This window comes from Streptosporangium sp. NPDC001681 (assembly GCF_040298085.1).
Lineage (GTDB): Bacteria > Actinomycetota > Actinomycetes > Streptosporangiales > Streptosporangiaceae > Streptosporangium.
The window spans coordinates 1-56081 of sequence record NZ_JBEOZN010000055.1; the positions used below are offsets into that span (position 1 = coordinate 1).

53 protein-coding genes, 1 tRNA gene and 3 pseudogenes are annotated in these 56081 nt (G+C 67.5%); 27 read left to right on the plus strand and 30 right to left on the minus strand.

Features of this window, described 5'->3' with window-relative positions; all coding sequences use genetic code 11:
• The first annotated feature begins 226 nt into the window (after positions 1–226).
• The 3 genes from ABT130_RS24185 (at position 227) to ABT130_RS24195 (ending at position 4399) form a co-directional block, all read left to right on the plus strand.
• Positions 227–1435, plus strand: a complete 1209-nt coding sequence (locus ABT130_RS24185) for an ROK family transcriptional regulator (RefSeq protein ID WP_350958788.1) — start codon at positions 227–229, stop codon at positions 1433–1435.
• Between the two features lie 510 nt (positions 1436–1945).
• On the plus strand, positions 1946–3349 hold the full coding sequence (locus ABT130_RS24190; RefSeq protein ID WP_350958791.1) for a M14 family zinc carboxypeptidase: 1404 nt from the start codon (positions 1946–1948) through the stop codon (positions 3347–3349).
• Positions 3350–3508: 159 nt separating this feature from the next.
• Positions 3509–4399 (plus strand): MurR/RpiR family transcriptional regulator, encoded by an 891-nt coding sequence (locus tag ABT130_RS24195; RefSeq protein WP_350958793.1) that lies wholly within the window; start codon positions 3509–3511, stop codon positions 4397–4399.
• Between the two features lie 29 nt (positions 4400–4428).
• Here ABT130_RS24195 and ABT130_RS24200 read toward each other — a convergent pair whose 3' ends face one another.
• Both ABT130_RS24200 and ABT130_RS24205 read right to left on the minus strand, forming a co-directional pair.
• Entirely contained in the window at positions 4429–5076 is a 648-nt protein-coding gene (locus tag ABT130_RS24200) for a response regulator (RefSeq protein ID WP_350958796.1), read from the minus strand.
• A 4-nt stretch (positions 5077–5080) separates the two neighbouring features.
• Entirely contained in the window at positions 5081–6214 is a 1134-nt protein-coding gene (locus tag ABT130_RS24205) for a sensor histidine kinase (RefSeq protein WP_350958798.1), read from the minus strand.
• A 160-nt stretch (positions 6215–6374) separates the two neighbouring features.
• Between ABT130_RS24205 and ABT130_RS24210 the strand changes: the two genes are divergently transcribed.
• Positions 6375–7088, plus strand: a complete 714-nt coding sequence (locus tag ABT130_RS24210) for an ABC transporter ATP-binding protein (RefSeq protein WP_350958801.1) — start codon at positions 6375–6377, stop codon at positions 7086–7088.
• Positions 7085–7906, plus strand: a complete 822-nt coding sequence (locus ABT130_RS24215) for a hypothetical protein (protein ID WP_350958803.1) — start codon at positions 7085–7087, stop codon at positions 7904–7906. Before ABT130_RS24210 ends, ABT130_RS24215 begins: the two co-directional genes overlap by 4 nt.
• Before the next feature lie 130 nt (positions 7907–8036).
• Here the strand turns inward: ABT130_RS24215 and ABT130_RS24220 are convergent, their stop codons facing one another.
• From ABT130_RS24220 to ABT130_RS24230, 3 genes are read right to left on the minus strand one after another with little or no spacing between them, the layout of a single operon-like run.
• The gene (locus ABT130_RS24220) at positions 8037–8669 is read right to left on the minus strand and encodes a maleylpyruvate isomerase family mycothiol-dependent enzyme (RefSeq protein WP_350927787.1); all 633 of its coding nucleotides are present in this window, start codon (positions 8667–8669) and stop codon (positions 8037–8039) included.
• Between the two features lie 26 nt (positions 8670–8695).
• Positions 8696–9967 (minus strand): RNA polymerase sigma factor, encoded by a 1272-nt coding sequence (locus ABT130_RS24225; RefSeq protein ID WP_350958806.1) that lies wholly within the window; start codon positions 9965–9967, stop codon positions 8696–8698.
• 5 nt (positions 9968–9972) lie between these two features.
• Positions 9973–10311: a YciI family protein gene (locus ABT130_RS24230; protein ID WP_350958808.1), complete on the minus strand. Its 339-nt coding sequence runs from the start codon at positions 10309–10311 to the stop codon at positions 9973–9975.
• Between the two features lie 500 nt (positions 10312–10811).
• Between ABT130_RS24230 and ABT130_RS24235 the strand changes: the two genes are divergently transcribed.
• The 5 genes from ABT130_RS24235 to ABT130_RS24255 all read left to right on the plus strand — a co-directional run bounded on the left by ABT130_RS24235 (position 10812) and on the right by ABT130_RS24255 (position 14547).
• A complete protein-coding gene (locus ABT130_RS24235) occupies positions 10812–11006 on the plus strand; it encodes a DUF5999 family protein (RefSeq protein ID WP_350927781.1) in 195 nt (64 codons plus the stop codon).
• A gap of 121 nt (positions 11007–11127) precedes the next feature.
• Positions 11128–11553 (plus strand): ATP-binding protein, encoded by a 426-nt coding sequence (locus tag ABT130_RS24240; RefSeq protein WP_350958809.1) that lies wholly within the window; start codon positions 11128–11130, stop codon positions 11551–11553.
• Between the two features lie 127 nt (positions 11554–11680).
• Positions 11681–12691 carry a hypothetical protein gene (locus ABT130_RS24245; RefSeq protein ID WP_350958812.1) on the plus strand — a complete coding sequence of 337 codons (1011 nt, stop codon included), beginning with the start codon at positions 11681–11683 and terminating at the stop codon, positions 12689–12691.
• On the plus strand, positions 12691–13056 hold the full coding sequence (locus ABT130_RS24250) for a GntR family transcriptional regulator (RefSeq protein WP_350927775.1): 366 nt from the start codon (positions 12691–12693) through the stop codon (positions 13054–13056). Before ABT130_RS24245 ends, ABT130_RS24250 begins: the two co-directional genes overlap by 1 nt.
• A 141-nt stretch (positions 13057–13197) precedes the next feature.
• Positions 13198–14547: a phytase gene (locus ABT130_RS24255; protein WP_350958815.1), complete on the plus strand. Its 1350-nt coding sequence runs from the start codon at positions 13198–13200 to the stop codon at positions 14545–14547.
• 185 nt (positions 14548–14732) lie between these two features.
• Here ABT130_RS24255 and ABT130_RS24260 read toward each other — a convergent pair whose 3' ends face one another.
• On the minus strand, positions 14733–15203 hold the full coding sequence (locus ABT130_RS24260) for a MarR family winged helix-turn-helix transcriptional regulator (protein ID WP_350927771.1): 471 nt from the start codon (positions 15201–15203) through the stop codon (positions 14733–14735).
• Between the two features lie 75 nt (positions 15204–15278).
• On the opposite strand from ABT130_RS24260, the gene ABT130_RS24265 reads away from it, so the two are divergent.
• Positions 15279–17372, plus strand: coding sequence for an MMPL family transporter (locus ABT130_RS24265; protein WP_350958818.1), 2094 nt, complete (start codon positions 15279–15281; stop codon positions 17370–17372).
• 129 nt (positions 17373–17501) lie between these two features.
• On the opposite strand, the gene ABT130_RS24270 is transcribed toward ABT130_RS24265, so the two are convergent.
• Both ABT130_RS24270 and ABT130_RS24275 read right to left on the minus strand, forming a co-directional pair.
• Positions 17502–17999, minus strand: a complete 498-nt coding sequence (locus ABT130_RS24270; protein WP_350958821.1) for a hypothetical protein — start codon at positions 17997–17999, stop codon at positions 17502–17504.
• Positions 18000–18083: 84 nt separating this feature from the next.
• Complete coding sequence (locus ABT130_RS24275) at positions 18084–19214, minus strand: NucA/NucB deoxyribonuclease domain-containing protein (RefSeq protein WP_350958824.1); 1131 nt, start codon at positions 19212–19214, stop codon at positions 18084–18086.
• Positions 19215–19902: 688 nt separating this feature from the next.
• Here ABT130_RS24275 and ABT130_RS24280 point away from each other — a divergent pair.
• The gene (locus ABT130_RS24280; RefSeq protein WP_350958826.1) at positions 19903–22209 is read left to right on the plus strand and encodes an ATP-binding protein; all 2307 of its coding nucleotides are present in this window, start codon (positions 19903–19905) and stop codon (positions 22207–22209) included.
• Here ABT130_RS24280 and ABT130_RS24285 read toward each other — a convergent pair.
• The 4 genes from ABT130_RS24285 to ABT130_RS24300 form a co-directional block, all read right to left on the minus strand.
• Positions 22146–22352, minus strand: a complete 207-nt coding sequence (locus ABT130_RS24285; RefSeq protein WP_350958828.1) for a PIN domain-containing protein — start codon at positions 22350–22352, stop codon at positions 22146–22148. The two genes, ABT130_RS24280 and ABT130_RS24285, sit on opposite strands and share 64 nt — an antisense overlap.
• 253 nt (positions 22353–22605) lie before the next feature.
• Entirely contained in the window at positions 22606–23205 is a 600-nt protein-coding gene (locus tag ABT130_RS24290; protein ID WP_350958831.1) for a methyltransferase family protein, read from the minus strand.
• A gap of 150 nt (positions 23206–23355) precedes the next feature.
• A complete protein-coding gene (locus ABT130_RS24295; RefSeq protein ID WP_350958834.1) occupies positions 23356–23817 on the minus strand; it encodes a hypothetical protein in 462 nt (153 codons plus the stop codon).
• A gap of 722 nt (positions 23818–24539) precedes the next feature.
• Positions 24540–25064 carry a hypothetical protein gene (locus tag ABT130_RS24300; protein WP_350958836.1) on the minus strand — a complete coding sequence of 175 codons (525 nt, stop codon included), beginning with the start codon at positions 25062–25064 and terminating at the stop codon, positions 24540–24542.
• A 71-nt stretch (positions 25065–25135) separates the two neighbouring features.
• Between ABT130_RS24300 and ABT130_RS24305 the strand changes: the two are divergent.
• Positions 25136–25327: pseudogene (locus ABT130_RS24305) on the plus strand (bifunctional DNA-formamidopyrimidine glycosylase/DNA-(apurinic or apyrimidinic site) lyase); the annotation flags it as partial.
• Here the strand turns inward: ABT130_RS24305 and ABT130_RS24310 are convergent.
• Entirely contained in the window at positions 25275–26477 is a 1203-nt protein-coding gene (locus ABT130_RS24310) for an MFS transporter (protein ID WP_350958838.1), read from the minus strand. The pseudogene ABT130_RS24305 and the gene ABT130_RS24310 overlap by 53 nt on opposite strands.
• 91 nt (positions 26478–26568) lie before the next feature.
• On the opposite strand from ABT130_RS24310, the gene ABT130_RS24315 reads away from it, so the two are divergent.
• The 4 genes from ABT130_RS24315 to ABT130_RS24330 all read left to right on the plus strand — a co-directional run bounded on the left by ABT130_RS24315 (position 26569) and on the right by ABT130_RS24330 (position 29772).
• Complete coding sequence (locus ABT130_RS24315; protein WP_350958841.1) at positions 26569–27471, plus strand: LysR family transcriptional regulator; 903 nt, start codon at positions 26569–26571, stop codon at positions 27469–27471.
• A gap of 108 nt (positions 27472–27579) precedes the next feature.
• The gene (locus ABT130_RS24320) at positions 27580–28059 is read left to right on the plus strand and encodes a hypothetical protein (RefSeq protein WP_350958844.1); all 480 of its coding nucleotides are present in this window, start codon (positions 27580–27582) and stop codon (positions 28057–28059) included.
• Positions 28060–28217: 158 nt separating this feature from the next.
• Positions 28218–28835 carry a signal protein gene (locus ABT130_RS24325; protein ID WP_350958846.1) on the plus strand — a complete coding sequence of 206 codons (618 nt, stop codon included), beginning with the start codon at positions 28218–28220 and terminating at the stop codon, positions 28833–28835.
• A 397-nt stretch (positions 28836–29232) separates the two neighbouring features.
• Positions 29233–29772, plus strand: a complete 540-nt coding sequence (locus tag ABT130_RS24330; RefSeq protein ID WP_350958849.1) for a hypothetical protein — start codon at positions 29233–29235, stop codon at positions 29770–29772.
• Between the two features lie 232 nt (positions 29773–30004).
• Here the strand turns inward: ABT130_RS24330 and ABT130_RS24335 are convergent, their stop codons facing one another.
• Entirely contained in the window at positions 30005–30616 is a 612-nt protein-coding gene (locus ABT130_RS24335; RefSeq protein WP_350958852.1) for a hypothetical protein, read from the minus strand.
• Positions 30617–31032: 416 nt separating this feature from the next.
• On the opposite strand from ABT130_RS24335, the gene ABT130_RS24340 reads away from it, so the two are divergent.
• Positions 31033–31584: a hypothetical protein gene (locus ABT130_RS24340; RefSeq protein WP_350958854.1), complete on the plus strand. Its 552-nt coding sequence runs from the start codon at positions 31033–31035 to the stop codon at positions 31582–31584.
• Between the two features lie 164 nt (positions 31585–31748).
• On the opposite strand, the gene ABT130_RS24345 is transcribed toward ABT130_RS24340, so the two are convergent.
• The 3 genes from ABT130_RS24345 to ABT130_RS24355 all read right to left on the minus strand — a co-directional run bounded on the left by ABT130_RS24345 (position 31749) and on the right by ABT130_RS24355 (position 33316).
• The gene (locus tag ABT130_RS24345; protein ID WP_350958856.1) at positions 31749–31925 is read right to left on the minus strand and encodes a hypothetical protein; all 177 of its coding nucleotides are present in this window, start codon (positions 31923–31925) and stop codon (positions 31749–31751) included.
• Between the two features lie 160 nt (positions 31926–32085).
• Positions 32086–32502 (minus strand): PNPOx family protein, encoded by a 417-nt coding sequence (locus ABT130_RS24350; protein ID WP_350958858.1) that lies wholly within the window; start codon positions 32500–32502, stop codon positions 32086–32088.
• Between the two features lie 58 nt (positions 32503–32560).
• Positions 32561–33316 (minus strand): SDR family NAD(P)-dependent oxidoreductase, encoded by a 756-nt coding sequence (locus ABT130_RS24355; RefSeq protein ID WP_350958860.1) that lies wholly within the window; start codon positions 33314–33316, stop codon positions 32561–32563.
• A gap of 70 nt (positions 33317–33386) precedes the next feature.
• On the opposite strand from ABT130_RS24355, the gene ABT130_RS24360 reads away from it, so the two are divergent.
• Positions 33387–34289 carry a LysR family transcriptional regulator gene (locus tag ABT130_RS24360; protein ID WP_350958863.1) on the plus strand — a complete coding sequence of 301 codons (903 nt, stop codon included), beginning with the start codon at positions 33387–33389 and terminating at the stop codon, positions 34287–34289.
• 213 nt (positions 34290–34502) lie between these two features.
• On the opposite strand, the gene ABT130_RS24365 is transcribed toward ABT130_RS24360, so the two are convergent.
• The 4 genes from ABT130_RS24365 to ABT130_RS24380 form a co-directional block, all read right to left on the minus strand.
• Positions 34503–34568: transfer RNA gene (locus ABT130_RS24365), tRNA-Leu, on the minus strand.
• Between the two features lie 138 nt (positions 34569–34706).
• Entirely contained in the window at positions 34707–35171 is a 465-nt protein-coding gene (locus ABT130_RS24370) for a hypothetical protein (protein WP_350958865.1), read from the minus strand.
• A gap of 47 nt (positions 35172–35218) precedes the next feature.
• Positions 35219–35806 (minus strand): hypothetical protein, encoded by a 588-nt coding sequence (locus ABT130_RS24375; protein ID WP_350958866.1) that lies wholly within the window; start codon positions 35804–35806, stop codon positions 35219–35221.
• 254 nt (positions 35807–36060) lie between these two features.
• The gene (locus ABT130_RS24380) at positions 36061–36264 is read right to left on the minus strand and encodes a hypothetical protein (protein WP_350958869.1); all 204 of its coding nucleotides are present in this window, start codon (positions 36262–36264) and stop codon (positions 36061–36063) included.
• A gap of 348 nt (positions 36265–36612) precedes the next feature.
• On the opposite strand from ABT130_RS24380, the gene ABT130_RS24385 reads away from it, so the two are divergent.
• The gene (locus ABT130_RS24385) at positions 36613–36753 is read left to right on the plus strand and encodes a tyrosine-type recombinase/integrase (RefSeq protein ID WP_350958911.1); all 141 of its coding nucleotides are present in this window, start codon (positions 36613–36615) and stop codon (positions 36751–36753) included.
• A 299-nt stretch (positions 36754–37052) separates the two neighbouring features.
• On the opposite strand, the gene ABT130_RS24390 is transcribed toward ABT130_RS24385, so the two are convergent.
• From ABT130_RS24390 to ABT130_RS24405, 4 genes are all read right to left on the minus strand, one after another.
• Complete coding sequence (locus ABT130_RS24390; protein ID WP_350958871.1) at positions 37053–38096, minus strand: RDD family protein; 1044 nt, start codon at positions 38094–38096, stop codon at positions 37053–37055.
• 140 nt (positions 38097–38236) lie between these two features.
• Complete coding sequence (locus ABT130_RS24395) at positions 38237–38887, minus strand: HAD family hydrolase (protein WP_350958874.1); 651 nt, start codon at positions 38885–38887, stop codon at positions 38237–38239.
• 170 nt (positions 38888–39057) lie between these two features.
• Complete coding sequence (locus ABT130_RS24400; RefSeq protein ID WP_350958876.1) at positions 39058–39363, minus strand: hypothetical protein; 306 nt, start codon at positions 39361–39363, stop codon at positions 39058–39060.
• A 33-nt stretch (positions 39364–39396) separates the two neighbouring features.
• The gene (locus ABT130_RS24405) at positions 39397–39921 is read right to left on the minus strand and encodes a hypothetical protein (RefSeq protein WP_350958879.1); all 525 of its coding nucleotides are present in this window, start codon (positions 39919–39921) and stop codon (positions 39397–39399) included.
• 1097 nt (positions 39922–41018) lie between these two features.
• On the opposite strand from ABT130_RS24405, the gene fmdA reads away from it, so the two are divergent.
• A complete protein-coding gene (fmdA, locus tag ABT130_RS24410) occupies positions 41019–42275 on the plus strand; it encodes a formamidase (protein WP_344747056.1) in 1257 nt (418 codons plus the stop codon).
• A gap of 168 nt (positions 42276–42443) precedes the next feature.
• Here fmdA and ABT130_RS24415 read toward each other — a convergent pair whose 3' ends face one another.
• On the minus strand, positions 42444–43730 hold the full coding sequence (locus ABT130_RS24415) for a hypothetical protein (RefSeq protein WP_350958882.1): 1287 nt from the start codon (positions 43728–43730) through the stop codon (positions 42444–42446).
• Between the two features lie 450 nt (positions 43731–44180).
• Positions 44181–45269 (minus strand): barstar family protein, encoded by a 1089-nt coding sequence (locus ABT130_RS24420; protein WP_350958884.1) that lies wholly within the window; start codon positions 45267–45269, stop codon positions 44181–44183.
• Between the two features lie 87 nt (positions 45270–45356).
• On the opposite strand from ABT130_RS24420, the gene ABT130_RS24425 reads away from it, so the two are divergent.
• Entirely contained in the window at positions 45357–46625 is a 1269-nt protein-coding gene (locus tag ABT130_RS24425; RefSeq protein WP_350958887.1) for an IS110 family RNA-guided transposase, read from the plus strand.
• Between the two features lie 243 nt (positions 46626–46868).
• On the opposite strand, the gene ABT130_RS24430 is transcribed toward ABT130_RS24425, so the two are convergent.
• The 3 genes from ABT130_RS24430 to ABT130_RS24440 form a co-directional block, all read right to left on the minus strand.
• Positions 46869–47246, minus strand: a complete 378-nt coding sequence (locus ABT130_RS24430; protein WP_350958890.1) for a RusA family crossover junction endodeoxyribonuclease — start codon at positions 47244–47246, stop codon at positions 46869–46871.
• Between the two features lie 215 nt (positions 47247–47461).
• Positions 47462–48112 carry an HAD family hydrolase gene (locus ABT130_RS24435; RefSeq protein WP_350958892.1) on the minus strand — a complete coding sequence of 217 codons (651 nt, stop codon included), beginning with the start codon at positions 48110–48112 and terminating at the stop codon, positions 47462–47464.
• A gap of 245 nt (positions 48113–48357) precedes the next feature.
• Positions 48358–49227, minus strand: a complete 870-nt coding sequence (locus ABT130_RS24440) for a GNAT family N-acetyltransferase (protein WP_350958895.1) — start codon at positions 49225–49227, stop codon at positions 48358–48360.
• 304 nt (positions 49228–49531) lie between these two features.
• On the opposite strand from ABT130_RS24440, the pseudogene ABT130_RS24445 reads away from it, so the two are divergent.
• The 5 genes and pseudogenes from ABT130_RS24445 to ABT130_RS24465 form a co-directional block, all read left to right on the plus strand.
• Positions 49532–50314: pseudogene (locus tag ABT130_RS24445) on the plus strand (IS481 family transposase); the annotation flags it as partial.
• Between the two features lie 490 nt (positions 50315–50804).
• Positions 50805–52604, plus strand: coding sequence for a reverse transcriptase/maturase family protein (locus tag ABT130_RS24450; RefSeq protein ID WP_350958898.1), 1800 nt, complete (start codon positions 50805–50807; stop codon positions 52602–52604).
• A gap of 116 nt (positions 52605–52720) precedes the next feature.
• Positions 52721–52837 (plus strand): annotated as a pseudogene (locus ABT130_RS24455) (integrase core domain-containing protein); the annotation flags it as partial.
• 715 nt (positions 52838–53552) lie between these two features.
• Positions 53553–53759, plus strand: a complete 207-nt coding sequence (locus ABT130_RS24460) for a hypothetical protein (RefSeq protein WP_350958916.1) — start codon at positions 53553–53555, stop codon at positions 53757–53759.
• A gap of 299 nt (positions 53760–54058) precedes the next feature.
• Entirely contained in the window at positions 54059–56041 is a 1983-nt protein-coding gene (locus ABT130_RS24465) for a hypothetical protein (RefSeq protein ID WP_350958901.1), read from the plus strand.
• Positions 56042–56081: the final 40 nt, after the last annotated feature.

Here is a 56081-nt window from a genome sequence, read left to right on the forward strand (position 1 = left end):
GGAGCGCGCCCCCTCAGCTGCCCGCGCTCATCGGGTGTTTATACGCGGGGGAGCTCCTGTGGGGGGCGCGCGGGCGCCCGACGCCCTGTCGACCGCATCCGGGGCCGGATGTTCCTCCACCGCGCCCACGAACGACCTGACGATTCCGCGGAGTGCGCTAAGAACCTAGAATCACCATTGTCGTCAGGCACAACGGCGACAGCCCCGAGTCGTCAGGATCCCCACGATGCTGAAAGCCGGTCCGTCCCAGGAGGAGATCCGCCAGCACAATCTGGGCACTCTGCTCCGGCATGTTCACCTCGGCGGCCCGGTCTCCCGCACGGTGCTGGCCGATCGGATGGGGCTGAACCGCAGCACGATCATGGCGTTGACCTCGGAGCTCACCTCGGCGGGCCTGGTCCGCGAGGAACTTCCCAAGGAGACCGGCAGGGCGGGCCGGCCGTCGCTGGTGGTCCGGCCGGAGTCCGACCGGGTGTACGTACTGGCGTTTGACGTCGCCGTGGACCGGCTGGTCGCCGCCAGGGTCGGGCTGGGCGGGAAGATCCTGAACCGCAGGGAGGCGGTCCGGGCGCGTGCCGGGGCCGACCTCGACGACGTGGTCGAGGTGCTCGCCGGGTTGGCCCGCCGGATACAGCACGAGGCGGCTCCGGACTCGATCTGCGTCGGAGTCGGCGCGGCCTACTGCGGCATGATCCGGCCCGGTGACGGGATGGTGCGTTTCGGGCCGAACATGGGCTGGGTGGACCAGGCCTTCGGTGCCGAACTCGGCCTCAGGCTGGGGCTCGGGCTGCCGGTCTCCGTGGGCAACGAGGCCCACCTGGGCGCGCTGGCCGAGCACGAACGCGGGGTGGGCATCGGCTTCGCGAACCTGGTCTACCTGCACGGGGATGTCGGCGTGGGTGGCGGGATCATCGTCGGCGGCAAGCTGCTGGACGGCGACGGCGGGTACGGCTGCGAGCTCGGGCACATGATAGTGAACCCGTACAACGGGCGGCCCTGCGGATGCGGCTCGCGAGGCTGCCTTGAGGCGGAGGTCGGCGAGCAGGCCCTGCTCGACGCCGCCGGCCGGGCCTCCGAACTGGTCGGCCACGACGGCATACGGGCCGTGGTGGACGCCGCCGGCCGCGGCGACCTCGCGGCCCAGAACGCGCTGGACCGGATCGGCGACTGGCTCGGCATCGGGGTGGCGAACCTGATCAACCTCTTCAACCCCGGATTGGTGATCTTCGGCGGGATGCTGCGTGACATCTACCGGGGCTCGGCGGACCAGGTCCATCGCCGGGTGGCGGCCAATGGGCTGGTGATCTCCCGGGAGAAGGTACAGCTCCGCACCTCGGCTCTCGGGAACGACGTCACCCTGATCGGCGCGGCCGAACTCGCCTTCTCCGAAATACTGGCCAGACCCCTGGAAGTGCTCGCCCGTACGACGTCATGACCAGGTGTTTCTCCCTGACCGTCGTACCGATCGAGCCGCTGCCCGCGACGTCCCGGGAACCAGTCGGCCCCATTTTGTAACAGACCCTTAACCACCATATGGCCCGTGTCCCGATTAACGTGGCACCCAGCGACCCACCACCGCACCTGAGCACCCGCACGCCCCCCCCCCCACCCGATCCGAGTAGAGGCTCACCCGCCCGGCGGCACCCCACCCGCTCCGGCCGCGTTTCGAAGACATCCCTCACCTCCGACATTCCACACATGTGCGGAAATACCATCGGCGCACCTGGTTGACAACCATACATTCATGGCTAAGACTAACTGAAAGTTTGCAATCAACGGTCGATAGTCGGTTATCCAAGAGCGCTCCCGAAAGAACAGGGCGGGAAGAAGCGCGCGTTTCTGACGCCAATTCGTCCGTGGCTAGAAAGGTCCTTTCAGCATGTCTTCAAGAGACTCGCAGTCCCCCGCGACCTGGAGCGCCAAGAAACGCGTTTTGACGCTTGCGTTGAGCGTCGGACTTCTGGGAAGTCTCAGCATTCCGGCGGCCACCACCACCTTCGCCGAGTCCACCGACATCGCAGCAACCGCCCAGCTGCTGGCGGCGCAGTCAGCGACGCTGCCCAGCGGCCGGACCACCTACCGGACGATCACCGACTACAACAACGAGATGCTCGCGCTGAGCAAGCAGTACCCCGACCTCGTCAAGCACATCACGCTGCCGCACAAGACCCGCCAGGGCCGCGAGGTGTACGGCATCGAGGTGACCCGCGACGTCAACGCCTCCGACGGCAAGCCCGTCCTGTTCATGATGGGAATACACCACGGGAACGAGTGGCCCTCGGGTGAGCACACCATGGAGTTCGCCTACGACCTGGTGAACAACTCCGGGAATGACCCGAAGATCAAGCGCCTGCTCGACCAGGCGCGGGTCATCTTCGTCCCGGTCGTCAACGTGGACGGATTCCTCATCAACCGGCGCACCAGCTGCGGCATCTCACCGACGTGCGCCAGCACCGGCGGGGTCGACCTCAACCGCAACTACCCCTTCGGCTGGGGCAGCAACGCGGGTTCCAACGTGACGAACCGCGGCCCGGCGCCGGGCTCCGAGCCCGAGATCCGGAACATCATGGACCTGACCACGAACAACCAGGTCACCGTCCTGATCACGAACCACACCTCCGGGCACACCCTGCTCCGTCCGCCGCTGGAGAAGCGCGCGGGCGACGCCCCCGACGAGGCCGTCTACGCCGCCCTGAGCGACGCGATGTCGGCCAAGAACGGCTATGTAGGCATGAAGTCGGGCTTCGACTACGAGACGACCGGCGAGACCCCGGACTGGTCGTACTACGCCACCCGCGGCCTCGGTTTCACGTACGAGATCATGAAGACCCAGTCGACCAACAACACCTACCCCGAGGTGATCGAGGACTACCTCGGCACCGGTCGCTACGAGGGCAAGTCGAACCGTGAGGCGTTCCTGGTGGCCCTGGAGTACGCGGCGGACCCGGCGGGGCACTCCGTGATCACGGGCAAGGCGCCGAAGGGCGCGGTTCTGACGATCACGAAGGACTTCGACCTGTGGACCGCGCCGATCCGGCAGACGAGCACTGTCCTCGACCCGCCCCAGGCGGTCCCCACCCACCTGGAGTCCAGCCTGGTCGCCCCGACCAACGGCAAGTTCACCTGGCACGTCAACCCGTCGGTGCGGCCGGTCCCGGCCTACACCGAGAACGGTGTCGTCGCCACCGGCCCGGGCAACTTCCTCCAGGAGAGCTGGACGCTCACCTGTGCCCGTCCGAACGGTGAGGTCCTTGAGACGGTGAAGGTCACCGTCGACAGGGGCGAGCAGGTCGATGTGCGGCTGCAGGAGTGCAAGACCCGCTTCAACGGCAACGGCCCGAAGCACTGAGTGCGCCCCGATAAGCCGGGCGGTCCCCTGTGGGGGCCGCCCGGCGCCGCTTTCGCCCCACACTCTTGAAGTCATGCGGCCAAAACCCGATCACCTTGCCCGCCGGGCGGTGAGAATCATCGCTGGGTCCGTCACTCCGCGGGGAAGGGAAGTTCAAGAATGGGGCACGCCAGAGAGACCGGCCAGCCGCTCGCCGTGCCGGACGCGTCGCGGATCGCCGCGAACCTGCGCGGGCTCTTCGACGACCACCGGCTCTCCCCCTCACAGCGCCGGATCGCGCGCTACCTGCTTGAGCACGCGCAGGAAGCCGTCTTCTTCACCAGTGCCGACATCGCCGAGCGCGTGGGCGTCAGCCAACCGTCGGTCACCCGTTTCGCCGCCGCGCTCGGATTCAGGGGGTTCCCCGAGTTCCGGGACGCGCTCCGCTCATCGGTGTTCGGCGGCGCACGGCCGGCACTGCCCGCGGAGAACCTCAACGAGATCCAGGAACTGGTCAACTCCGAGATCCGCGACCTTGAACGACTGCGGGACAGCCTCCGGGATCTGAGTCAGCTCCGGGAGGTGGCGGGTCAACTGGCCAGGTCGCGCCCTCTCCTCGTGATGGGACTTCGGATCTCCGCACCGCTGGCGCACCTGTTCGGCCATCTCGCGGAGAAGGTGCTCCCCGACGTACGGGTACTGGACATCGCGGGCTCGATCGCGGAGGACCGGCTGAGCCGGGCGGCGGACTCCGGAGCCGAGTGGGTGCTCGCCATCGGGTTGCCGCGCTACCCGCGCGAGCTGGAACAGGGGCTCACCTGGGCGCGTCGGGTCGGGCTGAAGATCGCCCTCATCACCGACCAGCCGGTGGGCCGGCTCACCGAGCTCGCGGACGAGGTCCTGCTCGCACCGGTGAGCTCTGATTTCGCCTTCGACTCCCACGCCGGTCCCACGGTTCTGTGCACCGCGCTGCTCCACACCATGCTGGACACCCTGTCCACCGAAGGACAGACCCGGCTGGAGTCCTTCGACGACAGCGCGACGGAACGCCAGATCTTCCTCCCCTACTGAAGGCACCGAACGGGGTCGCTCATTCACGTTCAGAGGAGATCGGCGTCGCGCACCTTCATGGCGACCTGGACACGGTTGTCGGCCCCCAGCTTGGCGAAGATCCGGGTGATGTTCGCCTTCACCGTCGCGACGCTCATGTAGAGACGTTCGGCGATCTCGGCGTTCGAGCCGCCCCGGGCCACCTCGATCGCGACCTCGCGCTCGCGTTCGGTGAGCGTGGCCAGCTCCCGTCGCGCCTCCGCGCGCCGCGGTTCGTGCCTACCGGTGGCAGCGGCGATCACCTGGTGTGTGACACTCGGCGACAGCACCGGCTCCCCCTTCGCCACGGTGCGGACCGCCTCGATCATCTTCGGTGGCGGCGTGTCCTTCAGCAGAAAGCCGTCGGCACCGAGCCGCAGGGCCCGGAGCACCATGTCGTCGGCGTCGAAGGTGGTGAGCACGAGGATCCGGGGCGGGTCCGGCCGGGCCAGCAGCAGCTCGGTGGTGGTCAGCCCGTCCTGGTTGGGCATCCGGATGTCCATCAGCACGACATCGGGCCGCAGGTCACGGATCACGCCCATGGCCTGCAGGCCGTCCCCGGCCTCGCCGACGAGCTCCAGGTCGGGCTCGCCACCGAGAATGAGACGCAGCCCGGTCCGTACCATCGGGTCGTCATCCACGATCACCAGTCGGATCACAGTGTCAAGCCTCCCATGGCAACCGGACGTCGAGGACGAAGCGTCCGTTCTGGACGGCATGGCTGATGGTGCCACCGGCCATCCGGGTCCGTTCGGCCAGGCCGACCAGCCCCAGCCTCCCGCCGGGACCGGCGGACGTCCCGCCCGGTGCCGGGTTGCTCACCCGAATTCGCAGACCGTCACCCGGCCGCCCGCCGAGCTCGGCCGTCACCCGGCTGCCCGGCGCGTGCTTGCGCGCATTGGTGAGGGCCTCCTGCACGATCCGGTACGCGTGCCGGCCGGTCTGCGTCGACAGCAGTTCCCGGTCGTCGATGGTGTCGTCCACCTCGACCTGCTGGCCGGCGGCGCGCACCTCGTCGAACAGGGCATCCAGGTGGGCCAGGTTCGGCTGCGGGGCCTCCAGGGCGCCGTCGGACCGGAGCGTGCCGAGCACGCCGCGTAGCTCGTTCAGCGACTGGTGTGCGTTCTCCTGGATGGCCAATGCGGTCTCGCGGGTCTCCTCGGCAGTGAGGTCGGTCCGGTACGCCAGGCCGCCGGCGAGCATCGACAGCAGGGAGATGCGGTGCGCCAGGACGTCATGCATCTCCTGGGCGATCTTGGCCCGTTCCGCCAGCTTGGCCTGCTCGATCCGCTGCAACTGCTCGCGCCCCGCGGCCAGTGCCGCCTCTCGCTGTGAGACGGCCAGGTCACGGCGCCCGCGCAGGTACAGGCCGAAGACGGCCAGCCCGCCGAGGATGACGGTTCCGGTCACCACGGAGACGACGGTCGCCTGGTTGACGCCGTTCCAGCTGGAGCGTGCCACCAGGCACAGCCAGGACACGACCATGACCGGGATGAACTGGCGCCACCGACGATGCGTTCCCAGGGACACGTACGCGACCTGGGCGGGGCCGGTCGCCGTGGTGGAGAAAACGGTCAGCAGAGCGGTCGCCAGCGCGGTCGGCCACGGCCGGCGACGCCGCCAGCGGATCAGGACCAGCCCGATCACGCCGAGCCCCACATCGGCCAGCGCCCATGCGAGCCGGTCACGGTCCTGGGAGACGACCACGGCCAGGATGACGCCGTAGAACAGCATCGGCAGCACGGCACACAGGTAGCGCAGCGCGATGCCCAGCTGATTCTCCGTACGGTCGTCCACAGCCCACAGCTTATGGAGCAGCGGGCCGACGCCTTAGCGACCTGGGTCGATATCCAGGTGGCCACAGGTCGAGAACCGGGGAGAGGGATCTGGCCCCGCGTCCGGTGGCCCTCGACCTGGGTTCGATGGCCTGTGGCCGCACATCCGGTGGACTGGATCCGTGATCGAATTCAGCCACGTCAGCAAGGTCTACAGAGGTGTCAAGGCACTCGACGACGTGTCCTTCACCGTCGGAGCAGGGAGCATCACCGGCTTTCTCGGGCCCAACGGCGCCGGAAAGTCGACGGCCATGCGCATCCTGGTCGGGCTCTCCCGCGCCACCTCGGGCTCGGCCACCGTGCTGGGCCGGCCGTACACCGAGCTGGACTGCCCGGGTTCCCAGGTCGGCACGCTGCTCGACGCCGGCGCCCAGCATCCCGGCCGCACCGGGCGGGAGATCCTGACCCTGGGCGCGATGACGCTCGGCCTGCCGAGGTCGCGGGTCGACGAGGTCCTCGACCTGGTCGGGCTGACCGGCCGGGAGAGCCGGCGGACCGCCGGCGGCTACTCGCTCGGCATGAGGCAGCGTCTCGGCATCGGTCACGCGCTCCTCGGCCGGCCCAGGGTGCTCATCCTGGACGAGCCCGCCAACGGTCTCGACCCCCAGGGCATCCAGTGGATGCGTGGGCTGCTCCGTGGCCTCTCCGGCTCGGGTTGCTCAGTGCTGCTCAGCTCGCACCTGCTGCATGAGGTGGAGCAGGTCGCCGACCACATCGTGATGATCGGCCGCGGCCGCGTCCTCGCCCAGGGCACCGTCGGCGAGCTCAGCCGGGGCCGGAGCCTCGAACAGACCTTCCTCGAACTGACCGCGAACGCCGACCGGAGCCCCGAATGACCTCCTCCCAGAAAGACTCGATGAACGGCACCAGGACGGACGACACCAGGGGTGCCGGCTCGAAGAGCACGGACGTCCATCGGCCCCGGACACCGATTCCGTTCCGCCGGCTGCTGTCGGTCGAGACCCGCAAGCTCTTCGACACCCGCAGCAGCAAGATCATGACCGTGGGCCTGGCCACCCTGGTGATCGCGTCCATCATCGGTCGCGGCGTCGTCTCCGGTCCGGAGTTGCACACCTTGATCGGCACCGCCGGAATCGGACTCGGGACCCTGCTCCCCGTGCTCGGCATCCTTACGGTGACCGGCGAATGGAGCCACCGCACCGCCCTGACCACCTTCGTGCTCGAACCCCGGCGCCGGCGGGTGCTGGCCGCCAAGTGCCTGCCGCCGTTGATCACGGCCGTGGCCGCCTCCCTGTTCGCGATGCTGGTCGCGGTGCCGGTGACGGCCGTCAGCGCCGGTGTTCAGAACGTCCCGGCCGACTGGGAGGTCGCGCCCCTCGCCCTGCTCGGCTGGACCGGGACGAACGTCCTCGTGGTCGCGATGGGGCTCGCCGTGGGCATGCTGCTGCTGAACGCACCGGCCGCGATCGTGATCTGCCTGTCGACCCCGATCCTGTGGGCCCTGGTCGGCAGGCTCGGTGCCGTCGGCGAGGTCCTGGCCGAGTGGTTCGACCTGAACACCACCGTCACTCCCCTGATGGCCGGCGACATGACCGGTGGCGACGCCGCTCGGCTGGCCGTGTCGACGATCTTCTGGATCGTCATCCCGATGACGGCCGGCGCGGTGCGCGTGATCCGCAGGGAGGTGAACTGACCCCGTCCGGGTAGACGGTGTACGGGCCCCGGCCCGGCCCTCCTTCGCCCCCACCGGCTTCCGAGGTCGGCGGACCCGGACGCTCGTGCACCATGTTCAACCGTCGATACCCGCACCTCGACACACGTGCCTACAACGTGGCCGCGATTCGCTCGACGCCCGGCCCGGACAGGCCCGCGAGTCCGGCGGCTCGTCCGGTCGCCAGCAGGAGCAGGTCGGCCGCCGGCCCTCGAACCTCGTCCGGCCCCTCGCCCGCCGACCAGTCCAGGTCGGTGGCGACCGGCCGCGTGCCGCGGAAGCGCTTGCGGGCGCCGTAGAAGAAACTGCGCCAGACGTGGTCGAGCGCCGCGACCGTCCGCTCCGCGGGCATCTCCCGCACCCGCCCGAGCGGTCGCGCGATGTCCTGCCCGTGCACCAGCGCGTCGGTGAGCGGGTCCAACGGGGCGGAGCCCGGCGCGCGACGAGGCGAGCCCGCCGTCTCGCGGAACTGCGCGATGAGCTCCGCGGGCCCGAACCGGGCCGCCCGTTCCCGTGCCAGGTCGGCCTCCATCCGCTCCCAGTCGCCGCGTGCCCGGATCATGCCCTTGATCGTGCCGAGGAGCGTGGTGCGCGTGGACAGCGTCAGGTGCGCGGCCACGTCGTGCACGGTCCAGCCGGAGCAGAGGGAGGCTGCCTTCCACTCGTGATCGTCGAGGTCATCGAGGAAGTCGGCGAGGCTGAGCCGTTCGGCCTTCACCCAGGCGAGGATCTCGTCACGGTCCATGTCCAACTCTCCTTGTTCTCCAACCGTCAGGTGTCGGCCGGACCTGCCGTCGTGACCGCGCTCAGCCTGCCCCGCAGGTGGGCACGTTCGGGTTCGGTGCCGGCCAGGTCGAGCGCCTCCCGGTAGGCCGCCGCGGCCTCTGGGAATCGGCCGAGCCGGCACAGCAGATCCGCCCGGGCCGCCGGATAGGGGTGGTAGCCGCGCAGTCGCGGCTCGGCTGCCAACTCGTCGAGCAGCGCCAGGCCCGTCTCCGGCCCGTCGCGCATCGCCACCGCCGCGGCCCGGTTCAGCGCGACGACCGGGGACGGCGCGAGAGCGAACAGCACGTCGTAGAGCGCCACGATCTGCGGCCAGTCGGTGGTCACGACGTCCGCGGCCTCGTCGTGCAGAGCGGCGATCGCGGCCTGAACCCCGTACAGGCCGGGTGGACCACCGGTCAGCGCGACGAGTACCAGGCCGCGGCCCTCCTCGATCATCACGCGGTCCCAGCGGCCGCGGTCCTGGTCATCGAGCAGCACGAGCTCGCCGCCCGGACCGCTCCGGGCATCGCGTCGCGCATGGACCAGCAGCATCAGCCCGAGCAGTCCGGCGACCTCCCGCTCGGCGGGCAGCAACCGGTGCAGGATCCGCGCCAGCCTGATGGCCTCCTCAGCGAGGTCGAGCCGCTGCAGATCCGAGCCCGAGCTGGCCGCGTACCCCTCGGTGAAGATCGAATAGATGACCTGGAGCACCCCCGGCAGGCGCTCCGGCAATTCGTCGGCGCCGGGCACCCGGAACGGGATGCGGGCCTCGCGGATCTTCTTCTTCGCCCGCACGATCCGCTGGGCCATCGTCGCGGGCGGGACGAGAAAGGCCCGTGCGACCTCGGACGTCGTCAGGTCGGCCAGGCAGCGCAGGGTCAGGGCCACGCGATCGTCGGCGGGAAGGGCCGGATGGGCACAGGTGAAGAACAATTGCAGCCGCTCGTCAGGAAGATCGCTGTTCGCGTCCGCGGATGGGGCGGGGTCCGCCCGATCCGCCTCCACCTGCAGGATGGCGAGCCGGGCGGCGTAGGCCTGGTCCCGCCGCAGCCGGTCGACGGCCCGGCGCCGGGCCGTCGTCAGCAACCAGGCCCCGGGCCTGGCCGGAACGCCCTCGACCGGCCAGTGCACCAGCGCCGCCTCGACGGCCTCGGAGGCGACCTCCTCGGCGAGGTCGAGATCACCGAAGCGGCGGACCAGGGAGGCGAGCAGTCGGCCGTGTTCCTCACGGAACATCGACTCCACGGACGACCTGGCACCGGCGGCTCGCTCGTCCATCGGGGTCAGACCTCGAACTCGGCGACCGGCCGCACCACGACCGATCCGCCGTCGCGCGATCCGGGGCAGCGGGCGGCCCAGTCGAGCGCGACGTCGAGGTTCGGTACGTCGATGATGTCGTAGCCGCCGAGGATCTCGCGGGTCTCGGCGAACGGCCCGTCCGTGGTCACGGTCCGCTCACCTGCCGGGCCGACCCGGACCGTCGTGGCGGTGGTCAGATCCTTCAGCGCGTGCCCGGTGACCCAGATTCCCGCCTCTTTCAGTGCCTTGTCATAGAGCGCCCACTCCTCGAAGTCGCACTGGTCAGCCCCGTCGGTCGTCGCGGCACCGTAGATCAGCAACATGTACTTCATGATCCGGCTCTCTCTATGTCCTCGCGCGGCGGGTTGCCGTACAACATGACAACGAATGGGACAAGGTCAGATCGACACACCTCCCGAAGTTTTCTGGCACCTTCCGCCCCGGCTCTCCAGGGCAGCGCCGCCGCCGTTCGCAGAACTCCTCTCACCACCGGGATGTTCCGAGAGACGCCCCTGACCTGGGCAAACGATCTACCTGGCGACTCGGCGCGCGAACCCGAACCGTCCGTCAACGATAGGACAACGCAGAGTTACGAATCCAGGGCGGCAGGCCCCGGACGGCGCATTGCAGTTAGCGGGTATGCCGGGACTGCCGTTGGCACCGGGCCCAAATGGATGCTGCCAGCGCAGACAACGGGCGGCGGGCGCGGCATCGTAGAAAGCGAAAGCAGCTCACTGGACCGGAACGCCGGCGATGACCGTCAAGCCGGAGCCGGTGTCCTTCGAAAACTCTCCTGCGATCGTCAAGGATCGAGGTAACGGTCATGTGTCAGCACAAGCCTCCGTGCCCGCCCGCGAACGCCCCTGATCACGACGCGGCCCGTCTCGTGTCGTTCCATCCGGAACAGGGATGGGGGCTGCTCTGCAACGGCGTGGTGCTGTTCGAGGACAGCGGCGAGCTTCTGCCCGACGGGCGCAGCATCCCCGCTCACCGGGATTCCTATGCGCAGGCGGCCTGAACTCGCGTGCCGCCGGTGTCCGGCGGCGCCCGGCCGGTCGGCTCCCCCGGCCCTGCCGGGGAACGGCTGCCCGGGGGGATGGCACCGGCTACGACGGCTCCTTCGTGGACTCGGCGAGCCCGTGGCCCGAGCCGTCCGCGCGACGCGCATCCAGCGGGCCTCATGGACGCTGTCGCCCGACATCTCGTCAACGCCCATGGCGCGGCATCTCGTCCGCGCCCAGCTCACCGACTGGGGATACGACGGGGAGAGCGACATCGCCGAACTGCTCGTCAGCGAGCTGGTCACCAATGCCCTGCTCCACGGACGGGGAGTACCGGTCATCACCCTTTCCTTCCGGGAAGGCACGCTGCGCTGCGAGGTCGAGGACGAGAATCCGGCCCTGCTCCAGGTGCGCGAGGAACCCGACAACGACGAGAACGGCCGCGGATTGCTCCTCGTCGACATGCTGTCCCGTTCCTGGGGCACCGACCGCACGCGCGCGGGAAGGCCCGGAAAGGCCGTCTGGTTCGAGTTGCCCGCCCATCCGGCGTACCAGGCTTCTTGACCGGCCGATACCGTGCCCCGTCCGGCCTTCGCCAGGTAGGAGCGGGTCTGACCCGGGAAGCCTCCTGTCACCTTTCAGGAACTGTTTGCACTGTTATATTCAAAAGCAAACAGTTGGAGGTTGAGCCATGTTCATCCCCATCCCCTCCGTGTCCCTTTACCAGCCCGATCACGCCGCGCCAGGCAGGGTCCGCCGCCTGATCCTGACGGCCGCCGGCCCGCTACTCCTGCTGATCGTGCCCATGGCCCTGGTCACCCTGTACGGGGAGCGCCTTCCCGACCGCGTCTACCTCCAGAACTGGGCCATCGACACCGGCCACGAACCCACCTGGCAGGGTTGGGTCTCACAACCCCTCTGGGGGGCGATGGTGTGGCTCGAAGCGCTGCTCATCGTCTCGTTCCTGCGCCACTGGCGCCTACCTCAGGTCCAGCGGGCCCTGGTGGCCGGGAGCTTCCTCATCGGCGTGGCCGCTCCGGTGTCCGGCGCGCTGTGGCTGCTGATGCTGGTCGACGCCCCGGGTCCCGTGGCCCGGCCCGCCTGGCTCCTGATGGTGGAGATCGCCGCCGCCGCGGGGGCGCTCGCCCTGGGCTGGGCGGCGGCGGGTCCGCTGCCGCCGGCGCCCGAGACCACCGCCGCACCGCCGCCGCATGCGCCCACCATGACGCTCGGCCCGTGGCAGCGTGCCATGTTCGTGACCTCCGCCTGGTCGGCACGGAGGCTGCTGGTCGCCGCGGTACTGGCCGCGGTCACCGCATGGACCGTGTCCGAGGGCTCCGGTGCATGGCAGGGCACGACGGTGCTGGCGCTGTGGACGGTCTTTGAAATGGCACAGGCGCGTACCCGTCTGCAGATCGACGGCTCGGGAGTCACGGTGAGGGTCCCCTGGCTACCCGCCCTACGCCGGACGGTGCCGTACCCGAGGATACGATTCGCTGAGGCCAGGAGCGAGGCTCCCGACGGGCGGTACAAGCTGGACGACAGTGATGCGGGCTGGGGTGTCGTCGGCGGGAAGGGGCCGGTGCTCGTCCTGTCGTTGAGTGACGGCCGGCGGTTCGTCTACTCCACGCGCGAAGCGGAGACGGCGGCCGCGCTGGTCAACGGATGGCTGAGCAGGCAACGACAGGGGGAGACGGCGTAGTGCTGATCACAGTTGACCCCTCATCGGCACAGTCGCTCGCCGACCAGGTGGCGGCCTCCGTACGCGCCGCGCTGGCCAATGGCACGGCGGCCCCCGGAGACCGGCTCCCTTCGGCGCGCAACGTGGCCACCACCCTCGGCATCAACCTGCACACCGTGCTACGGGGCTACCAGCAGTTGCGCGACGAGGGACTGGTGGAACTACGTCGTGGCCGAGCGGCTGTCATCACCGACACGGCCGACCGGTTCCGCCTCCGACTCGCCGCGGCGGCCGAGGAGTTCGCCAGGGTCGCTCTGCACACCGGAGCCTCCGAAGAGGAAGCACTCGTCGCAGCCCGGAAGGCGTTGCACGCCATGCGAGCCTGAGTGGCAGCCTCCTGCCCCGACACCCCGCAACCGCGGCATGGTCGCCGACGACGTCCTCCCCGCATGACGAGTTCCAGAGTTCAACCGGCAGCTATCTACCGGTCAGATCCGCGGCAATCTTCGTCGGGCACGCTCGAACACGTGACTCACATCCTGAAAGCCGCACTGTCGGCCGGCACAGTTGCCGCCGCCCTGCTCGCCGCCTCCCCCGCGGCGGCCTTTCCCGCCGTTGAGCATCGGGGCGATCCCGCAGTCGTGACGACGGACAACGAGACGCCTGCCCTTTATGACGACGAAGAGGGGGGCAACGCCTCCGGTGACGACCCCGCGATCTGGGTCCACCCGAAGGACTCCCACAAGTCGATCGTGATCGTGACCGCCAAGGAGGGGGGCCTGCGCGTCTACGACATGAAATCCCGGGAGCTCCAGTCACTGGCCGCGACCGAGGCCCCGCGGGCCGACACGGCCAAGGGCCGGTACAACAACGTCGACATCGCCTACGACATCACGCTCGCCGGCCGCGTGGTCGACGTCGCGGTCGTCTCGGACCGCTACAACGACCAGCTCCGGTTCTTCGTCATCGACCCGGCCGGCGCCGCGGCGCGTACGCCGCTGACCGAGGTCACCGCGGCTGATCAGCGGTTCCTGTTCAACCCTGACCGTGAAGCCGTCGACGAGGAGCACACGGCGTACGGACTCGCCGTCTGGCAGCCGAAGCGCGGTGAGGCGTATGCCGTCGTCACCCAGGAAGGTGCCACGACCCTCGCGACCGCGCGCATCGTCGAGATCGACGGCAAGCTCGGCTACACGAGCGTCAAGAAACTGACGATGCCGAGCACCTTCAAGCTGCCGGACGGTTCGACCTGGTCCCCGTGTGCGGAGCCGGGCGTACTGCCGCAGTTCGAGGGTGTCGCGGTGGACCAGAAGTCGGGCGTTCTCTATGCCGCGCAGGAGGATGTCGGCCTGTGGCGGCTGCGGCTGCCGCTCGGCTCGGGCGGGCAGCCGACGCTCATCGACAAGGTCACCGACTTCGGCATCCACGACGCCTACGACAAGGAGTCCGAGGAGTGCCGGCCGATCGATCCGAAGGCCAAGGGGTTCGGCGGCAACCGGCTCACGGCTGACGCCGAGGGCGTCGACATCTACTACGGCCCGGGATCGACCGGATACGTCATCGTGTCGAGCCAGGGAGACGACACGTTCGCGGTCTACGACCGGCAGGGCAGGAACGCTCCGCTGGGCGGTTTCCGGGTCAAGGGCGCCAGGGGAGCCGACGACGTCAACGGCTCCGACGGGCTTGCCGTGACGAACCGTCCCGTCGGTGACTACCGCCAGGGCCTGCTGGTCACGCACGACGAGCCCGAGACCGGGCCCGACGTCGACGACGAACGCGACGCCACGAACTTCTCCTATGTCTCGTGGGGTGAGATCGCCGACGCTCTGTCGCTCAAGGTGACCACGAAGGCCGGAAACGACCCGCGGTTCCGCTGAGGCGGACCGCCGCAGACCGATCGCGTGAATCAGGGACGCCCTCGGCTGACAAAGATCTCAATCGGAACGCCTCGGGGCATGGTCCCCAAGGCGTTTCCGTTTTCCGCTCGGCCGATCCCCGGTAGCCCCCGGAATCCCCGCGGCACCTCAACGCAACCGTTCGGCCCGCGCACTCGAAGACAAGGTCAGGAAGAACCCGACTCGGCTCGCAACACGCCAAGTTCCCCGTTCATGGCGTCGAGAAAGGCTGCCACGGTGCGCAACTCCTCCGGGCTGAAACGCCGCAGGGCGTTGTCCGTGCCACGGCCGAGCGGGCCGAAGAAGGCCGCGGCGATTTCCTTCGCCGCGTCGAGGTAGTGCAGGTGGACCACGCGCCGGTCGTGCACGTCGCGAACCCGGCGGATGTGCCCGGCCCGCTCCAGCCGGTCGAGGCACGCGGTGACGGCACCCGACGTGAGGTTCAACTCCTCCCGCAGCCGACCTGGAGTGATCGGCGACGGAGCGTCAAAGATCTTCATGAGGGCCTGGACATCTGTGGTGTGCAGCCCCTGCTCGTGGGCGAACTCATGGGCGATGCGGTTGAACTCGGCGGTCATCCGGCGCAGTCGTACCGCGAAGGACTGCAGGTCGATGCCTACCTCGCTATCGCCGTTCATGCCGTCATGCTACATTAACTCAACAGTCAAGTATCTCAATGCTAGAGTTACATGGCATCACGGAAAGGTGATCTCATGGCGCGGCAACCGATCCGCTGGCTTGTTCCGGCACTGCTGGTGCTGGTCTGGCTGGCCGTCGGCGGAGGGCTGGGGCCGTTCGCCGGCAAGCTCACCGAGGTGTCCACCAACGACCAGGCCGCGTTCCTGCCACAGAGTGCGGAGTCGACGCGCGTACTGGAAGTGCAGGAGAGGTTCCGCCAGGGTGAGACGCAGCCACTCATCGTGGTGTGGACCGCGGACGGGAAGGACATCGCTCCCGAGCAGAGCGCCGCGGCGACCCGGACGCTCGCCTCGCTGCGCGGCACGGCGGGCGTCGTCGGGACGCCCACGCCCGCCATCGGATCGGACGACGGCCAGGCCCTGCGGGGCGTGGTCCAGCTCAGCCCCGACCTCGAGGGCTCGCTCGGGGAGACCCTGGACCGGATCGGCTCGGCGGTGGCGGTCGACGGCCTTCGGGCTCAGCTCGCGGGACCGGCGGCCACCCGGGCCGACCTGTCCGGCGCTTTCGCCGGGATCGACGGCCTGCTTCTCGGGGTGGCGCTGATCACCGTGTTGATCATTCTGCTGGCGGTGTACCGAAGCCTGCTGTTGCCGCTCGTCATCATCACCGGCGCGGTCTTCGCACTGGGCCTGGCATGCGCCGTGGTCTACCTCCTGGCCGACCGCGGCATCGTCCGGGTCGACGGCCAGGTGCAGGGCATCCTGTTCATCCTGGTCATCGGCGCGGCCACCGACTACGCGTTGCTGCTGACCGCCCGCTTCCAGGAGGAACTGGCCACGACCGGCGACCGCTTCGCCGCAGGCCGCGTCGCGCTGCGGCGCTCGTTCGAGCCGATCGTCGCCAGTGCCGCCACGGTGGCCCTGGCTCTGCTCGCGCTGCTGCTCAGCAACCTGACCAACAACCGCGCACTCGGCCCGGTGGGCGCCATCGGCATCGTGTGCGCCGCCCTCAGCGCGCTCACCTTCCTGCCTGCGGCCCTCGTCCTGCTGGGTCGCGCCGCCCTGTGGCCGGCGAAGCCGCGTCCGGCAGGCGCCGAGGCCCGCGGGATCTGGGGCCGGGTGGCCACCCTGGTCGACCGCCATCCGCGCCGCCTCTGGATCGCCACCATCCTGCCTCTCATCGGCCTCGCCCTCTTCGCGCCGCAACTGAACGCCAGAGGTGTGCCGCTGGACGAGACCTTCGTGAACGACGCGCCGTCGGTGGCGGCACAGGCGACACTGAGTGAGCACTTCCCCGGAGGCTCGGGGCAGCCCGCGGTCATCGTCGTCCCCGCCGGGCGTGCCGCGGCCGTGGAGAAGACGGCCCGCGGCGTCGAGGGCGTGTCCGGCACCGCGGCGGTGACCCGGAGCGGACGACCGGGCGACACCCCCAAGATCGTCGATGGACTCGTGCTGGTGGAGGCGACGTTGAACGACGCGCCGGACGGCGACGCCGCCCAGGACACGGTCAAGCGCCTGCGTGCCGCGCTCACCGCCGAGAACGGTGTCATGATCGGCGGGTACAGCGCCCAGCGATACGACACGACGGAGACCGCGAAGAACGACACGCTGCTCATCGTCCCGGTCGTCCTGACGATCATCCTGCTCATCCTGATCGTCCTGCTGCGCTCGCTGGTGACGCCCGTACTCCTGGTGGTCACCGTGGCGCTGAACTTCCTGGCCACCCTCGGCGTCTCCGCGCTGGTCTTCACGCATGTGTTCGGATTCACCGGCAGTGACGCGTCCGTACCGCTGTACGGCTTCGTCTTCCTGGTCGCGCTGGGGGTGGACTACAACATCTTCCTCATGTCCAGGGTGCGCGAGGAAACCGCGCACCGCGGGGCGCGAGAGGGTGTGCTGCGCGGGCTGGTCACCACCGGCGGGGTGATCACCTCGGCGGGCGTCGTGCTCGCCGCCACCTTCGCCGCACTGGTGGTGATCCCCCTGGCCTTCCTCGTCCAGACAGCCTTCATCGTCGCCTTCGGCGTCCTGCTCGACACCCTGGTGGTGCGGTCTCTGCTGGTCCCGGCACTGGTACGGGATCTGGACACGCGGGCTTGGTGGCCCAGCCGTCTGGGCCGTGCCGGGGTAGGGCAGACCTCCAGGGAACTGACCGGGGCGTCAAGGTGATATCCGGCCCAGGCGGTGGAGGAAGCCGGACGCCCGCCCACGGCACAGCCCTCAGCAGGGCTGTGCCGTGAGCGGGGTGGTCGACCGGTGGTGACGTGCGAGCCACCGGCCCGGCGCCGTGGCGGCCGGTCAGGACCGGTCGATGTACCAGTTACCGCATACGCTGCCGAGCGCGATGCGCGCGCACGCCCGGACCGCGTAGTGCCGCTGCTGGCTGGTGTTCCAGTTCATGACAAGGCTGCTTTCGGAACTGGAGAACGGACCGCATTGCTTCCAGCCACCGTTCGCGTTCACCTGCTCGGTGGTGGGGTACATGGGCAGGCTGCTGGGCATCCCTTGCAGGCTACGGTCGATCCAGACCTGTTCCCCCGATTGGCGAGGTGAGAGCCGGGCGTAGCTGTAGTTGAAGGCGCCGCCGTTCCACAGTTGAAGGAAGCGTCCGCCTGCCACATAGACGTCGGCACCGCCGACGACCTGGTAGTAGTCGGGAATCCCGGACTGATCGCACTCGGATGGGGTGGCGCTCGCGGCGGAGATCGGACCGGCGACCGTGAACGCCGCTCCGACGACCACGGCAAGAAGAGCCCTCCTGAACCGCTTCGAGGTCGTCGCGTTCGTGCTTGTCATGGCTGTCCTTTCATAGGTGGATCTACGTAACGGCCGGTCCGGTACCGGCCCGGCCGGGGAGCGTGAAGGGAACGTCCCGGCGACTCAGTTGGGATCGACCCAGAAGGCGTCCCGGTCCAGCAGTCGCTGGTAGCGGACGAGTGCTCCGAACTTCCCTCCCGCGCCCTCGTTCTCCGCCTCGGGGACCATGGCCCGGCTGAAGGCGCCGCCGCTCGTCCAGGCGCCCTCCCAGGTGCGTGCCATGGGGTATTCGTCGCATGTCTGCCCTGGGGGACGGGGCAGCGAGTCGGGGCATGCCAGGTCCCGGTTCTTCTTGGCCTTGGCCGCGTCGGCCAGCCGGTGAAGGGGCGTGGTGCCGGGGGCTCCGGGAAGTCCACCGGCCTGCGCCGTCCTGATGTGGGCGCTGACCGCCGGATAGTCGGCCAGTCCGTTGAGCGTGGGGGCGAAACTCGGTATGACGCAGCCGGCGCCGCTGAGAATCCTGTCGCAGCGGATGTCCGGTGAGGGGTAGGGGCCCTGGGTCGGCGGGAAATAGTTGATCACTTCCGTGTCCCCGCCCGGATGCGTCAGCTGCAGCTCATAGGTGGTGTGAACGGTGCGTTCACCGCCTTGGGGCACGTTCACCAGATGGGGTACGGGTGGGGTCAGCGACTGGGTGGAACTGTCGGGCAGTGTGATCGCAGGGCCGAAGTCGCCCGCCGTACAGCCGACGGAACAACTGGCCACCAGGCGGAAGCTGATCGCGTCATCCGGGGCCAGTTCCCCCTCGGAGAAGAAGCGGACGATCGCGAAGACATCGGTGAGTTCCAGGCTGTCGTAGAACATGCCGATGAAATGGATGTAGTTCACGGTGGTGCGACCGAGCAGAAGCCCTGTGGTGGTGTCGTAGACGCTGACGGTCGCGTAGTTGATCAGGCAGGCGGCGAATCGCCTGGTCTTCCACGCGCTCTTCGACTGATCGTCAGGGAGGTCGATGCACCAGCCGGGCAGGGGTGGCGGGTCGTCGGCGACGCTCGTCGAACTCAGGACCGATCTACCGGGCCGTTGCGCCATCGGCGCGACACACAGCACCTTCCTCTTGCCCTGACGGGCGAGTGACGGGAATCGATCACGGATGTGATCGCAGCCGGTCGGCGTCGTCACCGTGGTGGTGGCGTGCGCGCCGGCACTCTGTGCCGAGACCGTCATCGACGCGCACAGCAACAGAACCGACACTGTCAGAAACGTGATTGCTCTCATGCGAATAGTGCTCATGGCTTCCCGTAAGGCTGTAGGGCCAAGGAGAGGGATGGCGGAAACGAACCCCGGCCCGGTCCGGAAGTAAGGCAGCGGAAGGTCGGAACTCCGGGGAGAGAGCCCGGCGCCGTTCCGCGACATCAAGGCGGCCGGGCTTGGCGAACCCGTCCGCGGAACCCGGTGGCCGGAGCGGGCCGGGCCACCCGCTCCGGCCGATCACCGGACGTTTGCGATCAGCAGCTCACCGTGCGCTCGTACTGGCCGTAGTGCCCGGCTGTCAGGCGCGACCGCCCGGCCCGATGGACCTGGAGCCGCCTCGTTGGGGTTGTCGATCACGACGTTCTCGTGACATGTCGTCCTGCCGTAGCCCACGTCGCCGCGCCGGGGGCCGTATCGGACGGTCACCCCGCACGCCTCGCCGCCGGCCGGCCGCCGTGCCGATCGCGACGACCAAGCCCGTCATGCGATGGTCAGCGCTGCCCCCGCGGCGAGCGCCGTCTTCGCGTGCGGAACGTCAACTTTCCTCCAGTGGTAGGACCCGGTGAGGTCCCTCCAGCGAACCAACCGCGGCGGTCCGGCGGCAGGCGCTCGACCGGCGGTTAACCGGCGGTTAGGCTGCGAACGCCACGAACGTGATCAAATACCGTGACCGGCGGGAAGGGGATCGATGTTCGGCAGCGTGCTGCGTGACTTCCGGATTCGGGCACTGCTCACGCAGGAGGAGCTGGCCGCCCTGTCCGGCATCAGCGAGCGACAGATCCGCGAGATCGAGTCCGGCCGCGTCACGGTGCCCCGGTCCAGCACCGTCCGGGTGCTCGCCGACACGCTGAAGCTGTCCCCGGCGGACCGGGCCGCCTTCCAGCTCGCCGCGCAGCCGGACGCCGGACACCCGCCGGCGCCCGCCCAGTTACCCGCCGACGTCGACGGATTCACCGGTCGCGCCGAGGCGCTGCGCGCGCTCGACGCGGCCACGGCCGCGGTGGTCACCATCTCCGGGCCCGCCGGAGTGGGCAAGACCTCACTCGCCGTGCACTGGTCTCACCTGGCCGCGCCGAGCTTCCCGGACGGCCTGCTGTACGTGGACCTGCGCGGCTTTTCCCGGCACACCACGGTCGACCCGGCCGAGGTGGTCCGCGGATTTCTGGACGCCCTCGGGGTGCCGCCCGACCGCGTCCCGCCCGGCTTCGCGGCGCAGGTGGCGCTCTACCGCAGCCGGTCCGCCGACCGCCACCTGCTGGTCGTGCTCGACAACGCCCGCGACGCCGACCAGGTCCGGCCGCTGCTGCCGGCCGGCCCGGCCGCCCGCGCGGTCGTCACCAGCCGCTGGCAGCTCACCGCCCTGATCGCCGAGACCGGTGCCGCCGCGCTGACGCTGGACATCCCGGACATCGAGGAGGCGGTCGAGCTGCTCAGCCACCGGCTCGGCATCGGCACCCCGCAGAAGACCGACTCGAACCCCCGGTCACCCGCAGCCGAGACCGGGCCGCACCGTTCCCGGGCCGCGGCGGACACCGGTCGGCGCCCGGGGCCTGAGGTCGCGGACGGTTACGCCGTGGCCGCGATCGCGGCCGCGTGCGGACGGCTCCCGTTGGCGTTGGCGCTGGTCGGTGCGCGGGCGCGGCTGGCCGGTTTCCAGCCCGAGGCGATCGCCGCGGAGCTGCGCCACCCAGGGGGCCGGCTCGCGGCCCTCGAGATCGACGTCGTGTTCTCCTGGTCCTACGATGCGCTGAGCCAGGACGCCGCACGGCTGTTCCGGCTGCTCGGGCTCGCCGCGGGTGCCGACATCTCGGTGGCCGCCGCGGCCGCGCTGGCCGGCCGGGCGCTGCCCGATGTCCGGCGGACGCTGGCCGAACTGACCCACGCCAGCCTGCTCGCCGAGCATGCGCCCGGCCGCTACCGGATGCACGACCTGCTGCACGCCTACGCCGGCGAGCGCGCCCGGGCCGAGGAGTCCGAGGCCGTGCGGCAGGCGGCGCTGACCCGGCTGCTCGACCACTACACGCACACCGCGTACCACGCGGAGCTGGTGCTGAATCCGGTGCGCGCGCCCATCCCGATGACCCTCGGCACGCCCGTGGACGGGGCTGAGCCGAAACGCGTGTTCAACCTTCCGGCCGCCCTGGCCTGGCTGAAGACCGAGCACGCGGTGCTGCTGACCGCGCTGCGGCAGGCCGAGGAGGAGGGCATGCACCGGCACGCGTGGCAGCTGAGCTGGGCGCTGGACACATTCCTGAACGACCAGCGGCGCTGGCACGACGAAGGAGCGGCGTGGGCGGTGGCACTGCGCGCGGCGACCGCCATGACCGACCGCCCGGCGGCGGCGCACGCGCACCGCTTCCTGAGCGCGGTGAACGGCCGGCTCGACCGGTTCGACGACGCGCACGCCCACATGCGGCAGGCGCTCGAGCTGAGCCTCACCGCCGGAGACCGGGCGGGCGAGGCGGAGAACCGCTTCGTGCTGTCCTACGTGTACTGGCTGCAAGGCGACAGCGAGCGTGCGCTCGACCAGGCCGAGCAGGCGTTGTCGCTCTTCACCGAGTTCGACGACCCGCTCTGGGCGGGCAAGGCCAGCCTCGCGGTGGGCTGGTACCACTCCGAGCTCGGCGCCTACCAACAGGCGCTGCAGTTCCAGCTGCGAGCGCTGGAGCTACAGCAACGGGCGGGTAACCAGGCCAACGAGGTGGTCACCCTGGACACGCTGGGCCTGCTCTACCAGCGGCTGGGCGACCCGGAGACCGCGATCCGGCACTACGGGCGTGGCCTCCGGCTGGCCGGCGCGATGGAAAGCCCCGAATTACGGGCCCAGCTGCTCGGGCACCTCGGTGACGCGAGCGAGGCCACCGGGGACCCGCAGACGGCCCGCGAGCGCTGGCTGGAGGCGTACGAGATCTTCCGCGATCTCGGCCACCCTCAGGCCGGTGACCTGCGCCGCAAGCTCCAGCCGCCCAGCTCCCGGGCCGCAACCTGGAAGTAACGGAATGCCGACAGTGCCCCATCCACAAAGGCCTGCCGGCCGGGGCGGCAGGCCGCATCCGCCATCTCCACGCCGACGAGCGGCTCGGCCACGGTGATCACGGCGATCGCCACATCGTCGGCGTCTCCGATCACCGCGTCCACAGAAGCAATGAAGATTCCAGCATGCCTGGAATAAATTTCCAGCCAGGGCCTGCCTTGTAGATCTTTCAGGGTGAATGGCGTAAATCATTCCTTCGCGGATGAGCGCCTGAAGCGTCATGATTTGACCGATGAGGAGTGGGTGCAGCCGGCACCGCTGCTTCCGGTCCACCCTCGTCAGGGGCATCGTCTGATCGACCTCGTTGCGTGGAATGGTGTGCCGGATCTCACGCCGTCGGCGGCGGGGTGGCGGAGGTTACTTGAGGCGGCCGATGCCAGGCACGAACCGGCCAACGGCCGCGGCGTAGAGCAAGTAGTCCTCGCCGTGCACGCGGCGCAGGTAGGGCTCCTCCACCCGGCGGACCAGCAACTGGTTGGCGACCACGACGGCGGCCAGCCCGGCCAGGCCGACCACGGTGGGCGCCATGAGGGTCAATCCGGTGCACGTGACCAGCACAGCGGTCAGGATCGGGTTGCGGACCAACCGGAAGGGCCCCGAGGTGACCAGCGTGGTCTGCTCGTCGGGGTCGACACCGGCCCGCCAGGAATCACCCATCACCAGCTGGGCGGCGAAGGTGGCGACCATCCCCAGGACCGCCAGCACCAGGCCGCCGACCTCGACCAGCGAACTCTCCACCACAGGCCCCAGTCCCACCAGGGCGGCGACCGGAGAGGCCACGCCCAGAGCCAGAGCACCCATCGCGGCCAGCCCGTCGATCCGCCGTTGCACCGGATCACGCCGGGCTGCCTCACGCCTGTCACCGGTGTCACCGGTGCGACGCACCTGAATCCACGTGCGCACACCACCCACGAGCACCAGGAACGTGATGAACAGGATCAAAGCAGTGATCGCCATGGCAGCCGGCCTCCTCCTGTGCCTTCGTGAAGCCCTTCCCGACAGGTACATCGATGCCCGAGATCATCACGATGTGAGCTGGGTGACACGATTCTCCCGGCATCCCGTAACCGGCGGTCGAGACTTGAAGCGTTCCGAGAATTCTCGACGTCAGCACCAGCCCCCGCCGCCGGTCATGGAAGAGGTCACGTCTACGTCGTACTCCTCGCCTTCCTCCTTCACGACCCACACGGAGAAGCCAACATCCCTACCACCAACGGACTTGACGAAGCAGCTCACCCCTTCACCGTCCTCCCCCGGAGGGGGTTTCCAGCCATCCATGATCGCGGCGTCTCGATAGAAGGACAGCACATCGGCTACCGGGCCTGAAGAGCGATAGGACTGCAAGACGTTCACTAGCCGGCCATCACCGTAGCAACCGGACCTGCGTCCCCCCTGGGGCGTCGCGGTCGTCGGATGAGCATCGAGAATGCTGAGCGTGGCCAGGGAAGCGGCGAGCCGGTCATCCTCAGCGGTACACCCATCGGGACGCATCAGGAAAGCAACAAGAGCCACCAAAGCAGCAGCGCCCCCCACGCAGACGACAAGCACCGCAATCGTCGAGCGCTTCATGGTCGGGAGCCTAGATCCCTGCTTACTCACCGAACAAGCTTTTCTGTGGCTGCGCACCCGGGGCATCTGCTTCTTTGACCTGGTGACTCAAGTGCTTGATTTGGTTGTGCGGTTCGCTGACAGCGGTCGGCTCGGCCCGTTGCGCTGCGGAATGACACTGCAGAATGTCGAAGAACTGATCGGGCCTTTCCACGACCGAATGCACGATTCAAAACCTCGTCGTTGGCGACCTCGGCTGCACTTCTGGCACGACCTGGAAGTCCTGATCTGCCACGGACTCGTGGTGGAGGTGGGCCTCCCCCTTTGGCACGAGTCGATCACGCTACCCGATGAACCCGTCTGGGAACCGAAGATCACCGTCAAGGACCCCGCCCAGACCACGGTCCAGGGGACGGCGGAGTTGGACACCACCCACCGGGTGCTCACGTTTCCACCGAACAAGGAGCCCCGACCAGAAGGGGCGGCCCCCCTTCGTCGCCCGGTGCGACAGCACGCGCATCGACTACCCCGTCCTCAAGGCCGATGGAACACCCTCATGGAGCGGCAACACCGGGGGGTGCAGGTCTCAGGCGGACCAACCGCGCCGCTCAGTTCAACCGACGCGAGGTCAGATTGTGGTGTACGGCTGCCGCCGTGTGCTCGTGGTGACCGACGTTGTCGTCAACGTTGTCGTCGGCCCTCACGTTCCAGAACCGAGACCGGCCGAACACTCCTCCCAGGCATCAGCACAGGTTGCTCCCGCTGGGGCCAGAACTGACCTGCAAGAAGTAGTCATCGCTGTCCTTCTCTTCCGGCCTGTCGGAGTACCCCACCGACAGATAGACATTCCGGCTGTTGATCACCTTAGTGAGGCAGACCTGCGTTGCACTCTCCTCCTGCTCCGGCACCGGCGCCGACTTCCAGCCATCCTTGATCGCAGCCTCGCGGTAGAAGGACGGCACATCGGCACGCGACACTGAAAGCCGGTAGGACTGCTCGGCATACGCGAGCCGGTCATCGTCATTGCAACCCCCGAGACGCTTCCCGTCCGGCTTCGCCTCGACCGGACGGGCATCAAGGATGCTGAGCACCACGAGAGCCGAAGCAAGCCGCTTGTCATCGTCGGTACAACGGGGAAACGGCGAGCGGGGCATCAACAACAAGCCCAGGCGATCCACCACGAAACTGCCGGCCCCCAGGACGCCTACGACGGCGGCAGCACCGGCAAGGCCGCCGACCACCAGCACCGCGACAATCAGACGCTTCATGATCTAGAGCCTAGTATCGGCCCCCAACAGGCCCAATAGATTCGATCGCCTCCCAGCTATCGAATACCCGTGCTCAGGTCACGCCCGCATTTCTTGATCAGTATGTGAACGTCAACGGCGAGAGCGGCTACTTCGACCGCTCGCTGGAGGTGTACGACCGCCGCGACCTGCCCTCCTCCCGCTGCGGCACCCCGATCAGGCGCGATCCTTTCATGAACCGGTCGTCCTACTCCTGCCCGAGCCGCCGGCGACGGCCGCGCTGACCACGGCGAGCACCGCTCCCACCCACATCACCGCGGAGATCGACACGCTGTCCACGATCCGGCCGCCGGCGAACGAGCCGAGCGCGATGGAGACGTTGAAGGCACCGACGAAAAGCGCCGTGCCCATTTCGCCGCCGCCCGACCGCATGATCCAGAGCTGCAGGGTCACCCCCACGCCGCCGTAGCCCAGACCCCACACCACGAGCACGATCAGGGGTAGGCCGATCAGGGGCAGCGCCGCCATGGAGAGTGCCATCAGCACGGCCAGCGTGACCAGGACCGGCTTGGGGTTCCTGGCCGCCCATGCACCTGCCACGAAGTTGCCGGCCACGCCCGCGGCGCCGTACAGGAGGAGGGCGGTGCTGACGAGGGCGGGGCCGGCGTGCGAGACCTGCTCCAGGAACGGCCGGACGTAGGTGTAGGCCGTGAAGTGGCCGGACACGATCAGGACGGTCAGGACGAGGACGACCCTGAGCGGGCCGGAGAGCCACGTGAGCCGTCCCTCCGACGCGCGGGCCGGGGCCTCCTCGCGGGGCAACGGCTCGGACGCGCGGGCTCGGGGTTCGCCGGGCAGGGGCGGCAGGATGGTGGCCAGCAGCGCGAGTAGGGCCAGGGCCAGCACCCCCATGGCGATGAACGCGGTCCGCCACCCCGCGAACGACGAGATGAACGTCGCCACGGGCACCCCCAGTACCGATGCCACCGACACCCCGGCCAAGATGATTGACGTGGCCCGCCCGACGGACCCTTCGGGCACCAGCCGCAGGCCGAGTCCGGCCGCGAAGGCCCAGAACCCGCCGATGCTCACCCCGGTCAGCACCCGGGCGGCCAGCATGACGGGGTAGTTCGGCGCGAACGCCCCCGCCAGGTTGGCCACCGCCAGCAGCGCCATCAGCCCCAGCAGCGTGATGCGCCGGTCGAGCCGTCGGGTAGTGATCGCCAGCACGGGCGCGGAGACGGCGGCGACCAGTCCGGGCGCCGACATCATCAGCCCGGCCGTCCCGTCGGAGACGCCGAGGGTGGCGGCGATCGAGGTCAGTAGGCCAACGGGCAGCATCTCGCTGGTCACGATGGTGAAGGTGCCCACCGCGACCGAGGACACGGCGAGCCAGCGCGCCCGGGGGGCGGCGGAAACATCAGTCATGGTCATGCCGGCCAGCTTTCTGCCGGCCACCAGCGGGAACAATGGCGAAGGTCGAAGGCTTGGTTTAGGTGGACTAAGCGATCGGATGGAGGTGGGGGTGGACTTCAGGGAGCTGGAGTGCTTCGTCGTGCTCAGCGAAGAGCTGCACTTCGCGCGTACGGCCGAGCGCCTCTACCTGTCACCCGGCAGGGTGAGCCAGCTCATGCGCTCGCTGGAGACCAGGCTCGGCGGCCGGCTCTTCCACCGGACCAGCAGGCGCGTGCGCCTCACGCCCCTGGGCGAACGCTTCCTGGCCGACCTGCGCCCCTCCTACGACGGCCTCGCGAACGCGGTCAGCCGGGCCAAGGCGGCTGCCCGCGAGGTGACAGGCGTGCTCAGGATCGGCTTCCTGGCCACGCCCACGGATGTCGTCACCGGCAGCGTGCGTGCCTTCGAGCGCTGGTACCCGGGGTGCGAGGCGGAGCTGGTGGAGATCCCGCTCTCCGACCCCTTCGGCAAGTTGCGGGCCGGGCAGGTGGACATCGCGTTCACGCTGCTCCCGCTGGACGAGCCCGATCTGGCGACGGGTGAAGGACTGAACCGGGTTTCGTACCAGCTCGGTGTCTCCTCGCACCACCCGTTGGCCGCCTGTGCGAGCATCGGCGCGGAGGAGTTGGCCGGCGTATCCCTGATCGGCCTGGACGGCCCGGCTCCGCGCATATGGCGCGAGCGTGTGGCACCGTCCGCAACCCCTTCCGGCCGTCCCATTCCCCTGGCCGGTACGGTGGCCACCACCCAGGAGGGACTGACCCAGGTGGCGCTCAACCGGGGCGGCATGTTGCTCTGCACCCCCACGGCGGCTCACCACGGGCGCCCGGATGTCAGCTTCGTCCCCGTCACGGGGTTGCCTCCCTCGATCCTCGGCCTGGCTTGGGTGAAGGCGGCGGAGACGGCGGCGATCCGGGCGTTCAACGAGGCGGCCGTCGGGCACGCGCTCGGGGTACCGACCTTGAAAGGCTGAGGTCACGTTCGGCACGGGCCGGTCATGGCTCTCGATTTCCCTGGCTGTACGCCGGAGATATGAGATATCCAGGCAGCGGAGGACTGTCGGCTCGGGCGCGGCTGCAACGTGCCGCGCTTTCGCAAGTCCCGTGGCGAAGAACTCCTGTCCCCCCTCCTTGACCTGCAAGAGCCCGGCCAGATAAGACGCAGTCTGCGCGAATCCTTCGACGTCATCTGCGGCGGCCTTGCCGTACGCCTGCGGGACCGGCCGCCCCTCTGGCGCTGGCTTCTCTACCGCACCTTCTTCGTGCGACTGCCGTCGAAGTACCGCATGTGGGCCCGCGACGACATTCACGGGCGCTTCTACATCTTCCGCCGCTACTACGGCCCGCTAGGGACGATCGCCTACGCCGCGGGGCTGGTCATCGTCATCTTCTTCGACGAAGAACCCTTCAGGGCCTTGGGAATAACGCTGAGCCTCGGCCTCGGGTACCTCATGCGGAGTATTGGCGCCCAGAAAGTCCGGAGGAGGGAGCTTGCGAGGTACGGCTTCGGCCCCGACGGCTCTCCCATCCGTCCTCGGCCAGACGAGGAACGCTCTCGGTAACGGCGTTCGGCAAGGCCCGACGGAGAAAGGCCGCGGCAGCCGATCACTCCGGCACCGTACAGCGGCACCGAAGTCAGCGATCGTCACGCCCCCTGTCGTCGCCGACATCTTCTGATCCGTACGGAAGGGCAGATGCTCGTCGGGTCTATGATTCCCGAATGTCTCTTAGATCCGCTGTACCGCTTCTGCTGGCTGTTGGTCTCCTTGCCGGCTGTGGGGTGGCTCAAGAGAGCAACGTGGACAGAATTGCCTCTCCGAAATCGGCCGCCTCGGCGGTAGAGACGATCCAGGGACGCTGGTGGACCTGGGCGGCCTCGGAAGGCGAAAGCACGAACCCTGTAACGGACACGACCGGGGAGTTCTGCGACCGGAACCAGCCAGAGGATGTGTGGTTCCTCGCCGGAACCTTCGGCGGCACCTTGCAGCGGACGTGCAGGGTTCCCGCGGGGCGGCCGATGGTGTTCCCACTGGTGAATCGGGTCTGCTCCGAGGCGGTGTGCAAGGAGTTCATGGCCACCGCCGAAGGCAGAGCCACCCTCGACGGTAAGCCGGTCACGCCTGAACGGATGGAAGACGACAACGTTGCCGTGACCGGTGTGGCGGGCAACCCTCTGACAGGCGAGGAGGGAACGGCCACATCCTACGCTTGCGGCATCTGGGTGCGTCTCCAGCCGCTGCAGCCTGGCCGTCACACACTGACCGTTCGTGGATCCTCCGGCGACTTCCGCACAGGCGTTGATTACACACTCATCGTCGAGGCCGAGCAGCAAGCATGAGTGCACCCTGAGATTTCGATGAGTGGTCGGTGAGGCCCAGCGGCTACCGTTCCGCCTACAACTGGGGCAATGTGGCCCACAATAGGGATGATTGTCCGCTTTTCGGGCGGACCAATCACCCTGTTCGGATGCCGGATGTCGTGGTCAGAGGGTGGTGGACGGTAGCCGAAGTGAGTCCGTATGTGGGGACGTTGCTGTCAGGGCTGCTGTCACCTCGATCGTGATCACCGCGTGGCATGTTCCCTCCAGGGAACAGCCGCCGTAGCGACCATCTGAAGCGTGACGTGCATGGCAGGCATCCGGCTTCATGTTGATACCTGCCACCATCAGGAAGAAAACCCGGTTCGTACGGCGCCGCACCAGGACGGCTGCGACATCATGGCCAGGAGGTTCCCGCTTGCCTGCCACGCGAGTACGTCCCCATGTCGCGCGAGTGCTGGAACGCACCCACGCCATGGTGTTCGTTTTCGACAGCGTCATCTGCGACCTGTTCGCCGGTGTGGATACGTCGGCGATCACCGACGACATCCGCGCGCGCCTCCCACCCCCAAGTCCTTCGACGCTGTTGGCCGGTGCCGCCTTCCTCATGGCCACCAACCCGCTGTGGATGGTGGCCTACGCCCATGAGGTCAGCGCCGCCCACGGCGACGAGGCGGAGAACATCCTGCGCGCGGCCGAGACGGCCGCGGTCACGACGGCCGTTCCCGCGCCCGGGGTACGCCAGGTTCTGCTGGCCTGCCAGGCCGGCGGCAGAAGCGTCGCCGTGGTGGGCAGCCGCTACTCCGCCACCATCAAGTCCTACCTGGACCGGCACGAACTGCGGCAATTGGTGGGACCGGTCGTCGGGTACCGGCACCACCGTCCTTCGAGGGGCATACCACAGCGCCGGGCCGCGACCTCGAACAGCCCGATGTCGGGCTTACGGATCTTTTGGTGATGTATTGAGCCTTCCTGAACTCCTTGATCAAAATAAGCGATGAGAGGGATAGCATCCGCCTTAGATGTGTCAGCAGCGAGATGGTCGAATCCGCCGCCGCCCGCCTTCAGCACCCACCGGTGGCACGGCCAGGCTTCATGTCGGCCATTTCGGTCTGCTGATCATCATGGTTTGTGCGTCTGGCGGACGACGACTTGATGGAGTAGCCGTGAGCTCCCGTCATCAGCCCTTGCTATTCGTCAGGCAACAGGTACCGCCAGGAGAGCACGAAGAGTGCACCCGAACTGGTCTTGAAGAGTGACCGGCCGTGCTCCTGCCCAGCAGGCACCGCCTTGATGATCGCACTCACCGCCGCCCCCTCGATGTCCTTCTGCCAAATCGGGTCCACCATGCCCGAAGGCTCCGGGACCCCTGCGGGCCACAGCGCCGACTTGCCCTCCGCCGAGGCGGCCCCTTCGGCGACCATGCGGACGCGGGTGGCGACGTAGTCGGTGCCCGCGGCGGCGGCCCGGGTCGCCAAGCCGTCCATCAGCTTCTTCGCCTCCGAGAGCTCCTTCGGGTAGAAGTCCGCGACCTGGTCCAGAGCCGGGGCCCGGACCTCCAGCATCTTTCCGTCCTTCCCCCGTACCCCGAGGACGGTGGTCGGCACGTCCGTCACCATCGGCGCGCCCGGCTTGGGCTCCGCGGTCGGCGGTTGCCCGGTCAGGTACGTCTCCATCGACGCGACCGTCTCGCCCGTCTCGGCATCGGTGAGCTTCAGCTGCTTGCTCGCGTCAACGATCACCAGGCCGTCGCTATACAGCACCACCCTCGGCGGACGCAGCACGTTCATGGTCGCGGTCACGAACCCGCCTTCGGCACCCCACAATGCAACCGGCTTCGCCGGCCCATCGTCAGCCGGGGTCGCCGACATATCCGATTCCGCACCTCCGCAGGCCGCAGTCAGGGACAACAACGCCACGAACAGGGTCATTCGTAATCTCATGCCCCACAAACGTACGTTTCCTTCAGATGGTTCAGCCGGTGTCGTTCGAGGTCAGGTGGATCCGCCGGCAAGGGCAATCGCCGACTCGGCGAGATCGTCACGGCCGCCTCCCACTCCAGCACCTTCCTGGTCGAGCGCTACCGACGAACAGCAAAACATCACGGCCGAAAACGCGCCATCGTCCGGACCAGGCGGCGGCGATGGCTCGTGACCTCGCCTACCTCCCGGTGACCACCGCCCCCATAGGCCGGGCATGCACGCTGATAGGGGGACCGATGACCAACTACCTCATCCGGTTCGCCTACCCCGACGGCCGCGCCCTGTGGATAGGCAGCGCCGAGGAGGTCAACCACTGTGTGAGAACCACCAACGGCACGGCTAGCAGCAACTCAGACACCGGACCCGCCATCACCACCGCCTACAAGGACGGAATCTGGCGGCCCGTACCACCGGAGGACCCCTGCCGGGGTCCCGGCGACCGCCGAGGCCAGGACGAGCTGATGGTTCCCGGACGACCCGGCCGGCTCACCGTGTGCAGGGACGCCACGTACGTGAGGCCGCCCTACCGGAAACGGCATGGCAGGGACGTCGCCCGCGCCCTGGCCGCGGCACTGAACTCTCTGGACACCGTGCCGAGTCGGAACACATGCCAAGGGCTCGGAGGCGCTAACGAACGCGGCATCCGGCTCATATTCGACTATCCGCAAGGACCCGCCGCCGCGGTGAGGATTTCAATGGACTGCGTCCCCGCCATCAACAACGGCCTGCTCCAGGCCGACCTGGATAACCCCGTCCGCGACCAGATCCTACGCCTCGCCCCATCATGACGATGGAACAGGCGAACTCAGATAATTTTGATCATATAGCAGCTGCCATGATGGCCTCACCTGGTGCTTCACAGGTTGTCGCTGTACGAGGCGCCGTGGTCGCGGGTCAGGCCGACGAACACCGAGGCTACTTCGATCTCACCGATACACCGTGGACCCAGGCCTCAGATCTGATCGAGTTGGCGTGTGCGCAACAGCGTGATCACGTCTGCGACCGTATCGGGCCGATCGAACGAAGCTCCGCAGGCTTGGGTGAGCGGGTTGTAGGCCCTGGCGGACAGCACGGGTTTGAGGCATTCGATCGGACAGGCCGATGTGATCGTGTGGGTGGGGCTGGTCACCGCGGTCGAGGTCTGGTCATGGGGCGGCGTGACTGGAAGCGCTCGACACGGGTCGCCAGCTCCTCGGCGGTGTCCACGGCAAGTGTGGTCGTACCCATGGGCTACACCCACACCGACGAATGGTTCTCACATAAGCGTTGGTAATGCGCGACCCCAACAATCAGCCGCGGGTCGGCCGGTCGAGAAGGTCCAAGCGGAAGACGGGATGGTCGTCGGGGTCGGGGAGGTGGTCGAGGAGGCGGCGCACCTGTCCGGTGCCCCAGCGGGACCGGTAGGCGGCGACGACCTCTTCGCGTCGATCGCCGGCCAGTTCCGCTACCTGGTATCGGTCTCGGTGGCCGCGTCGGCTGATGGTGCAGTGGCCTGCAGCGCGAAGGTTGCGCACCCATTCTGTTTGACCCCGCACTGATACCAGGTAGCGGGCATCGGCGAGTTCGACGACGTTCACAGGAACCCGTTGGAGGGCGCCCGTGGTGCGCCTTGGAACGTGCAGAGTGCTGGCCGCACCCAGCCATCGGACGAGCGGATTGATCATATGGACGGTAAACCAGTCCGGCCGTCGGTAGCGCGGTGTCATGCGATCGCCTCTTGGGGTCGTAGCCTGGGTCCTGGGCACGTCGGCAGCACTGGAGCGCTCACCACGGCACCTGGCCATGGTCGTTGAACAGGCCGCCGGTGGGTCCGTCAGGTCCGAGCGTGGCAAGCCGTACCGCGATCACGGCGCCGTGCGCAGCGGTGCGGTCGGAGGTGAAACCGCTTTGCCCTATCAGATCGGTGTCGCAACGGCCTGGATCCGCAGCATTGATGAGAATCTTGGTGTCGCGCAGGGCTTTGGCGTATTGCACGGTCAACGCGTTCACGGTGGTCTTCGACGGCCCGTATCCCAGGAACGCCGGCACCTGAGCGAGCGGGCCGTCCGGGTCGCTCATGAGGGCGAGCGATCCGACGCTGCTGGAGAGGTTGACGATGCGCGCCGCGGGTGAGCGGGTCAACAGCGGCAACATCGCTTCGGTTACCCGGATCACCCCCAACACATTGGTGTCGAACACCGCGCGGACGGCGTCCACGTCAGTGCCTGCGGGGGCCTGATCTGCGCCGCCGCTGATCCCGGCGTTGTTGATCAGGACGTCGAGACGGCCGAACTGGTCGTCGATGTGCACGGCGGCCGCGTCCACCGATGGAGCGTCGGTGACGTCCAGCGCGACCGGCCAGACGTCGCCGCCGGCCGGTCGCAGGGCGGCGACGGCCTCGTCACGTCGGCGCGGATCCCTCGCTCCCACCAGCACCGTCATCCCGAGCGCCGCGAGCTGCCGGGCGATCTCCAACCCAATGCCCTTGTTCGCCCCTGTCACCAGGGCGACCTCGCCGTGGTGGCTGATTTCATCGGTCATGGCTCGATCTCACCAATCCGATCGACGATCGGGCCAACACCAACTCCGCCCCAACCGATACCCTGCCGGTATGGATCCGCTGGAGGTCCGCGAACTGCGCTACTTCATCGCCGTGGCCGAAGAGCTTCACTTCGGCCGGGCGGCCGAGCGCCTCGGTATCGCCCAACCGCCGCTATCTCGCGCGATCCAACGGATCGAACGCCGCCTCGGCGTCACGCTGCTGGAACGCAGCAGCCGCTCGGTCCAGCTCACGCCGGCCGGTGAGACTCTGCTGCGCGAGGGCCGAACGGCGCTGGCCGCGATGGCGCGTGCCGTGCGGTCCGCGCGACGGGCCGGCGAGCCGGAACCCCGGCTGGTCGTGGCGATGAAGGCGGCCGGCGATGGTGGTCTCCTGCCCGACCTGCTCGCCACGTATCGCGCCCAACACGCTGACGTCCACGTCGATGTGCATATCTGCGGCGCCGGAGAACAGGCGAGCCTGCTACGCGACGGCCGCGCCGACGTGGCGTTCATGCACAGCCCGCAGCAAGACTTCGCCGGGCTCGACACCATGGACCTCCTCGTCGAGCACCCGGTCGTGGTACTGCCCCGGCATCACCGCCTGGCCGGACGAGACCGCCTGTCCATGGCCGACCTGTCCAGCGAGACGATGCCCATCTGGCGCGGCGCGCAGCCCACCGACGCAGTCGGCCCGCAGGTACACGACACCGGTCAACTCGCCCAGCTCATCACCTGGGGCCACGTCGTGGCGCTGCTGCCCGAATCCGTCCGTGACCACCTGCCCCGCAGTCTGGTGTGCGTACCGGTCCTCGACGCCCCCACCACCACGCTGATGCTCGCCTGGCCGGCGGGCAGTCGATCGCCGCAACTCGCCGCATTCGTCCATGCCGCAATCACCGCGGCACGCCGGCCAACCTCCGGAACCCAACCGAACGCCGCCCGCCTCGGATGTGAGCCTCCCCTCGCACCGTAGCGGCACCCCCTTAGGCCAGCACTCCATGAGAGCGCCCACTGCTCACGATTCCGAAGGTGCGACCAAGCCCTGTGATGGCGGTCCATTGGCCAACCTCAAGTTCACCCCGCCTGACATCACGGAGAACTGACGCTGCCGTCCGTTGGTCGTCAATGCCAAACACGAACGCCCCGAGCGTAGCCTGCTCGGGGCGTTCGGGCTGCTCGGTTGAGGTGGTCAGGGGCGGGGTCGAACCGCCTCCCTTCCGCTTCTCAGGCGGAACGATCACCCTGCTCCGCTCGACCGACACGAGGTCAGAAGGTTGTGGACGGCTGCCGACGTGTGCTCGCGGTGGCCGATGTTGTCGTCACCGTTGTCGTCAGCCCCACCTCCCGTAGCCGGCGCTGGAGGCTCGAAGCATTCAGAGACTCCGCGGTGTCAACACCACCAGCTCAGGCCGGCCGCGGAAGTGCTCACGAGTACTTCGTAGTCATCGCCATACTTCTCTCCCGTCGCATCCGCAAACTGCACAGAGAGCTCGACGTTTCTTCCTTCGACGGACTTGGTGAAGCAGTACACCCCTTCACCGTCATCCTCCGGAGGGGGCGTCCACCCGTTCTTGAGCGCGATGTCTCGGTAGAAGGGCAGCACGTCGGCTCGCGGGCCCGAGGACCGGTAAGTCTGCCAGACGGTCGTGATCCGATCGTCCTCATCGCAAGAGCTGTCGCGTCCCTCCTGCGGTGTCGCGCTTGCCGGACGAACATCGAGGATGCCGAGAGAGTCGACGAGCCGGTCATCGTCGGCATCGCAACCGTAGTTCAGCACGAAGAAAGCGACGGGAACGAGCAGAGCACCGCCCCACACAGCAGCGGCCACGAGCACCGCGATCGTCGAGCGCTTCATAAGAACCCCTAACCCTTCGTCCCACCCCGCGCGTTACATGCCGGAGTTCACCGGAGCGCTTGGCTCAGACCGAATCGGGAGAGGACTCGATCGACTTCCTCCTCATCGGCGCCTTCGATGTCGATGACGTCGTCCACGTGCAGATCAAGGTGTGCGAATCGGGGCGCCAGTTCAGCCAGCGTGGCCAGCGGATCACCCTCACAGTCCGCCTGATCGATCGTCAGGTTCCCGATGGACAGCTGTTCAAGCTGAGGAAGGACTGAGGAATCTGCAAGGGCTGAAAATAGCTCATATGAGGTGGCGTTGAAATCAGCCTGGCTGAGGTCCAGTTCTTTAAGATTGGGGAACTGAAAGGCGTCAAGCTCGTCGAGTTGATCGAGCGAGCAGGGGCAGCCAAAAATGTCACTGGTGAACTGCCAGGAGCCGTCCTCTCGCAGCCCATCCAGTCCCAGTCGCCGTTCCACTTCCTCATAGACTGCGGCCAGTTGGGCCTGGTCCCCGTCCCCGCTCTCACAGCGATGCTCCAGCCGGATTGCCTCGCCCCGCAGGTCGCCCGCCCCGATCAGCAGGTCCGCGTAGGCGAGCCATGCTTCCCAGTCATCCGTCTCCGGAACCGCGATATCGAAAAAGTGCACGTCATTCTCCAGGTCTTGGCGGTCTTGGCGGTCTGGGCGGGCCGTCGTCAACGACACCGTACTTGAGGCCTCCGACATGTGGTTCCCATCCCCAGCGCAAAGCTCATTAGACGGATGCGTGGTTCTACCTCCTCGCCCCGCTCATGACCGGGCACATTCGGTTTCGCTTTTGATTCGTCGGCGCGAAGTACAGAGATATGCAAGGCAGGTAAGACGGCAGACCGTCGGACTGACTTTCGCCCCTACCCCAGTTCTCATAAAAAGACGTTTTTGATTCGCTGTGGCAGGCGCGGGGAGAAGTAGCGGACATAGGGATGGATGGCTGCTTCCATGTCCTGGGCCCAGCGCCGGGGGTGGTCGCGGCGAAGCCCTTTCATGAAGACGCGGCCGGCATTCGCATCGAGGATGACCGCGACCGAAGAGTTCAGACCTCCTGACGCCGTCCTGGCCGCTGTCACAGGTCCGATCCACTTTTCGACGGCTGCTCGTGTCCGTGCCGGAAGGTCAGGCCAGTTGGCGCGTGGAAGCGCCATCGCACTCCAGTCATTGCTCCGTGCAGGACAGCCGCGCCATGCACCGTGGTGGGAGAGCCGATAACCTCGGCGAACGCCCTCAAGAACGGTTCGCAAATGGTTCGCGATCATTGACCTACGGCTGCATTCGGCTGCTGTCAGTGGCCCGGCGAGCAAAAGACCTGCGGCGAGAAGCCACAGGTCAGATGATGTTTGCGCTGGTTGGGAGAAGTGAAAGGACCTCCTGAAGGCCACCGGCGTCCGGGAGGCCCATGTGCATGACAAACGCTGCTGATCGAGATGGGCGTCCACGTCCGCACAATGCAGGAGATCCTCGGTCACTCGGACATCAGGGTTACGCAGCGTTACACGCATGTGGCCTCACCGATGGCCGAGGACGGGATGCGCCGCATGGGCCAGGCCCTCTGGAGCTGAGCTCCGTGAAAGCCCGCTGAACCACCTCGGTGGGAACTGCAACCAGAACTGCAACCGGCATGACGAAGGCGCCCACCCGATTCCAGGTGAACGCCCTGGTCACACTATGAGCCGCCTTGGGGAATCGAACCCCAGGCCCCTTCGTTACGAGTTAGAACACGATGGTCCAGGACCGTCCACAGCCGTCTTCCGGGCCTGGTCGGACAGGCTCGGTGAGGTCTCTCAGTCCATGGTCGTCCAAGACCATCCAGACCTGTGGTTAGCATCCGCGTTAGCAAGATCACACAGATGATGTTGGATCAGTTTTGAGGCTGAGCGTTCTTCACCCGGTCGCGTACCACCACAACGCCCAGCCAGCGGTCATGGAGAACCCGGCCTTCGGGATCGAAGAGCATCCATAACCCGCCCGCGAGGAGACACCACAGCCCGACGTCGGGAACGAAGGCGAGGAGGGGGAAGACCAGCGTGCGAAGCGCGGCCCTGCCCGCGCCCAGCCGTCCACCCGTCCGCGCGACGACGACCCGGACACCCAGCAGCCGCTTGCCCAGCGTCCGCCCCCACAGAGCGTGCTGCACCCAGAAGTAAAGGAACAGCCCACCCAGGATGGTCACTCCCACGGGCTTCACGCTGCTCCGGAACACGTACGCGTCGGCCCACTCCAGAAGTCCGGCTCCCATCCGAACCTCGATGTCGATGTCGATCAAGAGCCAGGCCACCCCCACGACAGCGCTGAAGACCGCAACCACGATCAAATAGTCGACCAGGGCCGCCACCGGCCGACGCCACATCATCTCGGCCTGTGACGCGCCCGGCTCGTCCGCAGCGGCGGACCGCATCGCCCGCGACGCGGCGAACACCAGCGCCGCGGCCACCAGGAGACACAGCTGGGTGATCCCCCACCCACCGGCCGCCCCTCTGAACCAGCCGGCGCTGAACAGCGGGATCGTCTCATCGCAACTTCTCCGATAGCTGTACAACGAGGCGAGCGGTTCGATGACCGCGATCAGGACGAGGAGCCCCGCCACCCGCCGGCCCGTCACTCCGGGGTCCCCGCGGCCGAGACACGCGAGGAGGCCGAGCAGGACCACGAGGGCCGCAACCGCCCAGTCCTCCGTGATCTCCATGACCGCTTCGAGATCACGGCGCAGCGGGGCGAGCGGTGACAGCGTCGATTCACCGCTGTACCGGCATACGAGCTCGTAGATATTGCCGGAGGTCGTCGGGGTGGGCTCCTCAAGATCGAATCGCTCACGCCGCGGCCCCCAGGTCGGCAAGGCGGCGACGGCCGCAGCCGCCACCCATACCGACAGCGCTGACCGTGACAACCGGGGGAACTGCGGCACGATGATCCTTTCGCGCTGGGAGCGACACCCTACGATGCCCCGGCACGCAGCACAGACACGACGGCCGGGTCGGGCACCGCACCACACATCGGAGAAGGATCAGAGCCGGTTTCCCACCGAGCTACGATGCGGCTTTTCGGTCAGCGCTTGCCGTGCAGGATCTTCATAGCCTGCAGCACGTCCGTGACGACATGGTCCGCCTCGTGTTCCTGGCCGGGCCACGTCCCCCGGTCGCCCCAGACCGTACGGAGGCCGGCCGCCCGTCCCCCGCCGATGTCGGCGACCAGGTGGTCACCGACCATCCATCCCCCGTCGGCAAGAGCCATGCCACACCGCTGAGCGGCGATCTCGAACAGCCCGGTGTCGGGCTTGCGAATGCCTTCGAGCCCCGAGAGCGCGTAGGCGTCCACAGCCTCGGCCAGTCCCGTGCGCTGGATCTTGCCGAGCCGGTTGTCCGCCGTCCCGTTGGTGATGATCCCGACCTTCCAGCCCGACGTGCGTAGCCGGGACAGGCCGTTCATCACCTCGGGTCGGCAGTGAACGAGGTGCGGCATACGCCGACGGTAGCGGCTCCATAGCTCGTCGACCGGCTCTGCCAGATCGAAGTGATCGCGCGCCTTGGTGAAAAAGACCTCACGATGCGGGTAGCCGGCACGGTCAAGAGCGGTCAGCCAGCCAATCGCCTCGCGCCCCAGGCCATACTCGCCGGCGAACCCCCCAGCCCACGCCTGGAATGCCTCGTCCAGGTTGATGAGGGTGTTGTCCAGGTCGAAGAGTGCGAGCCGTTGCACGGCGCCCCCCTACGAGGGTGCGTCAACTTGAGACACCCGCATTAGGAGAGCGATCACTCATCCGGCAAGGCACTTGCTCTGACCTGCGGTAATCTCTCGATCAACAATCACCCGGAACATGATCGTTCCATGACCTCTCCAGGGTCGGCGGTCGCTCGCAGCCAGCCCGATCACTCCTTCTTGGAATCCGTGGCCGTGGAATCGCTTTGAGGGGAAGCACTTCGAAGCTCCTCGATCAGCGGCCAAAACGGGCTGTCCTCGTCAATCTCGATGCGCTGATCCTTGTCGATGATCTTCGCGTTCGATGTGTCGTCTTCCCCGGCCGGCGTGGTGACTGATCGCCTCGCCTTCTCCAGATCGTCGCGGTTGGCCATATGGACTCCGACTGTGAGCACCAAAGCGACGCTCAGAACGAACATCAGCCAGTAGCACCATGCCCGTCCAGGCCCGAATCTCAGCGGATCCTTCTTGATCACCTGTCTCCTCCGACATGTCACGGGCCGGGCCGGTCACAACTTGCTGTTCTCCCAGTGCGGGGTATGCGATTCGATGTCCTCCGGCACGCGAATCCGCCCGTTCAAGAGAACAAGTGACGTGATCTCGGTGCTCTCGTGGAAGCGCAGGTAGCCGACGAAGGATTCGACACCGCCGGCATGTGCGTCGACCGAGCACCGGCCGAGCCAGTCCAGCAGTGTCCGGAGCCGGTAGAAGTCGTCGGGATGGAGTTCTTGGCGTACCGTCAGCGCCCAGCCGTCCGATCGCTCTCGCGCGACCAAGTCGGCAACGAGCGCGCCCCCCACCCGCCAGGCAGCGCCGCGCTGCGCGAACACGGGCTCCGCTTCCGCGTCCTCCCACTCGCAATCGGGGTCGTTGGGATCACCGAGTGGATAGGTTTCCACGTATCTGTCAGTGCCGATTGGCAGTCGCTCAGGTCGTGGCCCTTGCCCCACATGCCACCGCAGCTCGGCGAGCTCGTCGTCGGTCACGTCAGCACGGATGTCCACCGACAGCACGAGTTCGTAGATATCCGCCATCGGCATACCGTACCGTCGTGACGCCCTGAGAGATCATTCTGTGAGAAGTTCCTACAGGACGTGACCGTCGCGGTCGGCCAGTGGTCTCTGGTCTTCGGCACAACCTACGACGGAGCTGGGCAGAGATCCGCACCGCGGCCGGCCGGGGCGGGATGGTCGGCGGTTCGGCCCATCAGATAGCGCACTGCGGTCTGAGCCGACAGACGCGCCTTCCGACGTCGCAAGAGCCGCCAGCCCATTCCTGCGCTTGAGCGAGATCGTCCAGAACACGAGCAGCGGGGGCGTCGCTGTCACCTCAACCTAGGTAAACCGGCAGCAAGGCGAACGACGCCGGACCTTGCCGAGCTGGTTGTCCGCGATCCCGTTGGTGATAATCCCGGCTCGCAGACCCTCGGACCACAGCTGCGACAGTCCGCCCAGGGCCTCGCGGCGGCACTCGACGAGGTGATCCATCCGTCGCGACAGCCGAGCACGGGAGGCTCCATAACTACCCACCTCACGAGGAGCATCTGAGCCTGAGGCGCCCGCTCCAGGAGAGCACGGTCTACAAAAAGCCACATGGTTTATGTATTGCAAACAAAGGAATATTTCCTCTTATTTCTGCCTATGAACTAAGCGATCTACCTTATTGTGCGAGCAAGTTGGCGGAAGCGAGATGGATTGCATTGCATTCATACGTTAAATTGCGGATACATCCGAATCTGAGACCATTCCCCGAGATCACGTCGGCAGAGAGGGTCACGACCGGGGAAAACCATTTCGGATTCACTCGAAGGGCGCGTGCTATGGCGGTATATGTCTATCGGTGCCCGTGCTGCTCTGAAATTGAGATCACCTTTCCGATCGGCACCGCACCCGCTGCGGTGCCGTGCCCAGACTGCGGCGCGGCCTCGGTTCGGGCGTTCTCAGCGCCGATGCTCGCGCGTACTCCGGCCGCCATGTCCCCCCGGTTGCAGCGCGCGGAGCGCAGCGCCTTCGAGCCCGAAGTCGTCACGTCCCTGCCGCAGCGCCGTACCGGAGGTGCGACGGTCGCCCATCCCGCTACCAGCCGCCTGCCGCGGCCGTAACCGTCTCGCAGCGCCGAAAGGAATCCAGCCGTGCCAGAGTTGATTTTCCCGCTCGACTCGAAGAGGAAGTTCACCGACCAGGTCAAGATCGGTCACAACCGTTGGCACCCCGCGATCCCGCCTGTGGCATGGGTCAAACCCGGCGACAGCTTCCGGGTCCACTGCCGGGAGTGGTTCGACGGTGCGATCCACAACGACGACTCCGCCGAGGACATCCGTGACGCCCCGTTGACGACGGTGCACGCGCTCAGCGGCCCGTTCGCGGTCGAGGGGGCCGAGCCGGGCGACCTGCTGGTCGTGGACATCCTCGACCTGGGGCCCATCCCCCAGGAGGACAGCGGCCCGCTGGCCGGTCAGGGCTGGGGTTACACCGGGATCTTCCCCACCAAGAACGGCGGCGGGTTCCTCACCGAGCAGTTCCCCGACGCCTACAAGGCGATCTGGGACTTCTCCGGCCAGACTGCCACATCACGTCATATCCCAGCGGTGTCGTTCACCGGCATCACCCACCCCGGGCTCATGGGCACCGCGCCGTCGGCGGCGCTGCTGTCGAAATGGAACGCGAGGGAATCGGCGCTGATAGCCACGGACCCGCAGAGAGTGCCGCCGCTGGCCCTGCCTCCCGAGCCCCGGGACGCCGTTCTCGGCTCTGTCTCCCCATCCGAGTTCGACCGGATCGCGGCCGAGGCGGCCCGCACCGCGCCGCCGCGAGAGAACGGCGGCAACCAGGACATCAAGAACCTCACCCGGGGCTCCCGCGTGTTCTACCCGGTGTACGTACCCGGCGCGAACCTGTCGGTCGGCGACCTGCACTTCTCGCAGGGCGACGGCGAGATCACCTTTTGCGGTGCCATCGAGATGGGCGGCTTCATCGACCTGCGGGTCGAAGTCATCAAGGATGGTATGCAAACGTACCGCGTCGGCGAGAACGCCATCTTCATGCCGGGCCGCACCGGCCCTCAGTACAGTGAGTGGCTCGCCTTCTCCGGGGTGTCCGTCACCCTGGACGGCGAGCAGCGCTATCTTGACTCGCAACTGGCCTACCAGCGTGCCTGCCTGCACGCGATCGACTACCTGACGGCGTTCGGCTACAGCCCCGAGCAGGCATATCTACTGCTCGGCGCCGCGCCGATCGAGGGCCGGCTGTCGGGGGTGGTGGACATCCCCAACTCCTGCGCCACCATCTACCTTCCAACCGCGATCTTCGACTTCGACATCCGTCCCGGCGCCTCCGGTCCGCTCCGCGTGCCACAGGGCACCAGCGCACCGCACGCCGGCTTCGACTGAGAACCGCTGCCCGCCCTGTTGGCCCTCAGGACGTAGGAGCAGGCATTTATGCAGCTCAACGGCTTAGGTAACCGCGGACCCGTGGGAACCGCGGGAACACCGGGAGTGCGGACGCACGGGCCTCGGCGCCAGGTGCGGCGATCCGCGCGCCCGCGCCTCACACCCCGTTCACTGCCCGTCGATGCGGGCCGTCACGCTCCCGATCCGGTTCCTCCCGTTGGGCGAGTACACGGTTATCCCCTCGCTGTGGAGGTTGACGAACGAGCTGTCGTCCCTGTCGTTCGCGTAGATGTTCTCCGTGTACACGACGCCGTCCTTGGCACTGTCCGTCCCGCCCCGGGATACCTGGATCCCGAACCTGGGGAAGCTGATCCATCCGTCTTCGGTGCTCCTTCCCTGCACCCATCGGGTGTTCACCCCGGTGAGGTCGGCCTTCTCGGCGAACACGGTTCCCCATGCTCCGCTTCCATGGCGCACGTTCAGCCCCTCCTTGGGGAAGCTGATCCATCCGTCATCGGTGCTTCTTCCTTGCACCCATTCGGTGTTCACCCCGGTGAGGTCGGCCTTTCCGGCGAACACCGTCCCCCGTTCCTGGGAGCCGAACGCGCTCCATACGTTCACCGCGCCCTGGGAGAAGGTGATGGTTCCGTCACTGCCGTTCGCCCCTTGCACCCATGGGGTGGTGACACCGGTGGTGACGGTGAGGGTTTCCAGAACGGGATTGCGCACCTGAACGGTCGTGGTGAGGAAGTGCTCCCGCCCGGGCGTGCTGCGGGACGTGGCGGCGAGGGTGTAGGTGGTGGCCCGCCCCGGGGCCGCGGCCGGTGACCAGGAGCGCGCCCCCTGGGGGACGGTCTCCTGCCCACCCGGGAACAGGATCCTGTACTCGAAGTCGTCGGACCCCTCCCAGCTCAGCGTGATCGTTGTTCCGGCGTCCACCATGGCGTTGTCCGGGCGGAAGTCGCGCGGCGCCGGAATCTCCTTCGGAGCGGTCTTCACCAGCGCCACCGCCGCGAAGCCGTCGGTCAGGCGCCCGGTCCTGGTTCTGCCGGTGTGCTCGGTCACCCTCAGCACGGCCAGCCCGGCGGCAGCGGTGACGGTGACGTTCTCCAGCGTCAGCACCAGGTGGTCACCGGAGACGAAAGAGGCTTTGCCGCCGGAGGCGGTGACCTGAAAGGAGTTGGAACCCCCTGACCCCGGCTGGACGTTCACCGGCGACCGGGCGCCCGACCGCGTGCCGTACTCACCCCTGGGACTGATCGTGCTGAAGTCCGAGGTGAGATCACCGGCGCCGTTACCGACGGGCACCTCCACCGTGATCGTGGACCAGTACGCCGCCTGCGGCCCGGTGTTGGTGACGAGCAGATACACCGTCCCCGTGGACGGGGACCGCCCGGATGCCGACGCCTCCAGGGGCGCCGGGTCGGTGAGGACGGTGTAGGTCAGCATGGTCATGGTCACGACTCCTTCTCGTGGAGGACGGCGCGGGCCGGCGACCCGCCCACTGCGAGAGGACCGGGCCGGGCAGGACAGGCGGCGAGACGGGTGAGGTACCCGGAACCCGCCGCCTGTGACGCGCCGCAGAAGATCACTCCCTCGATCCAAACGTCCGCATTGGAGCGTGACAAGATCACTCAAGGAGGACATAAAAGGGCGAATCAGCGAGGTTCTCAGCGTCTTGACAGGCATCGGGACCATGCCTCACCGGCCGCTCCGCGAATGCCCGCCATCCCGCCGGGCCCCTTACCCGGAGCCACGACAGGCGGCACACCGCACGGGCCGAAAGACGTGGCAAGGCGAGCTCGAAGACGCCCTACGTCGAATCAACCGAACCTCGACACCCTGTCCTCTGGACGGCGATCCCGAATCGGCCCGCAAGGTGGTGAACATCCAGGCGACAGAGGATCACCTCAGCACGATGTCCACCCCGTGCTCCTCGAAGATGGCACGGATGACATCGAAGTAGGTCGAGTTGGCACCCGCTCCCTCGAATGAGAAGGCGAGAGATTTCCGAGCAATGTGCGAACGGTGCCAGACCAGCGTGAAAGGCGCCTCCGCTCCGAAGTGCCCACACAGACAGTCGCTCAGCGCGTCGAGATTCCAACCGAAGTAACCACCCGGCCCGTTGACCGCTTCCCCGATCGCCAGGTAGAAGCTCGCCTTGTCGGTGACGTGCGTTCCGTCGAGATCGTAGGTGCGTCCCGATGGGTGATCGGGGTGTCCTGTCCGCCAGCGGCTGTTGTGGCGGACGATGGTCAGCCATTCTTCTCTGTCTGTCCCCGCGTAGCCGGCCCACTGGTTGATCCGGTCGGGCCTGGCCGTACGCCAACGCTCCCAGACATGCCGTGCACGAGCGGAGGGAGTGTCCTCCCCCCAGCGGGCGACCAGGTCCACCCGTTCACGACCGAGCGGTGAGGGCCGCCAGTCGATGATCTCGCCCATCCAGAACTCCGCGAGCGGACTCCCTGCCATATCGAGCATCCGGAGCGCCTCCAGCCCCAGCGGGTTCCTCTGGCGGTAGCGCTTGGATCCGCTGAGGTAGTCACGCATCCGCTGGGAGGGGAGGCAGCCCAGGATTTCGACGGTCACATGTTCGTCGTCCTCCGGCGCCTCGACGAAGACGCCTTCGGCATCAAGGCAGGAGCCACAGATTTGCTCGTCTGCGTCAATCAGGAGGAATTTCGGCTGGACATCATCCACGTGTCTCACGCTCACCGGTAATCGGATGACATTGCTGTCACCGAAGATCAGAAAAGCCCCGAACGATAATCGCTCGGGGCGTTTGTGCTGCTCAGCTGCTGTGGTCAGGGGCGGGGTCGAACCGCCGACCTTCCGCTTTTCAGTCCATGTTGTCGCTGGCGCTGACGCCCCCCGGGCGTGAAAATCGGGAGTGGTTGCCCGCCGACGTCGTGTTCCGCCTGGTGCCGGTTCGAGGCCGTTTTTCAGTCTGACGCGGGAGCCGCTTGAGGGGCCCCCGACTGTCGCTTCGAGCACGTGAGCCCGGCTCTCCACTTTCCCCGCCGGCTCCCCGGGCAACCACCCATCCCCCACCCACCCCCGGGAGCCGTGAAGAGGCGAACCATGGAGGACACCACCTGCGAACCGCTCGAACTCATCGACCGCGTCGCCGCCATCGACATCGCCAAGACAGGGCTGGTGGTATGCGTGCGGGTCCCGCACGAGGAGCGGCCCGGCCGACGCCGCCAGGAAGTCCGCGAGTACTCCACTTTGATGTCCTCGCTGCTGGACCTGGCCGACTGGCTGCGCTGCCAGGACATCACTCTGGTCGCGATGGAGGCAACCTCGGAATACTGGAAGCCCGTCTACTACCTGCTGGAAGCCGAGGGCTTCACCTGCTGGCTGCTGAACGCCAAGCACGTCAAGAACGTCCCTGGCCGCCCGAAGACCGACAAGCTGGACGCGGTCTGGCTGGCCAAGGTCGTCGAGCGCGGCATGTGCCGTCCCAGCCTGGTGCACCCCAAGCCGATCCGACAACTGCGGGACTTGACCCGCTATCGGCGGACGTTGGTGCGTGAGCGTACCCGCGAGAAGCAGCGCGTGGAAAAGCTCCTGGAGGACGCGCAGATCAAGCTGTCCAGCGTGATCAGTGACGTCTTCGGGGTATCCGGCCGGCAGATGCTCGCCGCGCTGATCAACGGGGAACGCAACCCCCGGGTGCTGGCGCAGATGGCGCGCGGTGCCATGCGTGCCAAGATCAGCGTCCTGGAGGAGGCCCTGAGGGGGCATTTCACCGACGAGCACGCTTTCTTGTGCCAGATGATGGTCGAGCGTATCGACGACCTCACCGCGAAGGTCGAGCAGGTCTCCGGCCGGATCTCCGATCGGATCGCCCCGTATGCCGCCGCGGTGATGCAGCTGGATGAGATCACCGGGGTGGGCACCATCGCCGCCCAAGAGATCATCGCCGAGATCGGGGTGGACATGAGCCGTTTCCCCACCGCGGCTCACTTGGTGTCCTGGGCCAAGTTCGCGCCCATCGACAAGAACTCCGCCCGGCGCAAGAAGGGCGGCTCCACGGGGAAGGGCAATCCGTGGATCGCCGCCACCGTCGGGGAGATCGTGGCTACCACCTCCCGCTCCAACACCTTCCTCGGCGAGCGCTACCGGCGCCTCGCCCGCCGGAGGGGCCGAAAACGCGCCATCGTCGCCATCGGCAACTCCGTACTGACCATCATCTGGCACCTGCTATCCGATCCAGAGGCCCGCTTCACCGACCTTGGCCCTGACTTCTACCAATCCCGCCTGGCCACCCAGCGCCGTGAACGTGACCTGGTCCGCCAGCTCGAACACCTCACCGGCCAAAAAGTCACCCTGCAACCAGCCGCCTGACCCCACACTGCTCCGCACAACCAGTTCCGAAATCACCGGTCAAGGTTCGCTGCCGCCTGCCCACTAACGGACCGATTTTCGAGCCAGGCGGACCAATCACCCTGGTCGGGTAGCGGAGACCGTGGTCAGAGGGTCGTGGACGGTAGCCGAAGTGAGCCCGTGTGCGGGGACGTTGCTGTCAGCACTGCTGTCACCCTGTCGTCCCATGAGCTACGCATAAAGCCAAGAACCCTCCTGGACTGGTTAGTCCGGCTCGATAACCCATACATCGATCGTCGCCCCTGGGACCTCGCCAGCCCTCGGAAGGCGCTTGACAGCCGCGATGCGGTCGACTCTGTCATCGGCGGGCTGCGGTGTCCCCCGCCATGCCCTTATGCCGAAGACGCCTTCCATCGCATCAAGTGTGGGCTTGATGAGGTTATCCAGATCCCAGACCTCGTTCGCATTACGGGCCGTGGCAAGCCGGAACTCCAAACGAACAGCGAAACGCGCGTCCTGAGGCTGCACTCCGCTCGCAGCGATGGCCGATCGAACGGCATCTTTCCAAGGCTTTTCGTGGGCTGTAGCGAAGGTAGCAGGCCGACCGGTCACCTGAATCGTCACAACATGGCGATCCGTCATGCGCTCTAGGATCGCACGTCGCCTGCGCGGCCGAGATGACTCGAACCGCCTTCTTATCCGTAGCAAGGTCAAGGACGTCCACAGCCGTCCACCGCTGGCACAAACGCCTGCTCAGAGGCGGTATCTGGCGTCGGAGATTCCAGCGATGTCCATGGTCGTCCAGGGCTGTTGTTAGCACCGGCGTTAGCAAGATCTATGGATCGGCGAGTTTCCGTCTACGGCTCTCCGCACAAGATCTCAATTGCCTGAATCACGTCAGTGACGACGTGATCCGCGCTGTGCTCATGGCCGGGCCAGGTGCTGCGATCGACCCAGATCATCTGCAGTCCGGCCACGCGACCGCCAGCTACGTCAGCGGTGAGGTGGTCACCGATCACCCATCTGCCGTCGACAACGCTCATGCCACACCGCTTGGCAGCGATCTCGAATAGTCCAACCTTGGGCTTGCGGACGCCCTCGATGTCAGAGAGCGCGTAGGCGTCTACGGCCTCGGCCAACCCTGTCTGCTGGATCTTCCCAAGCTGATTGTCGGCCGTCCCATTCGTGACGACCGCGATGCGCCACCCTGACGCCCGCAGCCGGGCCAGGCCGTCCAGCACCTCGGGCCGACAGTGCACGAGGTGCGGCATCCGCCTCCGGTAGCGGCTCCACAGCACTTCGACCGGCTCCGACAGCATGAAGCGGTCGCGGACCTTGGCGAAGAACACCTCACGATGTGGATAACCGGCCTGGTCGAGTTCGAGTAGCCAGCCGATCGCCTCCCCGCTGAGCCGGTGTTCGTTGGCGAACTCCCTTGCCCAGCGCCGGAATGCCCCGTCAAGGTCGATGAGGGTGTTGTCCAGGTCGAAGAGTGCAAGCCGCTGCATATCGATCCTTACTTCGGATCCTTGCACAGTCCGGCCCGTCTCGGCCGGTGCCTGATCAGCGGGTCACTGCCAGGACCCGGCCGCGATGACCGCCCGTCGGTCCCGACCCGGAGCGATGTCTTCCATTCGCTGGCCGCTCAGGCGCTTTCAGAGGCTCTCAGCGCCGCTGATTCTTTCGGCGGCTCGCCCAGACGACGAAGCGGCCCGCTCCCCTCGGAGGGCGGGCCGCCTTGAAGTAGCGGCGGTCACGCGCGGCGGCGCAGGTAGCGGGCGCGGCGGCCGGCGTCGTGGAAGCCGAGCCGCTGGTACAGGGAGGCGGCCGGGTTGTTGTCGTTGACGCAGAGCCACGCCTCCCGGGCACCGTCGGCGGCCAGCGACCGCAGCGCCCTTGCCACCAGGTGGGCTCCGACCCGCTGGCCCCGCCAGGCGGGGACCACGCCCACCTGGTCGATCCAGTTGTCGATGATGTTGAAGAAGCCGACCGCCGTGCCGTCGGGACCGCGCGCGATCAGGGACAGGTCCGGCCGGTACCCGTCGTCCTCCCGCAGCCCATCCAGCCATTCCTCGGCCACCGGCTCGACGAAGCCGGGCCGGTCCGCGAAGGACGCCCGGTAGGCCGCGAACAGCTCGGAATCGAGTGTCACCGGCTCGGTGGTCACGCCGTCGGGATGGGCGACCTCCGGGAGGGCGGTGAGGTCGTGGCGCAGCACCCACTCGACGAAGGTCCGCTCGAAGCCGCGCGCCGTAAATAGGGCGTCCGCGCCAGGATTCCACGACTCGGTGGTCAGCAGCAGACCGGCGTCGCCGGCCTGCTCGTCTGCCCAGCTCAGCAGCCGGCTACCGACGCCCCGCCCCCGCCAGGCCGGATTCACCAGGCCGGTGCTGGTAGCCGGCTGCCCGGCGGTGCCGACGCTCACGGCCGCGACCAGGCCGCCCTCGTGCCAGGCGCCGAGGGTACGGGACTGGAGCAGCCGGGCTCGCAGCAGCGGAGAGCTAGTGAACAGCGGGAGGCCACCGTCGACGGCCAGGCACGCCTCGGCCAGTTCAGCCAGTGCCGCGAGGTGTTCCTCGCCGAACTCTTTCCAGGTCAGCGCGTCCATGCCCAGGTCCACCATGATCCTTTATTCTTTCACTGTCGCTGATCGCCCGACGGCCGGCCGTGGCGGCTGACGCCGGGCCGGCGCGGCGGTGCCGATGGGCAGTAAGTAGGCATCCCCGCCGGTGTCGCTGTCAACGCGGTTTCAGTCCCTCCGCGCGGCCCTTGAAGCGTCGGGGCGGGCGGTGTGTCAGGCGTTCGCCACCGTGATGCGCACCTTCGGCGTGCCGGAGGAGGTGCTGACCGACATTTGTCAGGTCTCATGATCTGCGTGACAGATCGTGCTCAGGACCTGTGTGACACTTCGCCGAGTGCTGGCGGAGTTGAGCGTGGTCGAGCAGCGGTACCAAGCCGTGCTGCAAGTGTCATCCGGGGCGAGCGTCACCGAGGTCGCCCGAAGGTTCGGAGTCTCCCGTCAAACGGTGCACAGATGGCTGGGCCGCTACCGCGATGCGGGCCTGGACGGGCTGTCGGACCGCTCATCGCGCCCGCACACCTCCCCGACCCGGATCCCGGCCGCGATGGAGGCGTTGATCTGCGAGCTGCGGCGCAACCACCCCCGCTGGGGCGCCCGCCGTCTGGTGTGGGAGCTGACCCGCCGCACCTGCCCCGGACCGGTGCCGTCCCGGGCGACGGTGCACCGGGTGCTCATCCGCCATGGCCTGGTGCAGCCCGTCCCCAGAGGCCGGCGGCGCGAGGACTACAAGCGCTGGCAGCGCTCGGAGCCGATGCAGCTGTGGCAGATGGACATCGTCGGCGGGATCATGCTGGCCGACGGCACCGAATGCAAGATCGTCACCGGGGTGGACGACCATTCCCGCTACTGCGTGGCCGCCACCGTGGTGGCCCGCCCCACCGGCCGGGCCGTGTGCCTGGCCCTGGCCGACGCATTGCGCCGCCACGGGATCCCCGATGAACTGCTGACCGACAACGGCAAGCAGTTCACCGCCCGCTTCGGCCGAGGCGGAGAGGTTTTGTTCGACCGGATCTGCCGCGAGAACGGCATCACCCACCGGCTGACCCGCCCATACTCGCCCACCACCACCGGCAAGATCGAGCGCTTCCAGTGCGCCACGAGGCGCATGGTCGTATCCCTGGATCATCCAGGAGGAACTCGAAGGGAGGTTCCTGGGTCTGATGGCTTACCCAACGCCGAAAGGCTGATGGGGACAAGAGCATGCCAGGAAACCAGAGACCGGGCTCAGCGTCAGGGACGGTGCTCTGGGGGACCCGTGTGACATGGCGAAAGCTGGATTGCCTGAATCCCAGTCTCCAGAAGATGGAAGTTCACATCCACCGGAAAGGCGACTGAAACCGGTGCCGGCCCTGCGACGTGGGTTGAAGAACGAATTCGCAACCTTCGGGGCCAGGAGCGACGCCCAGTGAGGGTGTTGAAGGAGACGAACGGGACGCCTAAATCACGCTGATACGTACGACCGTGACGAACGTGGGATCGCCTACAGGGCGCGAGCCCCATGGCGACGGAGGCCTCGTAGTAGTCGCCGGAGTCACGACCGGCCGAGGAGGACGGGAAAGCCGTCCGCAGGGCGAAGGGGGCCAGGTGATCGGGACACCGAGAGTCGGGAGGTATGCGTAATGCAGAGCGCCGAAACGGTGCTGGGTGTCCTGCGTGAGCGCGGCAGGCGCGGCCTGCCGCTGGAAGAGTTGTATCGGCAGATGTTCAACCCGCAGTTGTATCTGCTGGCCTACGGCCGCATCTACGCCAACAAGGGCGCGATGACGCCGGGGGTCACGCGGGAGACCGCGGACGGCATGTCGATGAAGAAGATCGACCGGATCGTCACCGCGATGCGCCACGAGCGCTACCGGTTTCGTCCGGTCCGGCGGACGTACATCCCGAAGAAGAACGGGAAGACGCGCCCGCTGGGCATGCCGACCTGGTCGGACAAGCTCGTCGGCGAAGTGGTCCGCCTCCTGCTGGAGGCCTACTACGAGCCGACGTTCTCCGACCGGTCCCACGGTTTCCGGCCCGGTCGAGGCTGCCACACCGCGCTGCGGGAAGTGGCCAACACCTGGACCGGAACCACGTGGTTCGTCGAAGGGGACATCTCCGATTGCTTCGGATCGCTCGATCATCAGGTGATGGTCGGGATCCTGGCCGAGAAGATCCACGACAACCGGTTCCTGCGGCTGTTGCGCAACATGCTGACAGCCGGATATCTGGAGGACTGGACCTGGAACGCGACGCTCAGCGGAGTCCCGCAGGGCGGCATCGCGTCCCCGATCTTGTCGAACATCTACCTGCATAAGTTGGACGTCTTCATCGAGAAGACTCTGATCCCCGAGTTCACTCGGGGAAAGCTCCGGGCACGCAACCCGGAGTACCGGGCAGTGGAGGGAGCGATCGTCAGAGCCCGCCGCAAGGGCGACCGCACGCAAGTGCGGGACCTCTACCGGCGGCTGCACGGCCTCCCCAGCCAGGACCCCCGTGATCCCGGCTACCGGAGACTGAGGTACTGCCGATACGCCGACGACACCCTGCTCGGGTTCGCCGGACCCAAGGCCGAAGCCGAACAGATCAAGCAGCGTCTGACGGAGTTCCTGCGTGACAACCTTAAGCTGGAGCTCTCGCCGGACAAGACACTGATCACCCATGCCCGCACCCAGCGGGCCAGGTTCCTTGGCTATGAGATCGCCGTCGCGAGCAGCGCGACCAGGACACGAAGACCATCCAAGAGCGACGGGCGCAACCGCCGATCGCTCAACGGGACGGTCGTCCTGCACGTTCCCGCTTCGGTGGTCAAGGCCAAGTCCGCCCCGTACTTGTCACGCGGAAAACCCGCATGCCGGAACCCGATGGTCAACGAGAGCGACTACAACATCGTCGCCAGATTCGGGGCCGAGTACCGGGGCATCGTCCAGTACTACCTGCTCGCCAGTGACGTCTTCCGACTGCACCGGCTGCGCTGGGTCATGGAAACCTCCATGCTCCACACCCTGGCCAGAAAGCACCGCTCGACGGTGACGAAGACCGCCGCCCGTCACAAAGTGAAGGTCGAGACACCGCACGGGCTGCGCACACGGTTCGAGGCCAAGATCGAGCGCGAGGGCAGGAAACCGCTGGTCGCCTGGTTCGGCGGCATCCCCCTGAAGCGGCAGAAGAACGCGGTCCTCACCGACCGCCAACACACCGGCCCCGTCTATCCCAACCGGCAGCTGGTCACCCGGCTGCTGAAAGGACGATGCGAGCTCTGCGAGCGAACGGACGACATCCAAGTGCACCACGTCCGCCAGCTCACCGACCTCGAACGGACCGGACAGCCGCAGCCCGCCTGGGCTACGGTCATGGCCAAGATCCGCAGAAAGACCCTCGTCATCTGCGGGAACTGCCACGACCTGATCCACGGGTACTCTGCATCACCGCTCACGCAGTAGATCGCTGGAGAGCCGGGTACTCGGAAACGGGTCCGCCCGGTTCGGAGGGAGGCCGAACGGAAAAGGACCAGCCCTACGGGCTGGCACCTCGCCGTTCGGCCGACCCTACCCAGACCCTGCGGCGCGAACTGCTCGATGAGCACGGCCCGTTCGACAGCGTCGAGCACGCCCAGCAGGTCCTGGACGCCTTCGTCGCCGACTACAACACCCACCGCCCCCACCAGGGGTTGGACATGGCCCGTCCCGCCGACCGCTTTCGGCCCCGCTGCGATGAGAGGCTGCCGCTGCGCCTGCCGGCGCCCCTCCACGCCGCAGGAGCGCTTTCCGCCTTTGAGACGGAACCTGAGCCCGAATCTCCCCCTGAGCCGGTGATGACGCCACTGCCGCTCAAGGCAGCAGGACCGGTGATACCAGGAAACGAGATCGATCCGGTGGATCTGGCCGTTGAGCTCACCCGCATCGTGCCCGCCTCGGGCAACCTGACCGTCTGCGGGCAGCAGTTCTGGCTCGGCACCCACCGCGCGGGCCTGACAGTCACACTGCGAGCCGACGCCGGCACCGTCGAGCTGCTGGCCGCCGGGGTGAGGATCAAGAAAGTGCCCTCCCGGCTCACCCCGCAGCACCTGCGACAGCTGATCGCCGAGGGCGGCACCCGCATCCAGCCCACCACCACACCGGCTCACCCCGGTGCCGGTGCGGCGGTCGAGGTGGAGCGGACCGTCAACGCCTCCGGCCTGGTCTCCCTCGGCGGCCGGCAATACCCGGTCGGCTCCCCGTTCGCCGGACGCCGGCTGACCGTCCGTCTGGAGGGCGCCGTGCTGCACCTGAGCGAGGGGCGCACGCTGCTGCGCACCCCTGCCCAATCCACTCACCGGCGAGGCCACGGCCCGCCTGCGCGATGCCCGCCCCGCCGGACCCGCACCCCAGCCGGCCACCGAACCCGTCCAGGTGCAGCGGCGGGTCAGCAGCCGCGGCTGGATCGCCGTCGCCGGACAGCGCATCGGCGTCGGCATCGGCCATGCCGCAGTGACCGTGACCGTCGAAGCAGCCGACGCCACCTTCCGCATCACCCGCGCCGGCCAGGTCATCGCCGAGGTCGCCCGCACCACCACCAAGCCCATCGCCCGGTTCAAAGTCCGCAAACCTCAGCGCTAGCAGGGGCCCCGCTCGGGTCGGTGTCACCAGGGGCAAAGTAGAGCGTTCGCGCAGGTCGTGGATGTCTCAGAACCGTCTCTCAGAACGTTCCGGTTGTGAGAGGAGTTCTGCGAGCGGTGACCTGGGCGAACGCCTCGTCGAACAAGGGAAACCCTGACCTCGCCCAATCGGTCATTTCTGCGAATCGCGCACTTTGCGATCCAAGGGATGGGCCGGGCATGAAACATGAAGGTTGCTAAGACAGATGGTGACCTTGGAGGCTCTCCTTAACGACGCGTACGACCTTCCAGGAGTGCCCTGTGATCATCGAGGATCTGTCCGAGCCGGAACTCGCCCTCTGGGAGGCGTTTCCCACAGCGCGTCCTGTGGATCTTCCCGGCACCCCCGTTCGGGCTGCGATCATCGCAAGGATGTTGCTCGGCGCCCGGGAACGCCTTGCAGGGCAGACGCCCGGCATGCACCTGTCCGGCGCCCGGATCGCGGGCCGATTGGACCTGTCGTACGCCGAGGTACAACACCCTCTGATCTTGACCAAGTGCGAGTTCGAGGAAACGCCGGTCTTCACCGGAGCCCGCACCGGCCTGGTGGACCTCGCGGCCTCCCGGGCACCCGGACTGCAGGCCGTAGACGCTGTGATCGGCGGGGCACTGCGCCTGGAAGGCTGCGAGATGGCCGGCCCGATCCAGCTCGCCGGGGCCCACGTGTCCGGGACACTGAATCTCAGCGGCGCAGCGATCCACGCACTTCAGGCCGTCCATGCCGACGGCCTGATTGTCGACCGTGATCTTCTGTGCGTGAACGCCGTCATCGACGGTGAGTTACGCGTTGTTGGCGCCAGGATCGGCGGGACGATGACCCTCGATGGCGCACGGGTCGGGCGGTCAGGCGGCTTCAGCCTCACCGCCGAGGGGGTCGTCATCGACGGCGGGTTGTCGTGTGCCCGCGGTTTCCGCTCCTGGGGGGAGCTGAGCGTGCAGGACGCCCGGATAGGGCGCCGGTGCGTCTTCAGCGGAGCCCAGCTGTCCAACCCGGACGGCATCGCCCTGAACGCGGAGAGACTCAGTGTCGAGGGCGGGCTGCGCATCGATGACGGCTTCTCGACCGAAGGTGAAGTCCTTCTGCGCGGAGCCCGCGTGGCTGGTTCGCTCCGTTTCGCGCAGGCGAGCCTCGCCAATCCGGGAAGACGCGCGCTGAACGCGCCGCTGATGGAGATCGGCAGCGGACTGCGGCTCACACCAGGTTTTGTGGCGAACGGAGAGGTCTTTCTGGACTCCACCCAGGTCCGCGGATCGGTCAACCTCGACGGCGGGACGTTGTCCAACCCGGGTGCGACGGCGCTTTCCCTGCGTCGGCTGGGGGTCACCGGCAGGCTCAGCTGCAGCGAAGGCTTCCGTGCCGACGGGGAGATCGTGCTCATCAACGCCCGAATCGAGGGCAGCTTGGAGTTTCACGGTGCCGCCCTCAGTAATCCCGGCGGGCGGGTTCTGTCCCTGTGGGAGGTGATCGCGGGCGGGGGCATCGACTGCTGCGAAGGCTTCGCGGCCACGGGAGACGTCTCGATCAGGAACTCCCGGATCGCCGCCACACTGTGCCTTGCGGAGACCACCATCGACGGTGACCTTCACCTTCGTGGTGTAGAAGCGGCTTCGCTGAAGATCGGGCCCCAGACGGAACTGCTGCGGGCCGTCGACCTTCGCCACAGTCGGGTCGGCGTACTCGATGACGCTCCCAGCCGGTGGCCTGCTCACGTCCTGATGAACGGCTTCACCTATGACAGCCTGGAGGCTCCCCTGCCTGTCCAGGAGCGACTTGACTGGCTGGCCAGGGAGGACTACCAACCTCAACCCTATGAGCAATTGGCCGCCGTCTACCGCCGGCAGGGCCACGATGAGGCTGCTCGGGACGTGCTGCTGGCCAAACAGCGTCGCCGCCGCTCGGGGCGGCGGCTCGGGGCACGGCTGTGGGGATATATGCAGGACTGGACCGTCGGGTACGGCTACCGACCCTTCCGCGCTGCGCTCTGGCTCGCAGCCCTTCTCCTTATCGGCACGGTCGTTTTCACCGCCCACCAGCCACCGGCCTTCAAGCCAGGCGAGGCTCCCCCCTTCAACGCCTTCCTCTACACCCTGGACCTGCTCCTCCCGATCATCAGCTTCGGACAGGAGAGCGCCTTCGGCCCGCGCGGCGCACAACAGTGGCTCGCCGCGGCGATGATCACTGCAGGGTGGATCCTCGCAACGACCATCCTGGCAGGCCTCACTCGCGCACTCTCCCGCCAATAACGCGACCAGAAGCGGCCACCTTGACGCCCTCTCAGCAGCC

What these genes read in the sequence shown, in the direction of transcription:
- ABT130_RS24245 (WP_350958812.1), top strand. Translation starts at nt 11,681, where the DNA reads ATGTTCATCCCCATCCCCTCCGTGTCCCTTTACCAGCCCGATCACGCC.
- ABT130_RS24340 (WP_350958854.1), top strand. Translation starts at nt 31,033, where the DNA reads ATGACCAACTACCTCATCCGGTTCGCCTACCCCGACGGCCGCGCCCTG.
- ABT130_RS24425 (WP_350958887.1), top strand. Translation starts at nt 45,357, where the DNA reads ATGGAGGACACCACCTGCGAACCGCTCGAACTCATCGACCGCGTCGCC.
- ABT130_RS24235 (WP_350927781.1), top strand. Translation starts at nt 10,812, where the DNA reads ATGTGTCAGCACAAGCCTCCGTGCCCGCCCGCGAACGCCCCTGATCAC.
- ABT130_RS24295 (WP_350958834.1), bottom strand. Translation starts at nt 23,817, where the DNA reads ATGAAGCGCTCGACGATTGCGGTGCTTGTCGTCTGCGTGGGGGGCGCT.
- ABT130_RS24450 (WP_350958898.1), top strand. Translation starts at nt 50,805, where the DNA reads ATGCAGAGCGCCGAAACGGTGCTGGGTGTCCTGCGTGAGCGCGGCAGG.
- ABT130_RS24195 (WP_350958793.1), top strand. Translation starts at nt 3,509, where the DNA reads ATGGGGCACGCCAGAGAGACCGGCCAGCCGCTCGCCGTGCCGGACGCG.
- ABT130_RS24280 (WP_350958826.1), top strand. Translation starts at nt 19,903, where the DNA reads ATGTTCGGCAGCGTGCTGCGTGACTTCCGGATTCGGGCACTGCTCACG.
- ABT130_RS24360 (WP_350958863.1), top strand. Translation starts at nt 33,387, where the DNA reads ATGGATCCGCTGGAGGTCCGCGAACTGCGCTACTTCATCGCCGTGGCC.
- ABT130_RS24265 (WP_350958818.1), top strand. Translation starts at nt 15,279, where the DNA reads ATGGCGCGGCAACCGATCCGCTGGCTTGTTCCGGCACTGCTGGTGCTG.
- ABT130_RS24350 (WP_350958858.1), bottom strand. Translation starts at nt 32,502, where the DNA reads ATGACACCGCGCTACCGACGGCCGGACTGGTTTACCGTCCATATGATC.
- ABT130_RS24435 (WP_350958892.1), bottom strand. Translation starts at nt 48,112, where the DNA reads ATGCAGCGGCTTGCACTCTTCGACCTGGACAACACCCTCATCGACCTT.
- ABT130_RS24220 (WP_350927787.1), bottom strand. Translation starts at nt 8,669, where the DNA reads ATGGACCGTGACGAGATCCTCGCCTGGGTGAAGGCCGAACGGCTCAGC.
- ABT130_RS24355 (WP_350958860.1), bottom strand. Translation starts at nt 33,316, where the DNA reads ATGACCGATGAAATCAGCCACCACGGCGAGGTCGCCCTGGTGACAGGG.
- ABT130_RS24310 (WP_350958838.1), bottom strand. Translation starts at nt 26,477, where the DNA reads ATGACCATGACTGATGTTTCCGCCGCCCCCCGGGCGCGCTGGCTCGCC.
- ABT130_RS24440 (WP_350958895.1), bottom strand. Translation starts at nt 49,227, where the DNA reads ATGGTGGACCTGGGCATGGACGCGCTGACCTGGAAAGAGTTCGGCGAG.
- ABT130_RS24415 (WP_350958882.1), bottom strand. Translation starts at nt 43,730, where the DNA reads ATGACCATGCTGACCTACACCGTCCTCACCGACCCGGCGCCCCTGGAG.
- ABT130_RS24225 (WP_350958806.1), bottom strand. Translation starts at nt 9,967, where the DNA reads ATGGACGAGCGAGCCGCCGGTGCCAGGTCGTCCGTGGAGTCGATGTTC.
- ABT130_RS24430 (WP_350958890.1), bottom strand. Translation starts at nt 47,246, where the DNA reads ATGACGGATCGCCATGTTGTGACGATTCAGGTGACCGGTCGGCCTGCT.
- ABT130_RS24405 (WP_350958879.1), bottom strand. Translation starts at nt 39,921, where the DNA reads ATGGCGGATATCTACGAACTCGTGCTGTCGGTGGACATCCGTGCTGAC.
- ABT130_RS24230 (WP_350958808.1), bottom strand. Translation starts at nt 10,311, where the DNA reads ATGTTGCTGATCTACGGTGCCGCGACGACCGACGGGGCTGACCAGTGC.
- ABT130_RS24290 (WP_350958831.1), bottom strand. Translation starts at nt 23,205, where the DNA reads ATGGCGATCACTGCTTTGATCCTGTTCATCACGTTCCTGGTGCTCGTG.
- ABT130_RS24325 (WP_350958846.1), top strand. Translation starts at nt 28,218, where the DNA reads ATGTCTCTTAGATCCGCTGTACCGCTTCTGCTGGCTGTTGGTCTCCTT.
- ABT130_RS24300 (WP_350958836.1), bottom strand. Translation starts at nt 25,064, where the DNA reads ATGAAGCGTCTGATTGTCGCGGTGCTGGTGGTCGGCGGCCTTGCCGGT.
- ABT130_RS24270 (WP_350958821.1), bottom strand. Translation starts at nt 17,999, where the DNA reads ATGACAAGCACGAACGCGACGACCTCGAAGCGGTTCAGGAGGGCTCTT.
- ABT130_RS24215 (WP_350958803.1), top strand. Translation starts at nt 7,085, where the DNA reads ATGACCTCCTCCCAGAAAGACTCGATGAACGGCACCAGGACGGACGAC.
- ABT130_RS24370 (WP_350958865.1), bottom strand. Translation starts at nt 35,171, where the DNA reads ATGAAGCGCTCGACGATCGCGGTGCTCGTGGCCGCTGCTGTGTGGGGC.
- ABT130_RS24260 (WP_350927771.1), bottom strand. Translation starts at nt 15,203, where the DNA reads ATGAACGGCGATAGCGAGGTAGGCATCGACCTGCAGTCCTTCGCGGTA.
- ABT130_RS24185 (WP_350958788.1), top strand. Translation starts at nt 227, where the DNA reads ATGCTGAAAGCCGGTCCGTCCCAGGAGGAGATCCGCCAGCACAATCTG.